This window comes from Pseudodesulfovibrio sp. zrk46 (genome assembly GCF_012516435.1).
Taxonomy (GTDB): Bacteria; Desulfobacterota; Desulfovibrionia; order Desulfovibrionales; family Desulfovibrionaceae; genus Pseudodesulfovibrio.
Genome location: NZ_CP051216.1, coordinates 2,803,213 through 2,860,883, shown reverse-complemented (window position 1 = coordinate 2,860,883; position 57,671 = coordinate 2,803,213). Strand labels below are relative to the sequence as shown.

The 57,671-nt window shown below is 51.4% G+C and carries 49 protein-coding genes (1 of these 49 running past the window's edge); 20 read left to right on the top strand and 29 right to left on the bottom strand.

The genetic code is table 11. The features are described from left to right. Positions 1–58: 58 nt before the first annotated feature. Positions 59–952: an AraC family transcriptional regulator gene (locus tag HFN16_RS12850; RefSeq protein WP_168891138.1), complete on the bottom strand. Its 894-nt coding sequence runs from the start codon at positions 950–952 to the stop codon at positions 59–61. A 303-nt stretch (positions 953–1,255) separates the two neighbouring features. On the opposite strand from HFN16_RS12850, the gene HFN16_RS12845 reads away from it, so the two are divergent. Beyond that, positions 1,256–1,891, top strand: a complete 636-nt coding sequence (locus tag HFN16_RS12845) for an HAD family phosphatase (RefSeq protein WP_168891137.1) — start codon at positions 1,256–1,258, stop codon at positions 1,889–1,891. 76 nt (positions 1,892–1,967) lie between these two features. On the opposite strand, the gene phnE (HFN16_RS12840) is transcribed toward HFN16_RS12845, so the two are convergent. The 11 genes from phnE (HFN16_RS12840) to HFN16_RS12790 all read right to left on the bottom strand — a co-directional run bounded on the left by phnE (HFN16_RS12840) (position 1,968) and on the right by HFN16_RS12790 (position 13,409). Further along, positions 1,968–2,762 carry a phosphonate ABC transporter, permease protein PhnE gene (gene phnE / locus HFN16_RS12840; protein ID WP_168891136.1) on the bottom strand — a complete coding sequence of 265 codons (795 nt, stop codon included), beginning with the start codon at positions 2,760–2,762 and terminating at the stop codon, positions 1,968–1,970. Further along, positions 2,755–3,546, bottom strand: coding sequence for a phosphonate ABC transporter, permease protein PhnE (gene phnE, locus HFN16_RS12835; protein WP_168891135.1), 792 nt, complete (start codon positions 3,544–3,546; stop codon positions 2,755–2,757). The genes phnE (HFN16_RS12840) and phnE (HFN16_RS12835) overlap by 8 nt, the downstream gene beginning before the upstream one ends. Beyond that, positions 3,543–4,337 carry a phosphonate ABC transporter ATP-binding protein gene (phnC, locus tag HFN16_RS12830; RefSeq protein WP_168891134.1) on the bottom strand — a complete coding sequence of 265 codons (795 nt, stop codon included), beginning with the start codon at positions 4,335–4,337 and terminating at the stop codon, positions 3,543–3,545. Before phnC ends, phnE (HFN16_RS12835) begins: the two co-directional genes overlap by 4 nt. A 20-nt stretch (positions 4,338–4,357) precedes the next feature. After that, positions 4,358–5,350: a phosphate/phosphite/phosphonate ABC transporter substrate-binding protein gene (gene phnD, locus HFN16_RS12825; RefSeq protein ID WP_168891133.1), complete on the bottom strand. Its 993-nt coding sequence runs from the start codon at positions 5,348–5,350 to the stop codon at positions 4,358–4,360. Positions 5,351–5,848: 498 nt separating this feature from the next. Further along, on the bottom strand, positions 5,849–6,613 hold the full coding sequence (locus tag HFN16_RS12820; protein ID WP_168891132.1) for an amino acid ABC transporter ATP-binding protein: 765 nt from the start codon (positions 6,611–6,613) through the stop codon (positions 5,849–5,851). Beyond that, positions 6,613–7,647 carry an amino acid ABC transporter permease gene (locus HFN16_RS12815; RefSeq protein WP_168891131.1) on the bottom strand — a complete coding sequence of 345 codons (1,035 nt, stop codon included), beginning with the start codon at positions 7,645–7,647 and terminating at the stop codon, positions 6,613–6,615. Before HFN16_RS12815 ends, HFN16_RS12820 begins: the two co-directional genes overlap by 1 nt. A 9-nt stretch (positions 7,648–7,656) precedes the next feature. Continuing rightward, entirely contained in the window at positions 7,657–8,448 is a 792-nt protein-coding gene (locus tag HFN16_RS12810) for an amino acid ABC transporter substrate-binding protein (RefSeq protein ID WP_168891130.1), read from the bottom strand. A 275-nt stretch (positions 8,449–8,723) separates the two neighbouring features. Further along, entirely contained in the window at positions 8,724–10,256 is a 1,533-nt protein-coding gene (locus HFN16_RS12805; protein WP_168891129.1) for an ATP-binding protein, read from the bottom strand. Continuing rightward, complete coding sequence (locus tag HFN16_RS12800) at positions 10,249–10,785, bottom strand: YfiR family protein (RefSeq protein ID WP_168891128.1); 537 nt, start codon at positions 10,783–10,785, stop codon at positions 10,249–10,251. Before HFN16_RS12800 ends, HFN16_RS12805 begins: the two co-directional genes overlap by 8 nt. Continuing rightward, entirely contained in the window at positions 10,785–12,698 is a 1,914-nt protein-coding gene (locus HFN16_RS12795; protein ID WP_168891127.1) for a TonB-dependent receptor plug domain-containing protein, read from the bottom strand. The genes HFN16_RS12800 and HFN16_RS12795 overlap by 1 nt, the downstream gene beginning before the upstream one ends. Beyond that, entirely contained in the window at positions 12,699–13,409 is a 711-nt protein-coding gene (locus tag HFN16_RS12790) for a response regulator transcription factor (protein WP_168891126.1), read from the bottom strand. A 256-nt stretch (positions 13,410–13,665) separates the two neighbouring features. On the opposite strand from HFN16_RS12790, the gene HFN16_RS12785 reads away from it, so the two are divergent. From HFN16_RS12785 to HFN16_RS12750, 8 genes are all read left to right on the top strand, one after another. Beyond that, positions 13,666–14,520, top strand: coding sequence for a flagellin (locus tag HFN16_RS12785; RefSeq protein ID WP_168891125.1), 855 nt, complete (start codon positions 13,666–13,668; stop codon positions 14,518–14,520). 339 nt (positions 14,521–14,859) lie between these two features. Further along, positions 14,860–15,438, top strand: a complete 579-nt coding sequence (locus HFN16_RS12780) for a sigma-70 family RNA polymerase sigma factor (RefSeq protein ID WP_168891124.1) — start codon at positions 14,860–14,862, stop codon at positions 15,436–15,438. Beyond that, positions 15,435–16,121: a flagellar hook capping FlgD N-terminal domain-containing protein gene (locus HFN16_RS12775; RefSeq protein WP_168891123.1), complete on the top strand. Its 687-nt coding sequence runs from the start codon at positions 15,435–15,437 to the stop codon at positions 16,119–16,121. Before HFN16_RS12780 ends, HFN16_RS12775 begins: the two co-directional genes overlap by 4 nt. Positions 16,122–16,156: 35 nt before the next feature. Then, on the top strand, positions 16,157–17,707 hold the full coding sequence (locus HFN16_RS12770) for a flagellar hook protein FlgE (protein WP_168891122.1): 1,551 nt from the start codon (positions 16,157–16,159) through the stop codon (positions 17,705–17,707). Positions 17,708–17,742: 35 nt separating this feature from the next. Beyond that, positions 17,743–19,755 carry a flagellar basal body rod C-terminal domain-containing protein gene (locus HFN16_RS12765; protein ID WP_168891121.1) on the top strand — a complete coding sequence of 671 codons (2,013 nt, stop codon included), beginning with the start codon at positions 17,743–17,745 and terminating at the stop codon, positions 19,753–19,755. Between the two features lie 15 nt (positions 19,756–19,770). Continuing rightward, the gene (gene flgL / locus HFN16_RS12760) at positions 19,771–20,964 is read left to right on the top strand and encodes a flagellar hook-associated protein FlgL (protein WP_168891120.1); all 1,194 of its coding nucleotides are present in this window, start codon (positions 19,771–19,773) and stop codon (positions 20,962–20,964) included. A 9-nt stretch (positions 20,965–20,973) separates the two neighbouring features. Beyond that, positions 20,974–22,701: a flagellar filament capping protein FliD gene (gene fliD / locus HFN16_RS12755; protein ID WP_168891119.1), complete on the top strand. Its 1,728-nt coding sequence runs from the start codon at positions 20,974–20,976 to the stop codon at positions 22,699–22,701. Between the two features lie 159 nt (positions 22,702–22,860). Continuing rightward, positions 22,861–23,319: a hypothetical protein gene (locus HFN16_RS12750; RefSeq protein WP_168891118.1), complete on the top strand. Its 459-nt coding sequence runs from the start codon at positions 22,861–22,863 to the stop codon at positions 23,317–23,319. Positions 23,320–23,753: 434 nt separating this feature from the next. Here HFN16_RS12750 and HFN16_RS12745 read toward each other — a convergent pair whose 3' ends face one another. After that, positions 23,754–24,239 carry an EF-hand domain-containing protein gene (locus HFN16_RS12745; protein ID WP_168891117.1) on the bottom strand — a complete coding sequence of 162 codons (486 nt, stop codon included), beginning with the start codon at positions 24,237–24,239 and terminating at the stop codon, positions 23,754–23,756. A gap of 334 nt (positions 24,240–24,573) precedes the next feature. Between HFN16_RS12745 and HFN16_RS12740 the strand changes: the two genes are divergently transcribed. Further along, positions 24,574–25,551 carry a universal stress protein gene (locus HFN16_RS12740; protein ID WP_168891116.1) on the top strand — a complete coding sequence of 326 codons (978 nt, stop codon included), beginning with the start codon at positions 24,574–24,576 and terminating at the stop codon, positions 25,549–25,551. Positions 25,552–25,595: 44 nt separating this feature from the next. Here the strand turns inward: HFN16_RS12740 and HFN16_RS12735 are convergent, their stop codons facing one another. Genes HFN16_RS12735 through HFN16_RS12725 form a run of 3 tightly spaced genes read right to left on the bottom strand, consistent with a single transcriptional unit; the run spans position 25,596 to position 27,887 of the window. Then, on the bottom strand, positions 25,596–26,258 hold the full coding sequence (locus HFN16_RS12735; protein ID WP_168891115.1) for an ABC transporter ATP-binding protein: 663 nt from the start codon (positions 26,256–26,258) through the stop codon (positions 25,596–25,598). Positions 26,259–26,267: 9 nt separating this feature from the next. Beyond that, a complete protein-coding gene (locus tag HFN16_RS12730; RefSeq protein WP_168891114.1) occupies positions 26,268–27,431 on the bottom strand; it encodes an FtsX-like permease family protein in 1,164 nt (387 codons plus the stop codon). Beyond that, positions 27,432–27,887 carry a DUF2318 domain-containing protein gene (locus tag HFN16_RS12725; RefSeq protein WP_247648334.1) on the bottom strand — a complete coding sequence of 152 codons (456 nt, stop codon included), beginning with the start codon at positions 27,885–27,887 and terminating at the stop codon, positions 27,432–27,434. It lies immediately after the preceding gene. A 284-nt stretch (positions 27,888–28,171) separates the two neighbouring features. Here HFN16_RS12725 and HFN16_RS12720 point away from each other — a divergent pair, with 284 nt between their 5' ends. Continuing rightward, positions 28,172–28,627, top strand: a complete 456-nt coding sequence (locus HFN16_RS12720) for a pyridoxamine 5'-phosphate oxidase family protein (protein WP_168891113.1) — start codon at positions 28,172–28,174, stop codon at positions 28,625–28,627. Positions 28,628–28,702: 75 nt separating this feature from the next. On the opposite strand, the gene trpB is transcribed toward HFN16_RS12720, so the two are convergent. The 4 genes from trpB to proV form a co-directional block, all read right to left on the bottom strand. Beyond that, on the bottom strand, positions 28,703–29,920 hold the full coding sequence (trpB, locus tag HFN16_RS12715; protein ID WP_168891112.1) for a tryptophan synthase subunit beta: 1,218 nt from the start codon (positions 29,918–29,920) through the stop codon (positions 28,703–28,705). A gap of 325 nt (positions 29,921–30,245) precedes the next feature. Continuing rightward, complete coding sequence (gene proX / locus HFN16_RS12710) at positions 30,246–31,250, bottom strand: glycine betaine/L-proline ABC transporter substrate-binding protein ProX (RefSeq protein WP_168891111.1); 1,005 nt, start codon at positions 31,248–31,250, stop codon at positions 30,246–30,248. Positions 31,251–31,278: 28 nt separating this feature from the next. Next, positions 31,279–32,109 (bottom strand): proline/glycine betaine ABC transporter permease, encoded by an 831-nt coding sequence (locus tag HFN16_RS12705; RefSeq protein WP_168891110.1) that lies wholly within the window; start codon positions 32,107–32,109, stop codon positions 31,279–31,281. Further along, positions 32,109–33,332, bottom strand: coding sequence for a glycine betaine/L-proline ABC transporter ATP-binding protein ProV (gene proV / locus HFN16_RS12700; protein ID WP_168891109.1), 1,224 nt, complete (start codon positions 33,330–33,332; stop codon positions 32,109–32,111). Before proV ends, HFN16_RS12705 begins: the two co-directional genes overlap by 1 nt. Before the next feature lie 768 nt (positions 33,333–34,100). Here proV and HFN16_RS12695 point away from each other — a divergent pair. Both HFN16_RS12695 and HFN16_RS12690 read left to right on the top strand, forming a co-directional pair. Further along, complete coding sequence (locus HFN16_RS12695) at positions 34,101–34,994, top strand: zinc ABC transporter substrate-binding protein (RefSeq protein WP_168891108.1); 894 nt, start codon at positions 34,101–34,103, stop codon at positions 34,992–34,994. Between the two features lie 81 nt (positions 34,995–35,075). Then, positions 35,076–35,504, top strand: coding sequence for a transcriptional repressor (locus HFN16_RS12690; RefSeq protein ID WP_168891107.1), 429 nt, complete (start codon positions 35,076–35,078; stop codon positions 35,502–35,504). A 140-nt stretch (positions 35,505–35,644) separates the two neighbouring features. Here HFN16_RS12690 and HFN16_RS12685 read toward each other — a convergent pair whose 3' ends face one another. Next, on the bottom strand, positions 35,645–37,201 hold the full coding sequence (locus HFN16_RS12685; protein ID WP_168891106.1) for an FAD-dependent protein: 1,557 nt from the start codon (positions 37,199–37,201) through the stop codon (positions 35,645–35,647). A 400-nt stretch (positions 37,202–37,601) separates the two neighbouring features. On the opposite strand from HFN16_RS12685, the gene gap reads away from it, so the two are divergent. Together gap and map are read left to right on the top strand one after the other, a co-directional pair. After that, positions 37,602–38,582: a type I glyceraldehyde-3-phosphate dehydrogenase gene (gene gap, locus HFN16_RS12680; protein WP_168891105.1), complete on the top strand. Its 981-nt coding sequence runs from the start codon at positions 37,602–37,604 to the stop codon at positions 38,580–38,582. A 240-nt stretch (positions 38,583–38,822) separates the two neighbouring features. Beyond that, entirely contained in the window at positions 38,823–39,602 is a 780-nt protein-coding gene (gene map, locus HFN16_RS12675) for a type I methionyl aminopeptidase (protein ID WP_168891104.1), read from the top strand. A gap of 121 nt (positions 39,603–39,723) precedes the next feature. Here map and HFN16_RS12670 read toward each other — a convergent pair whose 3' ends face one another. After that, positions 39,724–41,310 carry a sigma 54-interacting transcriptional regulator gene (locus HFN16_RS12670; RefSeq protein ID WP_168891103.1) on the bottom strand — a complete coding sequence of 529 codons (1,587 nt, stop codon included), beginning with the start codon at positions 41,308–41,310 and terminating at the stop codon, positions 39,724–39,726. An 808-nt stretch (positions 41,311–42,118) separates the two neighbouring features. Between HFN16_RS12670 and HFN16_RS12665 the strand changes: the two genes are divergently transcribed. Both HFN16_RS12665 and HFN16_RS12660 read left to right on the top strand, forming a co-directional pair. Then, positions 42,119–42,895: a DUF169 domain-containing protein gene (locus HFN16_RS12665; RefSeq protein ID WP_168891102.1), complete on the top strand. Its 777-nt coding sequence runs from the start codon at positions 42,119–42,121 to the stop codon at positions 42,893–42,895. A 198-nt stretch (positions 42,896–43,093) separates the two neighbouring features. Next, on the top strand, positions 43,094–45,400 hold the full coding sequence (locus HFN16_RS12660; protein ID WP_168891101.1) for a mechanosensitive ion channel domain-containing protein: 2,307 nt from the start codon (positions 43,094–43,096) through the stop codon (positions 45,398–45,400). Here the strand turns inward: HFN16_RS12660 and HFN16_RS12655 are convergent. After that, positions 45,397–46,473 carry a DUF21 domain-containing protein gene (locus tag HFN16_RS12655; RefSeq protein WP_247648333.1) on the bottom strand — a complete coding sequence of 359 codons (1,077 nt, stop codon included), beginning with the start codon at positions 46,471–46,473 and terminating at the stop codon, positions 45,397–45,399. The two genes, HFN16_RS12660 and HFN16_RS12655, sit on opposite strands and share 4 nt — an antisense overlap. A 257-nt stretch (positions 46,474–46,730) precedes the next feature. Here HFN16_RS12655 and corA point away from each other — a divergent pair, with 257 nt between their 5' ends. Continuing rightward, a complete protein-coding gene (gene corA, locus HFN16_RS12650; protein WP_168891100.1) occupies positions 46,731–47,795 on the top strand; it encodes a magnesium/cobalt transporter CorA in 1,065 nt (354 codons plus the stop codon). A 2-nt stretch (positions 47,796–47,797) separates the two neighbouring features. Beyond that, entirely contained in the window at positions 47,798–48,811 is a 1,014-nt protein-coding gene (locus tag HFN16_RS12645; protein WP_168891099.1) for a hypothetical protein, read from the top strand. Between the two features lie 644 nt (positions 48,812–49,455). On the opposite strand, the gene HFN16_RS12640 is transcribed toward HFN16_RS12645, so the two are convergent. Continuing rightward, a complete protein-coding gene (locus HFN16_RS12640) occupies positions 49,456–50,253 on the bottom strand; it encodes a hypothetical protein (protein ID WP_247648332.1) in 798 nt (265 codons plus the stop codon). 614 nt (positions 50,254–50,867) lie between these two features. On the opposite strand from HFN16_RS12640, the gene HFN16_RS12635 reads away from it, so the two are divergent. Further along, positions 50,868–51,530, top strand: coding sequence for a peroxide stress protein YaaA (locus HFN16_RS12635; RefSeq protein WP_168891097.1), 663 nt, complete (start codon positions 50,868–50,870; stop codon positions 51,528–51,530). 169 nt (positions 51,531–51,699) lie between these two features. Here HFN16_RS12635 and purT read toward each other — a convergent pair whose 3' ends face one another. From purT to fdnG, 5 genes are all read right to left on the bottom strand, one after another. Further along, positions 51,700–52,881, bottom strand: coding sequence for a formate-dependent phosphoribosylglycinamide formyltransferase (gene purT / locus HFN16_RS12630; protein ID WP_168892355.1), 1,182 nt, complete (start codon positions 52,879–52,881; stop codon positions 51,700–51,702). 181 nt (positions 52,882–53,062) lie between these two features. Continuing rightward, on the bottom strand, positions 53,063–53,845 hold the full coding sequence (locus HFN16_RS12625; protein ID WP_168891096.1) for a formate dehydrogenase accessory sulfurtransferase FdhD: 783 nt from the start codon (positions 53,843–53,845) through the stop codon (positions 53,063–53,065). A gap of 10 nt (positions 53,846–53,855) precedes the next feature. Beyond that, entirely contained in the window at positions 53,856–54,770 is a 915-nt protein-coding gene (locus HFN16_RS12620; RefSeq protein WP_168891095.1) for a formate dehydrogenase accessory protein FdhE, read from the bottom strand. A gap of 74 nt (positions 54,771–54,844) precedes the next feature. Next, on the bottom strand, positions 54,845–55,579 hold the full coding sequence (locus tag HFN16_RS12615; RefSeq protein WP_168891094.1) for a 4Fe-4S dicluster domain-containing protein: 735 nt from the start codon (positions 55,577–55,579) through the stop codon (positions 54,845–54,847). Between the two features lie 11 nt (positions 55,580–55,590). Beyond that, positions 55,591–57,671 carry the 3' portion of a formate dehydrogenase-N subunit alpha gene (fdnG, locus tag HFN16_RS12610; RefSeq protein WP_168891093.1) on the bottom strand. The gene runs 961 nt beyond the window's last position, so the window shows 2,081 of its 3,042 coding nt (coding positions 962–3,042); its start codon lies beyond the right edge, outside the window; it ends in the stop codon at positions 55,591–55,593.

The following is a 57,671-nucleotide window of genomic DNA, read 5'->3' as shown; positions in this document are numbered from 1 at the left end:
CGATGTCGTTGATTTCAATACAATCAACCTAGGCGAGGCCGCCTTTTCCTTGAAGGCACTATCTTGCGAGTTGCTGGTACTTTTCTCTCATCTGATCACGAAAGACCGACGGTGTTACCCCAGCCTCACGCTTGAAAAAGCGACCGAAATAGGACGGGTCCTCAAAATTCAGCTTGAAGCAGATTTCCGACACGTTGAGATCGGAATGGGCTAACATCCGCTTTGCAGCAAGTAGCAATTCACGCCGAACCACCTGTCCCGGAGTCTGTCCTATGGCGTCCTTGATGGCGTTATTCAAACGGCTGACACTGACACCGAGCTTATCAGCATAATCCTGAATGGAAAGTTGAGAAGCGTAATGACGACTGACCATATCTTTGAATTGACGCACCAATGAAGGCTCATGCGCTTCCCTGCCCTCCTCGATATGTCCAGAGAACATTCGCTGAAGCTGTACCATGAGGATATGAAACTGAGCCCGAACCACTGAAGCGTACCCCTCATTTTTATCCATGAATTCTTTCTGCATCAAAGCCAACGAGTCATGGATAATCCGGGCCTGCTCATCCGAAGCATGCAACATGGGCGAATGAGCCACAGAGTTAAAGAACTCCAATTCGAAGACAGAGCCGAACGGGGGGTCAGTGGTTTTGAAAAACTCTTCGGCAAATGCCAAAACGAATCCATCCACTTCCCCCTCGGGCCGCCAGATATGCAATTGCTGCGGCGAGACGAAATAAAGGGAATTGGGAACGATATCGAAAGGCTGGAAATCGATAACGTGCAGCCCTCTACCTTTTGTCACGTATTGCACTACGTAAAAATCGTGGAGATGCGGTTCGTGCAGGTCGGAAATAGGGCAACCCGTGTTTTCGGTAAACGGCCAAATCTGAAAATTGTCCAGGGAGTCAATCAACTCCCCAGCCTTGTGGGTCGTATAGTTTTCGCTCATGAGGCACCTGTACCTTGTCCGGCGCGGGAAAGGCAAGATTCGCAAGTTACGGCGTCTGAGGTTTAGAGACATTGTCACACCATATCCAAGTAAAAATATGCTCAACAATACCCCCAAGACTCTACCGAAGAAGGCACTCTTCAACAGAATCACGGTACTTTTCATTTAACTCACCATCCTGGTGACGGCCACCTTCCACGATAACGCCTCTCCAGCCTGCTTCACAGTCCATCACTTTTGGTATATTAACCACCTCCAGCGCAGCCCAGCGCATTATCAACGACAACAACATTGAGAGAATATATGCCCACCAAAGCACACGCCGTATTCTGGGATATGGACGGCACCCTTATCGACACCGAAGATCTGCACTTTGAAGTAATCCGCGACTGGTGCGCTGAGTACGGTTACACCCTGACCGAAGAGGGCAACAAGGAACTCATCGCCAAGACCATGCCTGAAAAGTGGTCTATCCTTGCCTCCCGTTTGAACGATGAAGCCTCAGAAGAAAAATTCCGCCGCGACTGCGAAGACTGGTACATCGAGCGCCTCACTGCTGACAAAGGGCTCGAGCGTTCCATCAAGATCGTTCACGAAGTAGCCAAACGCGGCATTGTTCAGGCTTGCGTGTCAAACGGCGAGCACAACGTGGTCAAGGCTAACGTCGAAATCCTCGGCCTGACCGACATCTTTTCCTTCCTTGTCACTGGCGGCAACTGCGATCCCGGCAAACCTGCCCCGGATCCATACCTCATGGCAGCCAAGCAGGCTGGCTTTGAGCCGTCTGAATGCATAGCTGTTGAAGATTCCGTTGTAGGCATGAAAGCAGCGCGCGCAGCCGGTCTCATCCTTTGCGGCTGGCCCCACTACGAAGGCGATTATGACGTGGATTATCTGCTCAAGACGGGAGATGAATTCCCCTTTGAGCTGCTTGATTAATCCACAGCTTTCAAATCAACAAAAAAAGCGTTGCTCCAAGGAGCAACGCTTTTTTGTTTTTGTATTCTCGCAGCGACTAGATGATGCGCTGACGAATCTTGGTAACCAGCACTTCCGCAGTGATGACGATGGTGAAGATGCACAGCAGGATAAGGGAGACCTGATCCCAGTTGAACAAGTTCAGCGCAGTGTCGAGAGCGACACCAATACCACCTGCACCGACAAGACCGATGACAGAGGATTCGCGGACGTTGATGTCCCAACGGAAGAGCGTAATACCCCAGAACGCGGGAGCGACCTGCGGCCAGTATCCTTTAATAATGATCGTGGGCCACGGAGCACCAGCGGCTTTAAGCGCCTCAATGGGACCGGGGTTACACTCCTCAAGGGCTTCAGCAAGCAACTTGCCGCAGAAACCAATGGAACGGAAACCGATGGCAACGGTACCAGCAAGCGCGCCGGGACCAAACACAGCCACGAACAGAATCGCCCAAACAAGGGAGTTAACCGAACGGGACGACACCAGGATCAGCTTGGCAAACCAGTTGAGCGCCGGGACCTTGGTGATATTGCTAGCGGCCATGAGTCCAACCGGAAAGGCCAGGAACAGGGCCAGCACCGTACCAAGAGAAGCAATATTCAGCGTCTCAATGAGTGCGCTGTGTACGCCTTCTGCATAGTGGGCGGTGTCCATGGGCCACATACGGGTGAACAGATCGACCATCTGTGTCGGTGCGTCATAGAGGAACTCGGGAATGACTTCCACGGTCCGCATGGACATGACCAACGCAGCAACAGAGACGAGATAAATGGTGAAGCGCGCCAGCCGCTGGGCCGGAGTAAAGCGCTGCCATTCGTAATGCTTAGTCATTGAACACCCCCTTCACGCGAACGGCCAGGAATTCACTGATCATGATCAGGCCGATAATGGAAAGGAGGATGGCGCACAGAAAGTCGTAATCGTAACGCTGGAAAGCTGCGAACAGAGTACCGCCGATACCACCAGCGCCGACAATACCGACCATGGTGGAGTTACGGATATTGGCATCAAACTGATAGGTGGCAAAACCGATGAAGCGGTTCAACACCTGCGGCATGACAGCGTAGATGAGTACGGACATGAACGGCGCGCCTGCGGCTTTACAGGCTTCAACAGGCTTGAGCGAGATCTCTTCAATCGCCTCGGCAAAGAGCTTTCCAATAAAGCCGATGGAGGCAAAGATCAGAGTCAAAATACCTGCCATGGGACCGAAGCCCACAGCCTTTACGAACAGGATCGCAAAAATGACCGGGTGGAAGGAGCGGCAGATGCAAATGACGATACGCGCAGGCCAGGTAGCCCAAACAGGCATCAGGTTGCGAGCCGCCAGCAGACCGATGGGCAGAGACAGCAGAATGCCGAAAGCGGATGCGATAACGGCGATCTCAACGGTCTCCAGCAAATTCCCCACAAGGAGTTTCCAACGGTCGAAGTTGGGCGGAAACAGTTCGCCGATGAACTTCGCACCGTTGCCCAAACCTTCCACAAAACGACTCCACGTAATGTCCAGAGCGGACACCGCGTAGATGGCGTAAAGGAGGATCAGAATCCCTATGAGCCGGGACGTCCAGCTCGGCTTGAAAGGATTTCTGCGGGTTGCGGATTGCGAGGTCATGCCAGCCAGTCCTCCCCGCCGTAGATTTCCTTGAGATGGCTGTCCTGAAGCTCTTCGGGCTTGCCGTCAAAGACAATATGCCCCTGACTCATACCGATGATGCGATCAGCAAAGCGCTTGGCAAGATTCACGTCGTGAATATTGATAAGCAGCGGAATGTCCTGGCTCTCGGAGAATTCGTTAAGCAGCTCCATAATCTCGACCGAGGTCTTGGGATCCAAGGAAGAGGTAGGCTCGTCAGCCATAATGATATCGGGATTCTGCATCACTGCGCGGGCGATACCCACACGCTGACGCTGACCGCCGGACAGGGAATCGGCACGCTGGGTAACGAAATCTGCCAGACCGACCTTCTCGACCAGCTCGAAAGCACGGTCAATGTCAACCTGAGGATATTTGCGCAGCCATGCACGCCAGACAGGCGTAGAGCCGAGACGGCCACAAAGCACGTTTTCAATAACCGACAGGCGCTCTACCAGGTTGAACTCCTGGAAGACCATACCGATGTAATGACGAGCGTTGCGCAGCTCGCGACCAGAAAGCTTGGTGATGTCCTGACCCGCCACGGTGATGGAGCCTTCAGTAGGCTCGATGAGGCGGTTGATGCAGCGCAGGAGCGTGGATTTACCCGTACCGGACGGGCCGATGATGGCGACGGTGCTGCGTCCGGTCACTTCAAAGGAGATTCCTTTGAGGACCGGTTTGCCGGGGACGTATTCCTTGACGACGTCTTTCACGATAAGGGAACGGGAGGATACCCCCCCGTTCCCTTTGTTATCTTGGTTGTTCACTGTTTTGAGACCTTTAAGTACTACTTCTTTTTCTTAGCCTTTTTGGCGGCTTCTTTTTCAGCCATTTTCTTCAGACCAGCCTTGTTGTAGCTGGTACCGGTGGCTTCGGCGATGTTGCGGATAACCGCCCAATCCTTCATGTAGGTGATGGGGTAGAAACGATCAGCACCCTTAAAGGACTTCTGCATGCTCTCGGGGAAGCGGTAGGTCATGAAAGCGCCGATGATCTTCTGGGCCAGTTCCGGACAGAGCTGGCTGGAGATACCGAAAGAAGAAGTGGGGAACTTGGGGCTGCGCCAGATAACACGCAGAGCGTCCTTGTCCACACGACCAGCTTCGACCATGCGATCGTACACGTCGGATGCAACCGGAGCGGCATCGTAGTCACCGTGAGCAACACCGAGGATGGACTGGTCATGCTTACCGGAGTAAACAACGGTGTAGTCTTCATCGGGGGTGATACCCAGCTCGGGGAACAGAGCGCGAGGTGCGAGGTTACCGGAGTTGGAGGAAGCGGAAGTGTGAGCGACCTTCTTGCCCTTGAGGTCCTTCATTTCCTTGATAGAGGAGTCTTTCTTGGTAACAACGATCAGGTTGTAACCCTGGAAACCTTCCGGGTAGCCCTTAACTGCGATGGGCACGTAACCGGCCAGGTTTACGGCAAAGCCGGTGGGGCCAGTGGAGAAACCAGCGATGTGCAGCTTGCCGGAGCGCATGGCTTCAACTTCTGCAGCATTGGACTGAACGGTGTAGTAGATAACGCGCTTGCCAGTGGCCTTGCTCAGGTATTCCTGGAAGTCGGCAAATGCATCCTTGTACACAGCGGGGTCTTCAACAGGAGTGTAGGTGAACACCAGGGTGCTCGGATCCTTACAGTTACCCTCTTCGGCGAAGTCGGCAACCATGTCACCGTCTTTGTCGGTGTACATTTCATCCAGCACGTCAGCAGCAAACGCAGTGACGGAAAACGCGAGCATCATCACGGTCAGACACGCGATCATCCATTTTTTCATCAGTTTTCTCCTCGAGAAAAATAGATTGAATTTGAAATCCGGGCCAATCCCCCAACGAACTGGCCCAACCATCCCTCTTGGCACGTTTCTCCCAACAAACAGCGAAATGAAAGACATCGCTTAGTGACCTGTCACACAATCGACACACATTTGTTAGGAAAAGCAGGCGGCAATCAGAGTATAATTAATAATTGCAACGCCAAAACCGCCATTTTGTATCATATAAGATACGCCGTTTCTATGGTTTTCACGACATTCAACCCGCGTCGAACAAAATTGTGACAAAATACAGAATCAAACCAATACGATGTGACATTATTTCATTTTTTGTTCACCACCACACTTTTCACACCATATAAGCACTTCTTCAGCATCACATTTAGGTTAAAGCACTCTCATTTTCGACGAATTCTGGATCAATCCAGTGTGCAAATTCACAAAAGAAAAGGACGTCCACATCAATGGACGTCCTTTTCTGCTTTTCGTATGCCGTTTGAGCTAGAAAATGCGATCAATAAAGCTCTGAATGCGAGGATCATTGCATTGTTGACCGAAAAACTCGTTAGGAGCACCTTTGGCGAGAAAGGAACCATTCTCCATAAACACAACCTGATCAGCTATTTCCCGGGCAAAACCCATGTTGTGGGTAACAATGATCATGGTCATCCCTTCGTCAGCCAACTGCTTAATGGTTGCGAAGACCTCACCTACCAATTCCGGGTCAAGAGCGGAGGTAGGTTCATCAAACAGCATCAGCTTGGGCTGCATGGATAGAGCACGAGCAATGGCCACACGCTGCTTCTGTCCGCCTGACAAAGAAGCCGGAAAACGGTCTGCAAAATCAGCCATTCCAACCTTGTCCAGCATGCTCATGGCCACATCCCGGGCTTCACTCTTGGACGAACCAAGTACGGTCACTGGCCCTTCCATGGCATTCTCCACCACAGTCATGTGCGGAAAGAGATTGAAATGCTGAAAGACCATCCCGATCTGAGTACGCAGCTTGCAGATATTCTTGGGTTTATCCAACACCTGCTTGCCTTTGACCATACGGTATCCGACGTCATTCCCCTCAAAGAGGATGGAACCGGAGTCGAGAGTCTCCAGAAAGTTAATGGAGCGCAGCAAAGTGGACTTGCCGGAGCCAGACGGACCGATAATGACAGTCTTCTCGCCCGGTTTCATGGCGAGAGAGACGTTATCCACGGCGCGGTGGCTGCCAAAGGTCTTGACGATATCCTTAAGTTCCAGAAGCGATTGCATTAGCGTTTCTCGTATGCGCCCACCTTGTCTTCCAGACGCTCGAAAGCGAAGGTGAAGACAGTGGTGAACATCAGGTAAATAACAGCGGCAAGGCCAAGGACAGTAATGTTGAACGAAGCGTTGAACAACTGGTCGGCCGTACGCATAAGTTCCACCATGGCGATGGTAGAGACCAGTGCGGTATCCTTGATCAAGGCGATAAATTCATTACCCACAGGCGGCAGAATAACACGGTAGGTCTGTGGAATGATGACCCGTCGCATGGCCTGCCAGTAGGACATGCCCATGGCTTCAGCGGCCTCCATCTGACCGTGGTCGATGGACAGGATTCCGGAGCGGATGATCTCGGCGAGATAAGCAGAATAGTTCAATCCGAGACCAATAAGTGCTGCTGGGATAGGCTTCAATGTAATGCCAATTGCAGGCAAGCCATAATAGATGAAGAAAAGTTGCAGCAGGAGCGGCGTGCCTCGGAAGAGCCAGATGATGAACCAGCAAAGACGACTGACCGGTTTGAAGTTGCTGATGCGGCCCAACGCGACAAACAACCCGCCGATGGGCGAGATGATCATGGTGAAGACCACCAGCAAAAGCGTCATGAGCGAACCCTTGAGCAGGTGCGGCACGAACTTGATAGTGTCCTGCATGAGGCGTTTCCATTGAGGCATCATGGCCTCTTCAACGGAATCGCGGAACTGCTTGGCCTCAATATTCTCGGGATACACGGCCAGCAACTCGTCAACGATGGACAGAGCCGCAGGGTAATCCTTCACCGCGAATTCAAGACGAGCAGCCTGCATACGGCTGGACGCGAACTGGCCTTCGTCACCTTCGGGACCGGGAGCAGGAATCTGGAGATAGATCTTAACTGCGCCCTCAAGGTCACCAGTAACCATGACGTTGTTGGCCTGACGCATGAGAGCGTCGGCGTCCACAGCGTCAGATGCAACAGCCTGCGCACCCGACACAAATAGAAAGAGAACGAGGAGCGCCGCAAAGACGGCGCTCCTCAATAGTGCATTTTTTTTAGACACGACTTCCGACTACCACTTGGCGGGGTTGGTGACGTCTTCGCCGAACCATTTGCGGGAGATCTTGCCCATGGTGCCGTCAGCGATCATCTCGTCGATGGTCTTCTGGATCATGCCGCGCAGTGCAGCGTCTTCCATACGGAAGGCAACACCGAAAGCTTCCTTGGTGATGTAATCGGGCAGAGCACGGAACTTACCGGGACGGGAAGCCATGTAGTAACGGCCAGTGACGTTATCGACAACTACAGAGTCCAGACGGTCAGCTTCCAGATCGAGGAAAGCCTTGGGGTTGGTGTCGTACTCACGAATCTCAGCAGCAGCGTTGGGGAGCTTCTTGGCTGCTTCCAGAGCCGGGGAACCAGCCTGTACGCCAACCTTCTTGCCACCCAGAGCTGCGAATTCCTTGATCTCAGCTTCGTCCATACGCACGGTGGCGATCTGACCGTCGATCAGGTACGGCTTGGAAAAGGCAACCTTCTTCTGACGCTCAGGGGTGATGGTCATACCATTCCAGATACAGTCAAATTTCTTGGCGTAGAGAGAATTGATAACACCCTTCCATTCGGTGGGCTGCCACATGATCTTGATACCAAGGCGCTTACCGACTTCTTCGGCAGCGTCGATATCGAAACCAATCAGGGTACCCTTGTCATCACGGAAACCCATGGGGGGGAAGGCATCATCCAGGCCAATGACGAGTTGGCCAGCATTCTTGATGCGGTCCCAGGAACCGTCAGCAGCGAAAGCGGTGACTGCGCTGAAACACAGAGCCATAACCATGAGAGCAATAAGTAGACGTTTCATCCCAAAATCCTTGTGTTTGTTGAAATTTGAATTGCTAGAAAACAGGGGGCCTCTACCCAATTCAGAGAGGCGTGGCAACCACCAATTTAGCTCAAAAATTTCAGCAACTTACCCTGCATATGCAACCGTAAAAGTTGTATATAACTTTCTGCAAGCAGAAACAAATTCGTAAAAACACAACTTCAAAAGAGTATTTGAAGCCTTCACAAAGATTCAGGACGAACTTTCATCGCATTTCATTACCTATTTATGACGTTTTGCAGGTGTAGTGAGGACTAGCGCAGTGATGCACTGATAGAATTCTCTGAGGGAATATCGGCCTTCATGGCGACGGTGATAACCGTACCAGCTTTGGCATCGGTACGCATGGAAATATCCGCACCGTGAGTACGAGCAATCAGGGCAGCAATATAGGTTCCAAGGCCAGTCCCATTTTCCTTCCCATGAGTGACATATTTATCGAAGAAGCGGCGACGCACTTCCTTGGGAACAACCGTACTATTAGTAATAGATATACGAAGTCCCCGGTTGTGCTCCAATGAGACAGTCACGACATCGCCCTGCGTAGAAGCTTCCAAGGCATTCTGAATGAGGTTGCGAAGCATTGCCCGCAAGAGTTGCCCATCTCCATTAACAAAACAGGCCTCGTCGCCAACAACCTCAGCTCCGTCCAACGTCATGCTCAGCGTCACGTGGTTAGTGGACAGGATGGGGGCAAACTCCTCTTCCAGGTTACAAAGAAGTTCTATTAAATCTACAGGCATGGCGTTCAGCTTGTAGATACCGTTTTCCATCTTGAACATATTAAGATGGTTACGGATCATGTCGAGCATCCGATACCCGGCTGCACGAATTCGACGGACCGCTTTCTCCTGTTCAACTGTCAGATTGCCCTCATTCAGCAGCAATTCAGGATATCCGATAATAAGGCTTAAACTAGATTTTAGATCGTGACGATTGATGCGCTCCACTTCCTCACGAATCATCTCAGCCTGAGCACGCTTTTTGATCTCGGTCATAAGGAGACGGTTGTTCTTGAGCAACTCCAACTGCTTGCGACGCAATTGCATGGTGCGCTCTTCCACTCGTTCCTCAAGATGCTCGCGATGCTTTTGCAACTGACTATCGCGATATTCCACACGCTCAAGCATGGCGTTGAATTCAGCCACAAGCATGCCCACTTCATCGTTACTCTCGTGGCTTACGCGACGAGAGTAATCCTTCTCTTGTGAGATGTCGTGTACGACTTCGGTTAACTCAGCAATGGGATCGCCCAATTTTTTCCGAAATAATCCAGCCAACTTGTAACAGATGAAAAGCACTACTGCGAGAACTGCCAGATTGGTAAGTACATACCGCTGCAACAAGCCCCACTGCCCTTCAAGGCTTCCTCGAATGACAAGATAACAATTCGGATGCTCGGCAGGAATAGGAACAGTGATAATCAAGCCGGACAAACCATCATTGGTGATCACCTTTTTCGACACGGGCAGACCTGGCGCACTGTCATAAAAAGCAAAGACGTCCTGCCCGCCTACATAGACAGCAGCGCCATAGATATCAGGGACCAACGAAAGCGTCCCCAAGCTCTCTTCTGCCGCAGCCTGATCATCAAAATCGATGGGAGCAACTAACGATTGAGCCAACAAATCAGCCATGGCTACGGCCTTGTCCGTCACGTCCTCACGATAGGAATAAATCATGGGCAAAAGATTGAGCGCCAAAGAAAGCACAAGGGCCACGAGCGTGGTCCCCAGGATAGCGGCCAAAATTTTACGCCCCAAGGGTGTGACGCGCTGACTAGTCATGCACATCCCCCCTGTATATCTGCGCTATCTTCAACAACTTTGAACTGATGGAAAGTCCAGACTGTCTCGCAGCCTCGGGATTGATCTGGAGCTTGAGTTTGCCATTGACCATATGGAAGTTAACGACAATACCCAGTCGAAGGTTGACCGGATTCTGTCCGATGGTCAGTACGGGATGACCGTTGGTGCGCTTGAGGATCGCGGCAGTCTCGCGTTCCGGCGTGCCGGTCAGGACTAGAACATGATATGTTTCAGCAGGCCATTGCACCAACTCGAACGCAGAAGCACTCTTGCCCTTAAAGTATGGACGCAAGCTTTCCGGATCGGTGGCGGCGACGATGATTGGTTCTCCGGGCTTTGGCCCGACACCTTCTGGCCAATTGACATATTTAACCAGTCGTTGAACGAACAATGCGCGCAAGTGATCTGCAGAGGCTGACAGCTTGGTGCTGCCGCCAATACTGGCCTTGGTGGGTATCAGAAGTACCCAGATAAGGCATGCGTATATGACCACTCGCAATACGCGCATCAGAAATCCCACGTAGCCCTGAGGTCTAAACTAGGGCCGACTTTCAAAGGTGAAAAACGTTCTCTGGAACCGTCGAGATTCTTGCCAATCAACTCCAACATGAGTGAATCTGTCGCCTTCCAGGAAGCATGAGCCTCCAAGTTGAAATACCCATCAATGCCCTTGAGCTTGGGTCCATCCAGATAGGCCACGAACACATCAAATCCAACGGTATCCGTCGGCTGGGTCATCACTTGAAGCTTGGCCTCGCCGCCCATGCCGTCATTAGGCATGGACTCGAACATCGTACTGGGCACACTGCCGTATATATCCTGATATATGAGACTGAGGGATGGCTGAAGCGTTACCTTGGGCATCACTCTCCAGTCGACCAGTGCCTCCATGCCGTATGTCGTGCCTTTGAGGGAGTTATCAAAGGAACCGGTATTGGTAGCACTATCCAACACCAGCATCATAAGGTCATCGTAATCATTGACGTAGAATGAAAGATCCAGATGAGCTTCCTCATTCAGCTCGCGGCGATATCCTGCTTCATATGCAATGAGCTTTTCTGTTTTGAGGTCATCGGGAACACTTACGGTGTAAGTCGTACCGTCATGTTCGATGGTATAAGACCCGCCCCGCAAAAGCCGACTATCAGTCCTCACCGCGCGCGATACTGACATCCAGATTTCATCTTTTTCGCGAGTATGGAGCAAACGGATGGAAGGCTGCAGCTCAAACGGCGTTTGTCCGAAGTAATCCACCTTGCCGCCAAGGAAGAGGTACCAGTTCTTTTCAAGGGTAATACGATCCTGAACATAGCCATTGGCTGTCAGAGTGTATCGCTCGTCGGACGTGATAGAAACAGAATCGCCCCCGGTCAGGTCATCCCAAAAATAGCGTGAACCTACACCCCAACTGAGACGATGAGCCCCACTCTGCTCCATGGCGTGCTCAATTTCAGCCTCGAGTGCATTGATGCTTCCGTCGATATCGCCAAAAGCCTCTGTGGTACGGGAATACGAGGAACGAAACTTGATATTTGCATCAAGCCCAGTGGCCCGATCAAAAACGAACTGAGCATAGCCACCAGCATCGTTTCTGCGATGAGAACTCATGACAGGACCGATGCCCGGAGAATTCTCCATGATAGAGGAGTAGAAAATGTCAGACTGAAACGACAGGGCATCAGTAAAGGCATTGGTCCAATCCGCACGAAAACCGCCACGGGTCTGCTTCCAATCTTCTGCGCCCTTATTGTCACTATTTCCGGACAACAAATTGCCGTTTTTATAACTCCCCTGAACATACCCACGGGCATAGGAAGTCTCGCCGGTCTTGCCACCTAAGTGAATAATCTGTTCCACCCCCGAAGTACCCGCAGTGGTGATGGACTTACCCCCCTGCATCTCTTCAGCGGTCTTAGTGATCACGTTGATCACACCGGTAAAAGAATCCGCCCCCCACAAACTGGTCCAGGCACCGCGCACCACTTCAATACGTTTGACCTGACTGACAGGAACGACATTCCCCCAGAATACGCCAGCCATGGCTGGTGACGTAATGGACCTGCCGTCCAGCAGCACTAAATGCTTATTACTCAACAGGCCGTTGAAGCCACGAATTCCCACGGCCCACTTGTCCATATCAACCTGAGCCACGTGAACACCCGGCACCAACTTGAGCACTTCGGGCAAAGACGTCGCGCCGGAACGGAAGATGTCTTCCTCATTCAGGACGATGACTGCACCGGGCACTTGAGACAAAGGCTCGGCTCGACGCGAGGCCGTCACAACCTCAACATCCATCAATTCTTCAATGGACAGATCAGACAGGTCGTCCGTTTCTTCGGCAGCAGAAGAGAGTCCACACCAACAGAGAATCAGCGCAGACAAGAAAACAAAGACCGAAATCGGCCTTTGCAACTTCATTTAGGCGGCCCCTCCGGAGGGAGTAGCGAGAAGGTACCCTCGTCCACGGATGGTCTTGATACTGACGTTGGCACCCAACTTCTTACGCAGGTTGCTCATATGAACATTGAGAACGTAGTCATCAAAATCCATCCCACGACCAAGCGCCCTTTCCATAAGATCATTGCGCTCCACAACATTACCCATATTCATGGCGAGTTGCTCCATGAGGTCAAACTCTGTGGAGGTAAGATGAACCGTTTTCTCATCCAAGGTAAGATGGCGTGCGCTTCGGTTAATCACTACCGTGCCGAACTCGATATTCTTCTTTGGCGCAGGAGCAGCCATGACGCCCCCTTCAACCTGCCCTACTTCGTATCGACGAAGCACAGCCCTGATACGGGCCAGCAGTTCCCGCAGCGGGAATGGTTTGGGAATGTAGTCATCGGCGCCCATTTCAAGTCCGACCACGCGGTCGATTTCTTCTCCACGCCCTGTCAGCATGACGACGGGGACATTGGAAGTCGCACGAAGAGAGGACAGCACATTGAAGCCGCTCATATCCGGCAACATCACATCAAGCAGTATCAGCTCGTACCCTTTTTTCTCAGCAGCTTTGAGCCCGCTGTCCCCGGTAATTGTGGAATCCATGGAGAAGCCCTCTTTCTCCAGATAGCTGGACAGCATTTCCCCCAGTTCGGGATCGTCATCAATGAGCAGAATATCTGTCATTTCATCACTCCTTTTCGAATGATCATATAAATACAGAAAGAATGGGGGAACTAATATAGTGTAAAATATTGTTAATTACCTAAAGAAACCTAAAGGAAGCATCTACTTCCCTTAATTCACAGTGCAATTTTCATGCGGGGAACATTTTTCCCTTCATGAACGGAACACGCTTTCCCTCCGTATCAATGGGCACAATGGAAGACTGTCCGTCGTGGACAGCCCATGCATGGATGCACCCGCTTTCAAGGAGGAAAGTATGGCACTGGTAGTTAACAACAACTTAATGGCTAATTCGGCAGCCCGGCACTTGAACGATGCGTACAACGCGCTGGGAACCTCTACAGAACGTCTGTCCTCGGGACTTCGTGTCAACACCTCGGCAGATGACGCCGCAGGTCTGGCTGTTCGCGAGCTCATGCGTTCCGACATCTCCACCATCAACCAGGGCGTCAGGAATGCCAACGACGGCATCTCCATGATCCAGACGGCTGACGGCGCGCTTTCCGTCATCGATGAAAAGCTCATCCGCATGAAGGAACTGGCAGAACAGGCATCCACGGGCACCTACACCGCTGACCAGCGCCTGATCATCGACTCCGAGTATCAGGCAATGGCTTCGGAAATCACCCGTATCGCCAACGCCACTGACTTCAACGGAATCCACCTGCTCAACGGCAACCTGTCCGGCGATGGCGTAACCATCCACTTTGGTACCGGTAACGATACCGCAGAAGACAAGTACAACGTCACCATCGACACTTGTACAGCTTCTTCACTGGGAGTCGGCCTCGCATCCGGAACCGGCGCTGGCGCAGTGGTTTCCACGCAGGCAGCGGCTGAAGCAGCTCTGGAAGCATTGGACGCAGCCATTATCTCCAAGGATAAGGTTCGCGCCAATCTCGGTGCAATGGAGAACCGCCTCTCGGCAACTGTTTCCAACCTGGAAATTCAGGCTGAAAACCTCCAGGCTGCCGAATCTCGTATCTCCGATGTGGACGTTGCTACTGAAATGACTGAGTACACCAAGCAGCAGATCATAACCCAATCTGCGGTTTCCATGCTCTCACAGGCCAACTCGCTTCCGCAGATGGCCCTGTCTCTCATTGGCTAACTTCCGTATCCATCTCCAAATTGACCGGCCCGGTAGACCACCCGGGCCGGTCTCTTGCCTGAAAGACAATAGCGAATTTAGCCTGCCAGAAGCCGATCCATTTCAGGCTACAAGGCAATTCCTGCCTCCCTCCATATTCGAAGACTCAGCCTCTCTTGCAGAGGCCTTTTTTCGGGCTTTTTTCATTAAGTTTTCTTCGTTTTGTTTTCAATTTGCCCGCCTTTACACAAAGAAAACCCACTTTATCCAAACAATTACCAAACTCATCTCTACAGAACTTAGCTGTATTTTAATGTTGTGCGGCACCTGCATTGCTTTTTCTCATGCAGGAGGCGCGATATGAGTAACATCTCTATTGAAATAGATAGATCTCACGGAACAGTATCATACAACGAACTCTTTCAAGATCACTCTAGATTGATATTCAAGCTTATAAACAACTTTATTAAAGCAAAGAACATCAACCTTCACACATCAGAAGTTGATGACATATTTCAAGAGGTAGCTCTTAAAATATTCAAGAATGACTATCTTACCAAATACAACAATGAGAAAAGCTCATTTATCACCTGGCTCAACATTATCTGTCGAACCACAGCCATCGATTACTACAGAAAGAAGATTCGTTGGATGGAGTCGGTCCTAACCAAAGAAGACACCACTGCCCAGCTTGAGACCGCCGATCCTGTGGTCTTCAGTCTCCCCGCAGGAGTGCTCACAGACCGCCAGGCCCAAGTCATCACCCTCTTCTTCCAAGAAGGGCTCGTAGCCAGGGAAATCGCCGCCGCCCTCGACATAACTCCCAGAACCGTCCGCAGCATCAAGTTCCAGGCTCTGGAACGACTGCGCAACCATTACGGAGCATCCGCTCCCATAGCCATGCCCGAGGCAGGCGAAGCACGGAGGAAGGTATCATGAGTATCGAAACCACCAGCTATTACGACTCTCTGCTACTGTCATCGAGCACCAGCAGCGTGGAATACACCACCACAGAAGAGGCTACCAATCTCACCTCGGAAGACTTCCTGACCCTGCTGGTTACCGAGCTTGAATATCAGGACCCCACCGATCCCATGGACAACACCGAGATGGTCAACCAGCTCACGCAGTATTCACAGTTGGATGAGCTCACAGCCCTCAATGAAGGCATGCAGGAGATTGTCGATGCAGTCTCTACCATGACTGCATCCAACGGCTTGGACTACCTCGGTAAGGAGATCGAAGCCGACGGTTCCACCATCGTCAAATCCGATAATGACATCTCCACCATGTACTTCGAACTGGAAGAGGATGCGGCCTCTGTCACCTGCAATATCTACGACTCTGATGGCTCCATCGTTGCCACAGAAACCTTCGACGACGTCTCTTCCGGAACCAACGCCTTCACTTGGGATGGGTACGACTACAACGGCGACGAAATGGATGACGGCCAATACACGGTTCTTTTGACCGCCTATGACTCCGACGGTGAAGAACTGGATGTTTCCACAACCACCACCGGCACCGTTACCGGCGTGGCCTCAACGGACGAAGGCGTGATCCTCACTCTTGAGGACGGCCGCACCGTGAACATGGTCGACGTCACCTACGCCACCACCTAGCCACCAACTTTTTTTGCACTCCAAGGAGAAATGACATGAGTATCACAGGTTCAATGTATGCAGGCATTTCCGGTCTCCAGGCCCAGAGTGAAGCAACGAGCGTAGTCAGTAACAACCTCGCCAACTCCACCACCACTGGCTACAAAGCATCCACCATTGAATTCGAGGATGTTTTCTACAGCACGGTCAATGCGGGCGGCAGCGCAGATCAGGTTGGTAACGGCGTCAGCGTGGCTTCCGTCAACACTGACTACAGCCAGGGATCATACGAGTCCACGAACTCAGCCACAGATGTAGCCATCAACGGAGATGGTTTCTACATCGTGGAAGACCCTGACACCGGCAACACCTACTACACCCGTGCGGGCAACTTCACTTTCGATACCGACGGTTACCTCGTCGATTCCCATGGCAACCGGGTGCAGGGCTGGGAAATGGATGACGGTTCGATCTCCGGTTCTTTGACCGACATCCAATTGGACAATTCCCAGTCACCACCAGAGGCTACCAGCGAGATAAATTTCTCCCTGAACCTTGATTCCACGGCCGACGACAACACCACGTCCACAACCAATCCATACGCGGCCATGTTTGGAGTGTATGACGGAACGTCTGATCCGGCGTTGGATGATTCCCGCTATGCATACTCGACCACCATCTCCGTGTACGACGAAAACGGTGCAGCACATGACCTCACTGTATACTACGATAAAGTAGAAACTTCTGACGGCGACATCGTGTGGGAATACATGGTCACCTGTGATGCCAGCGAAGACATGCGCGATTTTGAAGGCACCGAGATGAGCACCACCAGCGGCGCAGGCCTGCTCATGACTGGCACACTGACCTTCTCCTCTTCGGGAGATCTCACTTCCATGACCGCTTTCACACTCGCCGATCCCCCCACGGACACCACCGATCCTCTTGCAGAGGAGAACTGGGTGTTGGCCGAATTCGACACCAACGGTCTGCCCATCCTTGAAGCCAACTTCACGGGAGCCGACGACAATCAGGAAATATCCTTCAACCTCGGCATGTCCAACTCAGACTTTGCGACTGGCACGGGCTGGGACACCTCTGGCGGCATCGACTCTCTTGACGACATGGATGCAACCACCACAACGGATGATCTGCCGTCATTCAACACCGGGGTGCTTTCAACCTCTGCCACCACCAGCACCACCTCCAGCTCCGCGACATACAGCCTGAGCCAGGACGGCTATGCACCCGGTGTACTCATCGATGTTTCCATCGACGAAAACGGCGTCCTCTCCGGCAGCTACACCAACGGACAAACGCAGGAACTCTACACCATTGGCCTGGCCGACTTCACCAACACACAGGGACTCTACGCAGAAGGCAGCAACCTTTACTCCGCGACGACTGAATCCGGGCAGGCGTTCATCGGTACACCAGGCTCCGCCGGGTTCGGCACCATTAAATCCAATGCATTGGAGCAATCCAACGTCGACACCGCAACCGAGCTGACCAACCTGATCATCCTGCAGGCCGCATATCAGGCCAACTCCAAGGTTGTTACCACTGCGGACACCCTGCTCAGCACCGCAATCAGCATGAAGCGATAGGTACGGCCCATTAACGCCATCTCACGGAGAACGCCATGCTCAACACCACGCTCAACATCGGCCAAACCGCCCTGCAAAACGCACAGGTCGGGGTCAACAACGCGTCGAACAATATCGCCAACGCGGACACCGAGGGCTACCAGAAGACCGAGGTGGTTCAGGAGACGAGCAGTTCCATCACGAGCTACGGCCTCACCGTGGGTACGGGCGCAGACGCTACGGCCATCATTGCATCCTTTAATGAGTTCGTTGAAGCCCAGTATCTAGATGCCTCTGCCGATCTCGCCATGCAAAATGCCGCCATTGAGTACCTCACACAGCTCGACTCCCTGCTCAACCAGGATGAGGACGAAGGCATCAGCGTCGCCCTCAATGAATATCTGGATGCGTGGAATGAATTGGTCACTGATCCGGACTCCCTGTCTGCTCGCGAAGCATTGCTGGGCGAAACCGAGAGCCTCGTTTACGCCCTCAACTCCACAATGGACACGCTGGAAAATACGGTGGACGCCATTGATGACGAGATTCAAACGGAAGTGGACGAAGCCAACCAGATCATCGACGACATCGCGGCGCTCAACGTGAGCATTGCTGCCAACCCGGATGACACGCAGGCCATTTCAGAACGAAACCAACTTATTCGGGACCTGGACGAAATCATTGGTGTGGACACCATTTATCAATCCAACGGACAGGTCACCATCTTGACCGAGGAGGGTAACAGCTTGGTAGACGGCAGCGAAACCCACCATCTTGCATACAGTGACGCCAGAACGACTGAATCTCTAGTAAGGGATTCCACCTACACAGGCGAAATCGCTTACTCCGGCACCTCCGGAGATGAACTTCTGATCGAGTTCGTCTCCAACGGCCCGGATGGTACTGCACAGTTCAAGGTTTCCACGGATGGCGGCCAGACCTGGCTTGAAGACGACGGAAACACCATGCTGTACACCGCCGACGATGAAGACAACTCCGTAGAAATCAACGGCGTAGAAGTCTGGTTTGAAGATTCCGGCGGCGATCACGCCGAGGGCGACAGATACACCATCGTACCCAAGAGCGGACTGTACTGGGAATCCGGCGACGGAGATCTGGTGAACATAACTCCCATGACCGATGACAGCGGCGATGCCGTATCAGGTCGCGTATGCTCTGGCTCTCTAGCTGGACTCTTCACCACCCGCGATGACGTAGTCATGGAGACCATGGATTCTCTGGACGACTTTGCCGAAGCTCTGATCTGGGAAACCAATGTTGAGCACTCACAGGGCGCTGGCCTTGAGCACCATACCGGTCTCACTGCCAGCTACTCAGTGGACGACTCCTCTGCCATGCTCAGCAATGCAGGGCTGAATTATGGCGATAATATTCAGTCTGGCAGTCTGGAATTGGTCACCTATGACAGCGACGACGAAGTCGCCACGACAGCGGTCATCGCTATCGACCCGGCAACGGATTCTCTCGACGACATTGTTGCAGATATCAACACGGCTTTTGGCGGTGAACTGACAGCCTCTGTCAATAGTGACGGACAGCTTATTCTTTCTGCTGGCACGGACATGGAATTCGAGATCGCAGGAGACAGTTCCAATCTGCTGGCCGCGTTGGGAGTCAATACATACTACACCGGCACTGATGCATCCTCCATCGCCGTTGATAGCTATGTGGCCAACGACACGAGTCACATCAACACCGGCGTGCTTGGCGATGACTACACCATGGCCTCGGGCAGCAATGAAGTCGCGACGGCCATGTACAATCTGTCAAGCGAGACCATCACTGTGGGCAACTCCGAAACCACTCTAAGCAGCTCCCTTTCAGCACTGGTCTCCGCAGTTGGCAGCGCTGCCTCCTCTGCAGAACTCAAGCAAACCTACGCCGCAACCTCGGCTGAATATCTCTACGACCAGCAAGCCTCGACCAGTGAAGTCAACGTGGATGAGGAGCTTGTATCCCTGACCAAATATCAGCAGGCCTACCAAGCTGCGGCTGAGATCATCACCGTATCACGAGAAATGATGCAGACCGTACTCGACATGGTCTAACCGGAGGGAATTACCATGCGCATAAGCACTTCCCAAATATTCTCCCAATCCCTGACGTACATGAACTCATCGCTCAATGACGTAGCAGAATTAAACATGATGAACTCCAGCCAGAAGAAGATCAACAGTCCTTCTGATGATCCGGCAGGCATGGGCAAGGTCATGGAGCTACGTGCCTACGACCAATCACTCAGCGGATATATCGACAACTGCTCCACCAGTGGAGACTACCTCTCGCTGGCCGATGAATCGCTGGTTCAGGTCAGTGAAAACATCTCAGCGGCCATGGAATTGACCGAGCAGGCATCCACCGAGACCTACACCGAAGAACAGCTCAAGATGATGGCTCTCGAAATGGAAAGCTATCTGGACAGCATCTTGGCCATAGCCAACACCCAAATGGGTTCGGACTCAATCTTCGCAGGTGATGATTTGGGGAACAATGCTTTTGAAAAAGGACTCGGCGTCACCCTGACCAACGACTCGCTTCAGAATTCCGATTTCACAAGCATGACCGGAGAAATTGATTCCACCGTCAAAGTCCAGTTTCTGGAAGACGGCACAGTGGGCACAGACGAGTTGGACTACCGATACTCCACTGACGGAGGCGAAACGTGGACAACAGCCACCCTTGCGGCAGGAGATACGGAATTGGACCTCGGCACAGCTCAGGTCGAACTTGTAAACGGAACAGCCGTCACCACTGCCGACGATGAAGGCAACGGAACCGAATTCTACCTCCGTGAAGCCGTTTATTACACGGGCAGTGACGAAGCCATGACCGTTGGAATCTCCGAATCCACGACGATCGACATGACCACCGTGGGTAGCGATATCTTTGGCGGCGTGGACTCGTCCACAAGCCAACCATACGAAGACCCCAATCTCTTTGAAACACTCAGTGACGCCATCGTCTACATGGAGATCGGTGACTACGATGCCGTTGCGGCCTGCCTGGACGACCTGACCGCTGCACACGAGAACGTTGAGACCGGGGCTGCCAACATTGGCGCACGCGAAAACAAAGTCACCTACACCCAGCAGTCCCTTTCTCAGGTGCAGGAGATCACCACCACCAGCATCAGCCGAGAAGAGGACGCGGATGCGGCCCAGATTCTCGTGGAACTGGAACAGGCCAATTACGTCTATGAAGCTGTGCTCAATTCTTCGGCCGACATAATGAACATGAGCCTGCTCGATTACGTCTAGGAGAAAGTCATGGGATACGTTTCATCTCTCTCGAGCACTGTAACGGCATACGAACCCGTAACCACATCCGGTGAAATCTCCTTTTCCGGTCTCGGTAACGGAACAGACTTTTCAGAAATCATTGATGCGACCGTCGACGCCGAGAGCTTCAAGAAAGAAGCCTACGAGGCTCAGGTGGAGGAAAATGAATACATCGTGGATGTGCTGGAGCAGTTGCAGGAAGAGATAGACGATTTCAACGAGACACTGGATGATATGGATGAACTGGACGAGTTCTACTCCATGTCGGCCAATGTCACTGATGACGCCATTTCTGCAGAGGTTACGGGCGAAGCAGATGACGAAACCCACAACGTGGTGGTTAACCAGCTTGCCCAAAAAGACGTCTGGGTATTCGACGGCACTGGATATGATGACACGGAAACAGTAGTCACAAGCGATGCCACGACAATCTCTGTGACATACGGAGGAGAATCTATCGACGTAGACATCGCTGCGGGTACAACCTTGGAAGGCATGGTGGACACCATCAACGCCAGCATCAGCGCGCGCGATAAGTTCGAGGCAGACCTCATATATGATGGTTCCGTGTACTATTTCGTCTTGAAAAGTGCCGAAACCGGTAAAGACAACGCCATCGAAATTACCGATGTCGGATCAGTATCCGGCCTCGATCTGGCAGACCTCTCTCAAACACAAACAGCGCAGAACGCGCAGCTCAAGGTAGACGGATTCCCCGCAGACAACGATGACGGCACCGAACGGTGGCTTGAACGCTCCACCAACTCGGTGGACGATGTTATCGACGGCATGACCTTGGATCTCAATGAAACAACGGACAGCGAAGGTGTGAACATCTCTGTGGAATTCGACACGGATGACATGTTCGATACAATTACTGAATTCGTTGAAGACCTGAACCAGATCATTCTCGATATCCAGTTGCTCACCGGGCGAGTTACGGAGGAAGAGGACGGAGAGACTGGATACACCATCGACAACTATGCGATGGACATCATGTACAGTAATATCAAGTCCATCATCTCATCTGGCGCGCTTGGTTTCTCCGCATACGATGAAGATACCGGCGGCGACTACTACCACGCCCTGTCCCAAATAGGATTCTCAACGGACACCGATGAAGGATCCGATACGTACGGTCAGATTATTCTGGATGAAGACGAACTTGAAGAAGCTCTGGACACCGACCCGCAAGCTGTAGCCGAACTCTTTGCAGCTCAAGCCTCAGGAGAATCAGACAGTGACGACTTTCAGGTCATATCAGTTATCAACGGCGTGACTGAAGCTGGTGAGTACGACATAGAATATACCGTTGAAGGAGGCGTGCTCACGTCAGCATATATCAACGGCGAGGAAACCAGCATCGATGGCTGGACCATTCTTGCCACCAGCGGAGATGCAAAGGGCCTCTATCTCTCTATCGGAAGCCAGACTGACGGCACACACAGCGGGACCGCACGCGTCAAGCAAGGGAAAATCGGCGAACTCTCGGATGCGTTGGACAACATAACCAACGAGGAGACTGGCACGCTTCCCATTGTCATAGACAGCTACGAATCACGAGTCACCAGCCTGGAAAACCAGATATACAACGAGGAACAACGTCTTGATGCACTGGAGACCTCACTCACCCGCAAATATGCGGCGCTCGACTCACTGCTCAGCACATATGAAAGTCGCTCGTCCACACTGAGCACTCTCCTTGCCAGCAGCTAATAGTATTAAGAGGGACTTCATTCTTTCACATCTTTTTACGTTTCTAAAAAACCTATTTAACGCTTCAGCCGTATATCTGGACGTGCGGCAGGTCCCTCCCACCTGCTGATATACGTTTCAGGCCCCTATTTGCACACAACACTAACGGCAGGGATACACATGAAGCCAGTTCGCCTCATTCTAACCTTCACCGGTATGGCCTTTGTCGCCATGCTGGCCCTCTCCACACTTGCCATGCTGGGCGGTTGCGCTTCCCATGATCAGCGCCCGGCTATGGAACTACCTTCCCCCCAAAAGCGGCTCTTCACGCTCAAACACAACCTTCACCTGACAAACGAACAGATGGAGGCAGTCAAACCCATTCTTGAGCAAGACTATGCACAAAAGACCGCACTCATGAAGGAATTCGACCCCAGTGACCGCGATGAAATGCGTGCTCATCGAAACAAGATCGAAGATCTGGAATGGGAAACCTACAAGAAGCTATCCGCTGTCCTGACACCTGAACAAATGGAACTCTACAGCAAGCTTCTTGAAAAAGAAGAACAGGCCATGATGGCACAATCGCGTCCCCAAAAGGGACCCGGTCGCGGAGGCCCCCGCGGTGGTGGTTTCTAACGCAGGCCTCCATCTCTGCCCAGGCTCGGGGGAATCCCCCCGAGCCTATATGGCCTGCATACATAAGACAGTTCAGGTCACCATGTAAGACCACTACATCCAATATGCAGAGAGTATAGCCATGAGCAACCACCACAAGTCTGCCAGACTCACTCAGTCGGAGATCGATTTTCTGTTGAACGCCTTCAGGAGCATTAGGCCTCACAACAATCCAAAGACGCCACCTCGGCCCTCCAGCCCCCAAAAAGAAATTGATGAGGGGAAACGGCGTTCAACGCCCCCATCACAAGGGCTCCCCGCAAGCCATTAGACAACCCACTATCCCATGTACCCCTTTGAAGAGAGGGAGAATATAAGAGAAGCCGCACCTTTTAACGAAGGTGCGGCTTCGGGCTTTCGCCCCTGTCGTCAGCACGGAGAAACGATGACCATGCTTATGCGCTGACGCTCAGTCCGGAAGTCAGGGATTCTGCAAAGCTGCTACCGAACATGGACTCCTGCATTTGTGAGTATTTCGACGCCCCACTGGAATCGTCCTCCTCGGAGGATCCCATGTTCATCAACTGTTGCCAGCTGTCCATGTCGCCATCAGTTTGAATACCGCTCATACTTTGAGGCGGTGGCGGTGGCGCAGAAGCCATTTTGGTTTCCATGTCAGCCTGAAGCTCTTCCTGGGAGACAAAGCCGTCCTCGTTGGTATCGAGGGCGTCAAACACTTCGCTACTTTCAGAAGATTCAGAGGCCTGGTTCGCAGAGAACTCAGACTCACTCAAGGCTCCATCGCCATCAGAATCCAAAGCATCAATGAATGAGGAAGACATCTCCTCGGAATCAGGGGGTTGCTGTTGCCCCTGAAGGCCAGACATGCCGCCCTGCATTCCCATCATGCCAACCATGGAGTTCATGGAACTTATTTCCATATGAACTACCTCCTGGTTTGCATCACTGATCCATTTCCAGACCGACCACAGCCAGGCTGTGTCTCCCTTTCCCCAAAGGCGGAACCGGAGCGGATCAGTGATTTTCAGCCATAATGTAGCTCCGTAGCGATTGATCGGCCTAATTAAGTTTCATTCGGAAAGTGTAAAAAGTTGTGATGCAACCAAGAGCGTCGTCCTAAAGCTTGGATTGGCACGTTGCCCTCGTCACCACGAGGAGCAGGAGAACTGCGAGTACATGAACGAATAATGCACACCAATATCATTGAGCCGCGCTGCCAATATGCTATACTCTGTTGTAACTGGAGGTAGTCCCATGACCGCATCCCCGTCCAACAGCATTCTTCGGCACATGGCGGCTGAAATGGCTCCCGGAAAAGGCAAGCCTTCGCGAGATGAGGAACTTGTTGTTACGCCCAAGCTTCTCCTGCCCCTGGCCAAGCACTCCAAGGCCGGAGCCGGACTCGAATTCGTCACCCACTTCTTTACTAACAAACAAGCAATCAATCTTACGTTAATGCACATCCCTCCGTCCCTGGCGGCTGTGTGGGCCGAGGAAACAAGCTATGAATCGCTGGATCAAATAGAGACTCAGGCAGCCACTGCCGACAAAAAGGGACGCGCCGTAGTCGAGCATGCCGGACGCAAGCTGCATGCAGATGGTTTCCCCAAGGACAACCTCGAACACAAGATCGCCTCTCCGCAGATGAGCAAGGCCAAGGACATCATACGAGAAGCACGCAACGGCATGTATGACGCCGTAGTCATGGGGCGCCGCGTACAGGAAGGGCTGGCCGACGTCATGGACCAGTCCGTTTGCCGTGAAATGCTGGAGGGATTATCGGACGCAATCAGCTTCCCTCTCTGGCTTTGCAGATTGCCGGAACGAGAACGCAAGAATGTACTTCTCTGCGTGGACGGCTCTGATCCATCCAATCGCATTGCCGATCATGTCGGATTCATCCTCTCCCATGAGCCGGGACATAGCGTAACCGTATTCCACGTTCATGACCCGGCCAAGACTGACCCCATGGACGCAGAAGCTGTTGTCAACCAGGCAATCGAGATTTTGAAGGAAGCCGACATGCCCGAAGACCGCATCAAGCGAGCCATTCGACGCGGCACCAACGCCGCCCGCCTCATTCGCGAGGAATATGACGCAGGGAACTATGCCGCCGTAGCACTGGGAAGCGCGGGAAGTGACAGAGGATTCTGGAACAAGCTCTTTGTAGGATCAGTAGCCCGCACAGTATTCAAGGATTTGCACGGTGCTGCCCTTTGGGTCTGCTTCTAAGGACAAATAAAAGCGGGGTAGAATATTTTCTGCCCCGCCCATCTTTAAACGATTTTTCCATCGGCCATTCGGATCACTCTATCCGCCCGTGACGCATACTCGTCATCATGAGTAACCATGATGACAGACAGTCCATCTCTACCGAGATCAGCCAACAATTCCATGACGGACTCGCCTGTTGCCTTATCGAGATTGCCTGTAGGCTCATCCGCAAACAACAACGTGGACTCCTTTACGAGAGCACGGGCAATGGCGACCCGCTGCTGTTCACCTCCAGAAAGGTGCCCGGGAATTTTGTCTCCCTTACCACCCAAGCCGACACGCTCCAAGCAAGCATCGGCTCGTTGCCGCACTTCATTGGTCACTGGAGCCAGTCCCTTCATATAGGGCAGCAGGACATTTTCCCGCGCCGAAAGGTATGGCAACAGGTAATGAAACTGGAACACCACGGAGAAATCTTTCTGCCGAAGGTGATTCAGTTTGGCCGCGGACAATGACGTGACATCTTCGCCCTCGTAGATGATTTCGCCTGAATCCGGCGAAAGCAACGTGGACAAGGTATTCAAAAGCGTAGTTTTTCCAGAACCGGATCGTCCCACAATGGAGACAAATTCACCAGGATTCACAGAAAGGCTCACGTTATCGAGAGCAACGGTTTCCACGCCTTCGGAACGGAATGTCTTGAATAGATTTTTTGCTTCAAGCATGACTGGCTCCTACAGAGAAATGAGGGCTTCCGAAGGCTCGACAGCCGAGGCCTTCCAGGCGGGAAAGAATGCCGACAGGACTGAAACCGCCGTAATAAGCAGGCAGGTCAGAGCCATGTCTGCAGGATCAAACATGAGCATTGCTCCATCAGCAATATCAAGCATGGTAACAATCTTGGTACTGAGGAAAAAGCCTCCCAGATAGCCAAACAAACCAGCTGCCATACCAATAATCATGGCCTCAAAACAGAAGATGCTGAAGATACCTTTGCGCGAAAAGCCAAGGGATCGCATCAGGCCGATCTCCTTGATGCGCTCGTTCACGCTGGAAAGCATGGTCACACCCACCATACAGCAGGCGATAAACAGAATGATCAACGAAACAGTGAGAATAAGCTGCTTCACAAAATTCACCGAGTACATTCGCTGCTTCACAATGGACTGCAACGCCTGAATATCCGTCCCCGGCAACGCCTTGTCGAGTTGAACGACTATCTCCTCAATTGGACACCCGGCACACAAGGCGGCCACTTCCACGAAGTGAACATGATCCGGCGTACCGAAATGCTCCTGCGCGAAGTCCATTCCTGCAAAGACTACCGAGTCATCATCACTTCCCGTAGGCATAAGAACACCAGCAACAGTGACGGTATTACCGCTGAGAGCAAAGCTGTCCCCTGGTTTCAGGCCAAGACGGCTGGCGGCTTTGCCACCCACGATGACTCCGGTCTTAGTCTCGGGAAACTTGCCGTCGAGCGCCCAATACCCTTTCAGGACCTTTTCACTGTCCCAACGAACGCCAACCACACCAACTGCGGCGTCCCCAACCTTGCCCATGGCCACCAGCTTGGGAGCGACCACAGCGATACGCTCTTTGAGCTCGATATTGGCAATGCGCTCAAGAGTCGAGGACTCGGGCAGATCAGAGACTCCAAGGGCCATGTCGCCCATGGAAAAACCGCCATAGCTGACAGTCAGTTTCTCGCTTTTAGGCATGATGAGAATGTTCGCACCATAAGCCGTGAGCTTCTTCTCCAGCGACTCACCGACCACGCTGGAAACGTAGTTGAGCGAGACGATGGACGTGACGCCCAGAGCGAACACCACCAACAGGAGCAGGGTTTTGACCCATTTCCTGCGCGTGTTGCGAAGTGGAATCGTCAGAATGTTCATCTAGAAGTACCCTCGCCCAGCCATAATATCGGACACCTTAATGGTGACAGTATTATCATCATATGTACGGACCAACGGAGACGGATTGCAGCCGCCTTTGACCTCATTGATACGGGAAGAATGGAAGCGCATGCCGCAGTTGTTGCAGACCATGAAGTCGCCATCCTGATCATAGCCCTTCTTCTCCCGATAACAGACGTCGCAGGCATCGAAGGCAGCACGAATCACACCGTCACTGGATTTGAGCAGGAAGAATTTCACTTCCGCTCCATCTTGTTCAAACAGGAAATAGTGGGCTTGACCATCGGAGACATCCGCAGCAGGGATAGTGACCACTCCGTTCTCGGCCTTCACTGTGGTATATTTCCCAAACCCGAACAGAGCATGACTAGTACCTACCAGTCCAACGGTCATGATGAGGGCCAAAACAGCAGCTCCCAAATGTTTCAATCGCATATTTACTCCTTTGCTTTTGTCTTAATTCCAGACTTCAAAGGTATGGAATTTGAACGGTAAAAATCAAATGAACCATGCAGTAATTGCACCATTCATTAATGTAAGTCTTTTTGGCTTGTTGTCCAGTTTGCCCGATTTCAGGCGGACCAAAGAGCGCCAAATCCTGCACATATCGTGCATGCAATCGCACTGCTTTATGTGCAACCTCGCGCTCACAATTAGCCCTTCCAGAATGATCGATTCAATTATATATCTACCCGACACCATCTCATCAGGGGCACACAATGAAGAGAAGCGAAAAAGAAATTAGTGACATAGACGCCATCAAAGACATTATCCACCGATCCGAAGTCATGCGGCTTGGCCTCTGCAAGGAAGGCATGCCATACGTGGTACCGCTTTCATTCGGTTATGACGGGAACAAACTGTTCTTCCACTGTGCCAAGGAAGGAATGAAGACTGACTATCTCAACGCCAACAACAAAGTCTGCTTCGAGTTCGAACAGGATGTCGCCATTGATTCCAAGGAAAAGAGTGCATGCGCTTGGGGGATGCATTTCAAAAGCGTTATCGGCTTCGGAGTTGCTGAAGAAATTATGGATGCTGTATCCAAAAACAATGCCCTGCAAGTCATCATGAGCCAGTACTCTGACAAGGAATGGGAACTTCCGGAAAAAGCTGTGGCCGCCACATCGGTTTGGGCCATTTCAATTGAGAGCATGACCGGAAAACAAGGCTAGCCGCATTTTCTCGTTGAATAAAAAAGCCCTCTCTCCATCTGGAGAGAGGGCTTTAACTTTGTCTATCTTGGCTAATTAGCCACGAATCTTGGGCAGTTCAATCTTGCCTTCGCTGACCATTTCTTCGATCTGAGCAACGTCCTTGTCTCCGCGGCCGGAAAGGTTGACCACGATGATCTTGTCCTTGTCCTGTTCAGGAGCGATGCGCATGGCGTGTGCCAGAGCGTGAGAGGACTCGAGGGCAGGAATGATGCCTTCCATCTGGGACAGCATGAAGAAGGCATCAACAGCTTCCTTGTCAGAAGCGTGCACGTACTCGGCACGATTCTGGTCTTTCAACTGAGAGTGCTCAGGGCCGACACTGGGGTAATCCAGACCGGCGGAGATGGAGTAAACCTCTGCAGGTTCACCCTGCTCGTCCTTGAGCATGTAAGAGTTGAAGCCGTGCATGACGCCGGGTTCACCGAGACACAGAGTGGCAGCGTGATCACCATAGTCGAGACCGCGACCGGCAGGTTCTACACCCACCAGTTTGACGGACTCGTCGCAGATGAAGTCAGCGAACAGGCCAATGGCGTTGGAGCCACCGCCCACACAGGCGACGCAGTAGTCAGGCAAACGACCTTCAGCTTCCATGATCTGCTTTTTGGCTTCACGACCAACAACAGACTGGAATTCACGAACGATCAGCGGGTACGGGTGGGGACCAACAGCGGAACCGAGCAGGTAGAAAACATTTTCAGGATCCTGCAACCATGCGCCGAGAGCCTCATCAACGGCTTCCTTCAAGGTCTGCTGACCGGACTGAGCGGCAACAACCTTGGCACCGAGCATTTCCATGCGGAACACGTTCAGCTTCTGGCGCTCAACATCCACGGCACCCATGTAGATGGTGCATTCCATACCCATGAGCGCAGCGGTTGCAGCGGTTGCCACACCGTGCTGACCAGCGCCAGTCTCGGCGATGATCTTCTTCTTGCCCATACGTTTTGCCAGCAGGATCTGACCAATGGTGTTGTTAACCTTGTGAGCACCAAGGTGGTTCAGGTCTTCACGCTTCAGATAGATCTTTGCACCACCGAGCTTCTCGGTCAGATTCTTACAGAAATACAGTGGCGTTTCACGGCCCGAGAAGTGGTTCAGGTAGTAATGAAATTCCTCAAGAAACTCAGGATCGTTGCGGTATTGCTCAAAAGCTTCAGCCAAAGTGTTCAGAATGGGAACAACCGGCTCCGGAACATACTGTCCGCCGTAATCCCCAAAAAATCCATCAGCAGTGCAAGTCGTCGTCATTTGTATCCTTCCCCTTTGTTGTTTTCAGCAGTGCCCAGACCTAAAAAAACCGCGGCCAGCTTGCACTGCCGCGGTTGTGGTATTCATTTCTGCTCGTTTACTGCAGGTAATACTCTCCCACGGCGCCGTTACCAGCGCCACCACCAATTAAAAGTTAGGGAGGTAAAATTTTTCTGCATGGGTGGACGCTAAGCGATGAAAACCGAACTTGTCAAGGGGGGTATGACAAACTCCCCAGCAACTCTGCCCCCATCATTGGAAAGCCAAAAGAAAAGCCCTGCAAGAGCAGGCTCTTGCAGGGCTGGATCTCTCAGATCGATACAGACTACTTAGCAGCCTTGCGAGCTGCGTCGAGCCAACCGTTCCAAGCATCCTGGTGAGCGGCGATCCATTCGTCCACATGCTTGGCGATATCCTTGTCGGACTTCTCACCAGCGTTCATGCGGGTATTCTGGGCGCTAACGTCACCGATGGTCAGCTTGAAGCTCTTGAGGAAAGTGGCTGCTGCCGGATTCTCTTCCATGAACTTCTTGTTTGCAACGACGGTGATGTCGTAGACCATGAAACCGTTACGCAGGGGATCGGAAACCGCACCCTGAACGCCGGAAACAGTGTCGTTGAACTCGGGATTCTCAGGAACGTTGATCCACATCACGTCCTTACCGGGCTGCAGCTTGTAAACAGTCCAGTTGGGGGTCCAGGTGTAGAAGAATACCGGCTTGCCGGCTTTGTAAGCACCAAGAGCGGAAGCCATGCCTGCTTCGTAGGCAGCCTTGATGGGCTTGATGTACTTACCCAAATCATAGGCCTTCATGTGCTGACCGATGACCTTTTCACAACCCCAGCCCGGAGGGCAGGCAACGAGGTCTGCTTTGCCGTCACCATTCTGGTCAAACGCCTTGATGACTTCAGGACGCTTGAAATCGTCCAGAGACTTGATGCCGAACTTCTCTACTTCCTTTTTGGAAACGAGATAGCCCTGCATACCACCGGCCTTGATGATAGGATCAAGAATGGCACCCTTCTTCTCGAAGTTCTTGGGCAGCTGATCGTTGTGCAGCGGGAAGTTGCCGTTGCACCAGTAGTCGATGTCACCAAGGTAGATGGACTTGTAAGCAATGGGGTTGGCGAGGTCTTTGGGTTTCTTGACTTCATAGCCCAACTCTTCCAGACCACGACGGGCCAGGGCTTCCTGGAAGAAACCGGTGTTCCAGGTAGCGCGTGCGGGTTTGAGGGTCACACCCTCGCCCGGTTTCATGTTCATTGCCATAGCGGTAGACGCGATCAGCACTGCGCAAATGGCGGCGAGCGTCAACTTCATAAGTTTCATGTTTCCTCCTCTCAGATTCACTATTTGGTTACTTCTTTTGAGCCATGGACTGCGTAATGCGGTCCAGAACGATAGCCATGAGCACAATGCCCACACCGCCAACTACGGCGCGTCCGATATCCAGGGTATTCAAACCAAGGATAACCGGAGAGCCAAGGCCGCCCGCGCCAATAAGCGCTGCGATAACGACCATGGACAGGGCCATCATTATTGTTTGGTTCAACCCAGCCAGGATGGTGGGCAAAGCCAAGGGGATCTGTACTTTCATCAACACCTGCCAGCGAGTGGCACCAAAAGCCTCTGAGGCCTCCACCAGTTCCGGATGGACCCCACGAATACCCAAACTGGTAAGCCTGATGATGGGCGGCAAAGCAAAGATAATAGTTGCCAGTACGCCAGCCACGTTACCCACAGAAAAAAGCATGACGATGGGCACGAGATAGACGAAGGCCGGTGTGGTCTGCATGGCATCAAGCACGGGCCTGAGTGCCATTTCAAAACGATCGCTGCGCCCGGCCATAATACCGAGCGGAACGCCGAGCAGGGCGCAGATGATCACAGAGGACAAAACCATGGCCAAAGTGATCATGGTATCTTCCCACAGCCCGAGCATGCCGACGACTGCCATGGAGATAGCGGAAAAGACTGCAAGGCGTTTGCCGGAAAACCACCATGCGGCAAGGCAGACCACGCCGATGACAATAAGGGGATGTATAGCAGTCAAACCATTCTCGAAGCCATTGAGCAGTTGCTCTACCGGCCACTTGAGCGTCTGGAAAAAGTCGCGATGGTTGTCAACAAGCCATTCGATGAATTCGGTAACCCATCCATCAAGGGGGATAACAGCTTCTTCAAACATTAGGCTTCGCCTCCTTCCGAAAGAACGACTTCTTCAGCTCGATGCAAAGTTCGCAGGAAACGGTTCTTTGAGACCACACCCTTGTAGACACCATTTGCGTCGACCACCGGTACGGGCCAGGGGCTTGATGCGACCATTGGCAGGATATCCTGCATGGACTCATCAAGGTTCACCGGATCGGCCTCGTCCAGAAAATGCTGACTCAACGACTTATCTGGCTCACCTTGCTCAATGGCGTCACGTATGCCTTCCGATGAGACCACACCGAGAAAGCGGTGTTTGGCGTCCATCACATAACCATGCTCGCGCTCGCTGCCACTAAGGATCTCATGAGCGGCACGCAGGCTGCCCTCCTTGCGCACAACAAGTGTGGGGTGGGAATCGCGGACGATATCTCCAGCGCCAATAACATTGGTGGGATCGACGCCGCGGAAAAAGGCACGCACATAATCGTTTGCCGGGTTCTGCAAAATTTCGTCAGGCGTACCAACCTGAACAACGTTGCCGCCTTCCATGATGGCAATGCGATCACCGATTCGAAGGGCTTCATCCAGGTCGTGAGAGATGAAAACGATGGTACGCTGATGCTCTTCCTGAAGCTTCAGCAGTTCATCCTGCATCTCCGTACGGATAAGCGGATCCAATGCGGAAAAGGCTTCGTCCATGAGCAGGATTTCCGGATCAACGGCCAGCCCACGGGCCAAACCGACACGTTGCTGCATACCGCCGCTGAGTTGGTCAGGATATTGATCCTCCCAACCGGCCAACCCGACCTGAGCAAGGGCTTCACGCGCCCGCTCATAACGTTTTTCTTTTGATACACCGGCCAATTCCAATCCGAATGCGGCATTATCCAACACAGTTTGGTGCGGCATAAGAGCAAAAGATTGAAAGACCATGCTCATATTGTAGAGTCGGAACTTGACCAACTCGTCATTATTCATAGCCGTAACATCTTGCCCATCAACGAGCACTCGCCCTGATGTGGGTTCAATGAGGCGGTTGAGCATACGTACAATAGTGGACTTGCCCGATCCGGACAGCCCCATGATGACGAAAATTTCTCCGGTCTCAATAGTAAAGGACGCATTGTTCACGCCCACGGTCATGCCGGTTTCTTCAAGGACAAACTGCTTGTCGTGTCCTTCCTTGAGCATGCCCAATGCCTTTTTCGGCTTGTTCCCAAATATCTTGTAGAGGTTCTCTACGCGAATAGTTCCCATGTTTTCTCCGATAAATGTAACAACAGACCCCTTGCACAAAATGCGCAAGGGTCAAACAAAAGCCAGGATGAAAAAAGAGGATCAGGGCAGAGGAACGCGGTCACGAAGTCCGCAGGGGGTGGTCACTCGAGGGGTGCCGTGGATAGGAGAATTCTCATTACGGTGATGACACTTTGTAGGTAAAGGCATAACAGATACAGTAGAATACTCTGAGGATGTACTTTTTTCTATGTTGCAGTCATGCATGACTAGTAAAACAACTTGTTGCATCAATAAAAAACCAACTCCTACAGTGAAATTAACAATACATTTTTTTATTTCTCTGTAACGTTAGTAAAACAACATTAACGCAACAACCAAATGAATTCCTTAGATTTTACCATATACCAAGTATTCGACCATGTCAAAAATAGAATAATTTTTCACATCGTTGATTCAAATTACAAAAACCACACCCCATCGGAAGGCATTTTATCATAAGAAAAAATCGACTTTTTAATACGACAAGCTGAGCGGGCTTCAAAGAGGCAAACCACCAGAGAATACGCAAGGATATACGAACCTCACATTCAGTAAAGGTCATCAATAATCACTAACTGATCGGCGACACCCTATCGCGGTCCTGCATCTACTAATCCTGTGAGCATAATCTGCCCCCATGAGAGCGCTCCATGAACGAAACCACTTCAAAAAATATTGACTCAAAAATGCAATCGTGTTGCATTATACTCCGAAATAGCGCTCAACAACCCTATGAAGGATTGAACAATGAAAAAATGGAAATCGATTTATTGGATTTCGCTGACTCTATGCCTGCTGCTTGCTCCCGCCACAGCGGCAATGGCGAAGCCGATAGTATTCGTCAGCATCGTTCCGCAGTTATATTTTGTGGACAGAATCGCCGGCGATCTCGTCGACACCCGGGTGCTCGTCAAGCCTAACGCAAATCCACACATGTACGAACCCACCCCATCCCAGATGGCGGCCCTTTCAAAGGCCAAGGCATACTTTGCCATAGGAATCACTCTCGAAGAGGCATGGCTTCCACGCATCAATGGGGCCAATCCGTCTTTACGTATCGTGTCCACCCAGGAAGGAATTAAGAAAATCCCCATGGCCACGCATGAGGGTCATGCTGACAAGCATGAGCACGAAGAACACGAACACGGCACCCTGGATCCACACATCTGGCTTGATCCCGTCCGCGCCCAAACCATTGCACGCAACACCTGCCAAGGCCTGATCAAAGCTGATCCGCAAAACAAGAATACCTACGAGGCAAACCTCGCAGCACTGCTGTCTGAGATAAAGAATACAGACAATACCATTACCAAGATCATGCATAGAATTCCGTCAGACAAGCGCTCCTTCCTGGTATTCCACCCGTCCTGGGGCTACTTCGCAGATCGCTACAATCTGAACCAGATGGCCATTGAAGCCGAAGGAAAAGAACCGGGCCCTAAGGATCTTGCACAGATAATCAAACTCGCTCGAGAAAACGGCATCAAGGTGATCTTTGTTGCACCGCAGTTTTCCCAGAAAGCCGCCAGAGTTATTGCCAATGAAATCAACGCACAGGTCGTCCCACTTGATCCGCTTTCCGAAGACTGGGAGAACAACCTCTTGAAGGCTGCCCAAGCCTTTGAGGCCTCACTTAATTAAGAAGAAAGCGCCATCCTCCCCGCACAACACGGCAGGAGGATGGCGCTTCACTACGAGTCTTAACGACAGCAAGAGATTCTTATGAAAGACGACAAATCAACAGCATCATCACACTCTCTTCTCAAGACCATGGGGCTGCGCCCTACACTCAACAGAGTTCTGGTCCTCGACACCATTGCATCCAGCGACAAGGCACTGACTGCACGAGAAATATTCGAAGGCGTTACCAAAGAGCATAACCTGAACAGGGTAACCGTATACCGAACCCTTGAGACACTATTCGACAACGGCGCCATAAACCGCACCAGCTGTGGTGATCGAATCCAGCATTTCTGCATCGGCAAGACGCACAGCCATTTTCACTGTACAGAATGTGGCGAAGTAAAATGTATTGATAATAAAGAACTGCAGTTCGATGAACACAGCGTAATGAAATCACTGCCCATGCAGATCAACAGCATCAATCTACAGTTGGAAGGTATCTGCGACAAATGTAGTCACACTCTGTAGATCATAAGTACTATAATACGGACGGAGCCTTGCTCTGCGCTCCGAAATGAACGCCCCTTATCTAGCGGGCAGGCACCCACTTCCGCGGCTCGAAAGAATCATCTTTCGAGCCGTCGCATTCTAAGCCCCCAGCATTGGAATTATGCAGGACTAAACGATCGGACAATGGCCTGCGCGACCTTTTCCCCGTCCATGGCCGCCGAGATAATACCGCCAGCGTAACCAGCGCCCTCCCCACACGGGAACAGTCCCTTTATGCTGACATGTTCCAACGTTTCCCTGTCACGAGGGATACGCACCGGAGAGCTGGTGCGGGACTCGACTGCAAGCACTTTGGCTTCATTGGAGTCGAACCCCTTATGCTTGCGTCCAAGAACCGGCAACGCATTCCGAAGACTTTCAGACACGACTGACGGCAACAGCTCATGCACAGGCGCCGAATAAATGCCGGGGATATACGAACTCTTGGGCAACTTGTTAGAAACCCTGCCCGCCACAAAGTCAGCAACGAGCTGTGCCGGAGCCTTTTGCGTCACACCGTCTCCGGCAGCAAACATGGCCTTCTCCACCGAAGCCTGAAATTCCAGAGCACGAAGCGGATCATTGCCTGCACCAACATCATCGAGCCTGATCTCAGCCACCAGCCCGGCGTTGGCAAAGGGAGCATTACGAGCGGCAAGGCTCATACCATTAAGCACCAGTTCTCCCGGAGCAGTGGAGGCCGGAACGACATACCCGCCCGGGCACATGCAGAAGGAAAACACGCCGCGACCATCCACTTGCGTGGCAATACGATAACTCGCTGCAGGCAAGTTCTCATGCCTCGGAGAATGGTGATAAAAAATGCTATCAATAAGCGGCTGAGGATGCTCAATACGTACGCCCATGGCAAAGGGTTTCGCTTCGATGGTGATACCGCGAGCCATGAGAGAGCGAAAAATATCGCGCGCTGAATGCCCTGTAGCCAGCAAAACCGCGTCTGCCGTGATTCTCTGATCTCCATTGATCACGACACCCGTCATCCGGTCATCCCCTACAAGGAAGTCATCCACGCGAGCTTCAAAATGCACCTCGCCGCCACAGGCGATAATATCCTCACGCATTTTGCTCACGATTCGAGGCAACACATTGGAACCGAGGTGCGGGTGAGCATCAATACGGATATCGACAGGAGCGCCGTTAGCGATGAGCAGGTCGAGGATACGGCCCACATTGCCGCGCTTGGTGGCTCGGGTATACAGCTTGCCGTCGGAATAGGTTCCGGCTCCGCCCTCGCCGAAACAATAGTTGGAGTCAGGGTGAACCAATCCTTCCGAGTATATCTTTTTGAGATCCTTACGGCGGGAGTTCACATCCTTGCCACGCTCCAGCAGGATGGGGCGAATACCGTTTTCCAACAACGTCAGGGCTGCAAAATACCCGGCAGGACCAGCGCCGACGATGATAACACGACGGCCGCCAAGGGTAATGGGCTTAAAGACGGACTCTTCCGGCTCAACCGCCTCCTTCTCACCTACGGCAACACGAAGCACATATTTGGGTCTCCGGGAGCGAGCATCGATGGAACGGCGGGCGACACGAGTGGAGATATCCTTGTCATCAGGCACACCAGCCTTCTCCAAAGCCGCCTTACGTATGGCTCCCGGCTTATTGATATGATCAGGATCGATCTTCACTTCAACAAATATGGGCTTCATTGTGATCTCACTTTATGGATTCAATTTGACCGGACATACTCAACGCCTTCCGCAAAGGAAGATACCTGTTGTTCCCTGAAAAGTATTTGAAATTCAGAACTGACATGCACAGATGGAACGGTATGCCGGAAAAACGATGTTTCGTTGAAACCTACCCCCCTGTCAAGCAGCCCAGCGCTTCTTACTCAAAGAATCAGGGCAAACGTGCGTTCAAGGGTTGATAAATCCATCCGCAAGCACTAAACGATTCCGGCGAGCACACGTCAAAGTTTGATAAAACGATGCTCAAAGATAAATGAACTAGACAAGAAGCGTCTCTTGATACCCCCGACACCACACACTGCCGTCTGACAAGCGCACGCATTCGCCCTCTGCTCCCTGGAACCCCGGATCTCACCCAATGGCTACACGCATTGCAATCAATGGATTTGGAAGAATAGGCCGTTACCTGACTCGCCTTCTCGCTCACGACCAGTCTCTTGAACTGGTCGCGGTCAATGACATCATGACCATCGACGAGGTGACTCATCTACTGAAGTACGATTCGGTCCATGGACGATTTGACGGCGTAGAATCACGAGACGAGAACAGCTTCAGCGTGAATGGTTCAGCAATCCGCTACACAAAGCACTCCCCGGAAGAATGGGATTGGACCTCGGCTGATGTGGATATCGTGGTCGAGTCTGCAGGCATCTTCACCAAGAGGGACTTTGCCGAGCAGCATATTCAGGCTGGCGCCAAACGTGTCGTCATCGCCGCTCCTGCTGACGACGCCGACATCACCGTGGTTATGGGTGTCAACGACGCTGACTTGAACAACGACCACACCATTATTTCCAATGCGTCATGCACCACCAACTGTCTCGCCCTGCCGATCCAGCACATAGAGCGCGAGTTCGGCATCGTACATGGCAACATGACAACGGTTCACCCGTACACCCTGCGTCAACGAATATTGGATGGAAGCCACTCCGACATTCGAAGAGCCCGTGCCTGTGCTGAAAACATCGTTCCCACGCCGGTGGGTGCGCACAAGACTGTCACGAAGGTCATCCCTGAGCTGAAGAACAAGCTTTTCGGAAGCGCCCTTCGTGTTCCGACCGCGTCCGTAGCGCTCATCGATCTCGTCTGTGAGCTGAAGACATCCACCACAACGGAAGCGGTCAGAGAAACCCTACGCAAAGCCGCCAACGAGCACATGGCCTACTGCACGGAGCCGCTCGTTTCTTCCGACTTCACCGGCTCAACCTTCGGTTCGGTAGTTGATGAAGAAATGACCGTCGTAACCGATGGGACCATGCTCCGCCTGTTAGCCTGGTACGACAATGAAGCAGGCTTCACCAACCAGCTCCACCGCCTGCTGCTCAAGCTTCATAACTAATTATTTTTTCAAAACCATCTTCCACTCAACCATATACTGCAACAGGCTGAGAGAACAAACCAAGGGGTTATCCAAAGCAATGGATAACCCTTTTTGATTTGATCAAGACTTGAGGGCCATGAATGCCACTCTTCAATTCATATACAACGGCCGTGAAAAGTATGGCAATGTAACGTCATTGACATGACCAACATGAAGCGTATCGTTCCCACGCCACCACATAATAATCGGAGCATTTCAATGATCATAAAGACCAATAAGCAAATCGAATTCATGCGCAAAGCCGGGCTGTTGCTGCATAAGGCCCATATGGTTGCCAAAGAGATGGCTGAACCCGGGGTAACCACTGAAGCAATCAATGCAGAGGTGGAAAAATTCATCGCCTCAAACAATGCCACCCCGCTCTTCAAGGGAGTTCCGGGCATCGTTCCTTTCCCCGCTGCTTGCTGCATGTCTGTTAACGAAGAAATTGTTCACGGCATCCCATCCCCCCGCAAACTCATGGATGGGGACATCCTGAGCATTGACATAGGCGTACGTCTGGATGGCTGGTGCTCAGACTGTGCATGTACACACGCTATTGGCAACATTGATGACGAGAAAAGGAAACTGCTGACCATAACAGAGGAATGTCTGCGACTCGCCATCAAGGAAATCAAGCCTGAAATTAAATGGAGCATCATAGCCAAAAAAATGGCCAAACATGCTCGCAACGCCGGATTCTCCGTTGTCGAGAATCTTGTCGGTCACGGTATTGGTGAAGGCCTTTGGGAGGCTCCGGAAGTACCCAACTACTACGCTCGGCAAATCAAGGATTTCAAACTCAAACAAGGGCTTGTCATAGCGGTAGAACCCATGATCAACGCTGGAGTCAAATACAATGAGACTCTCAAAGATCACTGGACAATAGTCACAAAGGACCGCAAACCTTCCGCACATTTTGAGCACAGCATTGCAGTCACATCCTCTGGAGCAAAAGTTTTGACATGTGGCCCCAACGGCGAAGGTTGGGCCATGTAGCGACTGCATAGTTCACGGCTTTCGATCCTACTCAAATGACAAAGAGAGGTTATCCGAATCAACGGATAACCTCTCTTGTTATTGAAAACTCAAAAAGACAGTAAACGCTTCTTACGAACGACTACTTCCGACGCTTAAGACCCATCTTCTGTACCCGTGTAGCCAGTGTTGTCGGCTTCACGCCCAACAAAGCTGCTGCTCCGTCGTCTCCATAAATCTTGCCATTACACAGCGCCAACGCTTTCTCTGTATTGCGCTTCTGCAGTTCAAGCATTTCATCCTCTGTCAGCAACGCATCGGCTTCGCCAAGAGCTGAAGGCTCTGAACAATGTTTGTCTTCATAGACGGAGCTGAATATCTCCACCTGAGCAGAACCACCGATAGAGGCAATGGCGAAACGCTCCACGATGTTCTGAAGCTCCCGAACGTTGCCCGGCCAGTCGTGTTCAATCAGGCTGGCTAACTGCTTGTCAGTGAACTGCACCACTGGGCGCTTCATTACTTTGAGAGAGCGAGTCAGAAAACTCTCGGCCAACGGAGCGATGTCCTCCTTTCTTTTTCTAAGAGGAGGCACGGTGATGGGAAATACGTTCAGTCGGAAATAGAGGTCTTCACGAAAACGGCCCTCTTCCACTTCCTTTTGCAGGTCTCGATTGGTGGCGGCGATAATTCGAACATCAACTTTACGGACCTTCTCCTCACCAACTCGCTCGTACTCACTTTCCTGAAGCACGCGTAGAAGCTGAGACTGCAACTCAAGAGGGATTTCACCCACTTCATCAAGGAAAAGGGTTCCCATATGGGCAGCCCCGAATTTACCCTCCCGGTTGGCATGCGCTCCGGTAAAGGCCCCTTTGACGTGGCCGAAAAATTCGCTGGCAAAAAGTTCCTTGGGGATAGACGCGCAGTTAACCTTGATGAGCGGTTTGCTGCTCCGGTCACTTCTCAAATGCAGTTCACGGGCAACAAGTTCTTTACCCGTACCGGATTCCCCTTGAATAAGAACGTTGGCATTGGTTGCGGCCACCAGATCGATCTGCTGGACAATGCGCTCCAGGGCCGCGCTCCGCCCGATGAATCCACCATAAGAAGTGACATCCTGCAGTTCTTCCCGCAGGTAGCTGTTTTCCTCTTCGAGCCGCTTCTTCAGATCTTCAATTCTTTCAAAGGCCCGGGCGTTGGCTAGAGCCGTGGCTGCATGGTTTGCGATGATGTTCAGAACATCCAAGGCAGGCTCAGTGATCCGCGTCTTGGTAAAGACCGCCAGCACGCCCATTATGTCGTCATGGAATTGCATGGGTTGTCCGGCGAACCCTTGTATGCCTTCCTGCTCTGCCCATGTCGGATCGGCAATCCAGGTCGAATCGTCGGGGATAGACTCCACTACAACCGGTTTCCCTGTCGCTGCAATGTGGCCGACCTTCCTTACCCCCATGGGGAATCGACTGAACTTACCATCAAGGCGAGACCAGTCATCGGAACTATCGCGGAGGGATTGCCCTGCGCTGGCCACAAGGTGAAGGCATTTGTCATTGCGGGAACACTCTTCGGCCATTGGGCAAGTGGAACAGATGTCGCCGTCCTTCACGAGCCAAATACGGACGAGCGACACTTCTTCGAAGTGAAAAAGGCGATCAACAATCAAGCTGAACAAGACGTTCGTCGATCGTTGCTCACCCATTTCCAAAAGGAGTGATTGAATTTCCATATCTTTGAAGTGGAAGTCGTGCTCGGCTGACATGCCGTTAAATTTAAACGAAACACCACCACATCACAATATAAAGAGTTTGAGCTGGATTTCGACGCCGAAGAGGACAGAGGGAGCACGGTATCCGGCAGAGGGGAATGCCGACGGTAACGACACCCGCTCCCTCCATCCATCTGCTTCAGCTCAAGTGCCTATGAAATCAGTTTCGCCATGTCCGCCTCCGGCTGCCAGGGTAAGCCAGACCGAAGACGGACATGAAGGCTGTTGGTTGTCATGATTATAAAAAAGCAAGCTTTCGCTGCATTCAAGATCCCTATCGCAATCTACATGCCAGGCAGATCAAATCCGACACAACATACTAAATTAAAACGACTTAATCTAATACATCGCAATTATAACAACGATTTTCTGAGCCAAACAACGGAATACCGTTAATATTGGAACGACTATTCGTTGTTAACAGCGATATTTTGAGACGATGCAATCCATATTACCACAAACGATCGATCAATTAATGTTCTCCGCTCAAACTCGGGAAAGAATATATATCGACCAAAACTATCATAACAACTTGTTTTAATTGAACCCAGAAACAAGCAACTCGTTCAGCATGAGCAAAATATGCAAAAGATATCGCAAGCTGTCTTAACACGGCACAGCCCTTGCTCAAATCAGGCTGCTCAATATGAGCATCCATTCCAATGCGCTCATCCCCGCAGGTCGGCAGAGGCCAAATAATCAGCCATCAACCAACCTTAAGACTCTCCGATTCGGACTGCGGGGATGAGCTAAACAAGAGGCAGAGCAAATGACCTACAAGGAAATACAGAACGTATTGATGAGAGAAATGCGTCTCTACCATTATCCGGTTGCCGTTAAATTCTTTTTCGACAAAGACGAGATGCAACATTTCTATGACAATGCCCCGGAAATCCACACTCCACTCAAACCCATGACCTTTTGTCAGTGGGAGATTGCAGCTCGCATGTCCGGCCAGATCGTCTATGCGGGCGTTGACAGTCTCGGCTGCGGCAACGCCAAATACGCATTCGGCTGGAAAGACCTGGACGAGGGAGAGATCAAAGGCCACGCCAAGTACGTACAGGATTTGGATCAGGCGGAACGGTTCGTTAAGAGCAAGCACCAGCTCAAGAACAAACTGCTGGGTATTGCTGTCGCCCCACTCGGCTCCATCGATGACCTGTACGAGCCGGACGTCATCCACTTCTACTGTGACAACATGCAGGCGTACCACTTGGCCGTTGACTACATGGCCGCCACTGACACCCATCCGCTGCGTCCGAACATCACCATGAATTCCTCTGCCTGCGGCGGTTGCGTCTACACCCACGTCGAGCAGGAATTCAACATGTTACCGGCATGCTCCGGCAGCTACAATGCGGGCAAAACCGAACGAGGCGAGGTCAATGTCATGATCCCGGGTTCCAAGTTCAGAGCCACATTCAACCGCCTCATGGACCGCATCAATAAAGCCAGCAGTTCCATCACTCGTCCCGGAGACGGCTTCCCCGGTGCGGATATTTGTAAAAACTGTCCCTTGATCATCTTTAAAAAAAATCAATAGTAACAAGTTAAACCCAACAAAAAAGGACTTCAGGCACCGGTCTGAAGTCCTTTTCTATTGAATCAAGCCTAACGTCTTTCAGAACACATCTTCTCCATTACTCATGATCTCAAAAGGTTTATGTTGTCACAGGAGTGGGTTAGACTCTATTCTTGCCCCTAGAGACATACATTCACCATTAGTTGGCGGAGTAGAGCAATGACATCAAGAGTTCTCATTATATCCTCAAAAGCACTGTTGACCATACTCGTCCTCGTTACGTTCCTGTCGAGTGCAGCCCTTGCCAAAGGGCTCACGGACCTCGATGACAAGAAACGTCAGGTCGAGACCTATTCTGCCCTGCTTTCCGAGGAAGAAATTGCGAGCGAGAGAAATAGGACTTTCCTCAAAAATGCCAGCGACTCTACATCTCGACTTTTCAAAAAATACCAGTCGGTCCTGGCCTCAGGCACTTCTTCCTCAACGTCACCCATCAGCCGCAAGCACTTTGATTCATCACTCTCCACGGTGATGGACGAAAACAGTGCACTGTCATCCTTACTGCAAGACGTTTTACAAGAGGCAGAGCAACGACTTGATTTCCTGCAATCTTACAGCGAACTGCTCACTATCATTTCACCAGTCCCTCAAGGATTGGGCAGTATTGTCAGAGAAACGCAGACACGGGTTCACAAGCTCACAGCAGACACACAAAGACTGATCGCACAAAACAAAGAGCTTCAACGTCAATCCAAACGACTTCTGTCACGCATAGAACGGGCACACCACAAAGATAAACTGAGCCTGTACGACCTTTGGATCCAATACCTGCTTATCGGAAAAATTCCGGTATTCACCATGGACTTCTGGGACAACCCAATCCCTGACAAACGTTGGGTCATTTTGAAAAAGAACGAATTGCAGGCTGGCCTTTCGGTATTGGGGAACAATCTCCCCAAACTCATCATCCTGTTCCTCACTTTAGTGGGTACGGCCTATGCGGCACGCAAGCTCCTCAAGTACTTCCCGGAAAAACAGTACGACGAGGACACCAACCGTAAGACTACACGCTATGTACGCCTCACGACTGCGGGCTTTGCCCTATATCTGACTACGAGAATTATTTATTCTGAGGGGATGGACGCGCTTGCTGCATTGGCGGCGTCTCTGATCCTGTTTGGAGTCATAAAGCTTGCAAAACACATCTGCAAAGACAGCTTTCTGGCGACCTACGGCCACACAAGGATTTCCATCCTTTTTCTGCTCAGTTCACAGTTACTCATCTTCCATTTACCGAGCAGGACGACGACCCTATTCTTCATCGTTCTCGTCCTCACCCTGTGGGGCCTCGACACCCTGCAAGCATGGCGTCACAAGGGCCAGCCGCTGACCAAGACAGCCATGCGTGGAGGTTCTCTGGCACCGCTGTTCCTTGTCTCTTTCTTCGGCTATGGCCGCCTTGCATGCCTGCTCACCATCATCTGGTGTCTCGCTATTTTCATTCGTGCATTCGGGAATGTCTGGTCACACAGCCTCTTCATTGAGACGGATAAGAGTTCCAAACTGCAGAAAGGGTTGGCAAAAAGCCTTCTGGTGCCGCTCGGGTGGGCCATATCCTTTGGATTGACCTACCTCTGGCTGGTTGATTTCCTTGGAGAGAACACCCTCTTCTCAATCCTTCAACTCAAGGCGACCTTTGGCGACTACTCCCTTTACCTCAATGACATCGTCATTCTGGTTGTCCTGTTCTTCCTGACATACAACTGCATCGCGGCATTCAAGGTCTCTATTGACCATGTCGGCAGCCGTTGGCAAAGGGCAAAACGAGGAGCAGTACCCTCTATCCAGACGCTTTTCACCTACGCCACATGGTCGCTTTTCACCCTGCTTGCCCTGCGAATCCTTGGCGTCAGTCTCACCAGCATCACTGTCATCGCTGGTGGTCTCAGTGTCGGTATCGGATTTGGTCTGCAAAACGTGGTGAACAACTTCATCAGCGGACTGATCCTTCTGTTCGGCCGTTCCATTCAGCAAGGGGATGTCATTGAAGTGGGCAACATGTGGTGCACGGTCAAAAAGATCAACATCCGCACCACACTGGTGGAGACATTTGAAAGTGCGGTGATCATGATCCCCAACTCAGATTTGGTCACAACGCAGGTAACCAACTGGACAAAGAACAACCCCACCCTGCGAAGGGACATTCTCGTTGGCGTCGCTTATGGCTCTGACACGAGAAAGGTTGAATCCACCCTGCTGAAAGTGGCAGCTTCTCATCCGCACGTGCTGAAAAAGCCGGAACCATTCATCCTCTTCAGCGATTTCGGAGCTAACAGCCTGGACTTCATCCTCAGGGTATGGATCGATGACATTGACAACACCATCCGGGCCACGTCTGAACTTCGCTTCGCCATTGACGATGCCTTCCGTGAGGCAAATATTGAAATCGCCTTCCCGCAACTGGATGTGCATTTCAAGACGGCTGCGGCACTGGAAGGACGAGCCAAGCTATTGGAAAATGATTAGGCGGAATCATCAAGCTTTCGTACTTTGGCGATGCCCCGCATCAGGCGGCCAAAGATGTCGGCACCAGTAATGATCCTGTGGTGGGTGTCCGTCCACACGAGGATGGTGTCGAAGTCGATGACATCGTCGTCTGAAGAGGCAGGGAGCACCTCAAAGCGACCCAAGACCTCGCCTAAGGGGGTGTGCTCATTGCGCACGACAATGGGACGATGACAGTATTCCGAGGGGGACACCGTCTCATCCTGCATCGCTGCACGGATGAATCCATCTGCATCGATCAACAAGCGGGGCCGATCCCTTTGATCTGTCAACAGAACCCACTTCTGACCAGAGCAGTTCACCTGATCGATGAACTCCCTCTTTTCCTCAGGGAAAAGGGGATTACCGCTTTTGAACTCAATGGAAACGATGCTCTCCTGTTTGAGGACTTCTCCCTCCTGATGGACTTCGATGTCATCAAGCGAAAGAAAATTCATTGCTCCGCGCCCTTCTATTTCATCAATATCGGCATCGGATGCTTCGACATGCATACGGAGCAACCGACGCATCTTGCTTTCCTTGATGAACTCGATCTTTTCTGTACCGACCAATCTATCGAGCAATAACGAAGACGGCTTTGCAAATGGGTATAAGATCACCTGATAAAAACGGATGACAGGTTCCAGCAACGCGCCAAAGGTCAGCGCATTTCTGGAAAAGTAGGCCTGAGGCAGTATTTCGCCAACGATGGTTATGACGAATGTCGAGAAGAAAAACGATCCGATTCCCGCCATCACCGACTCAGACAGCAGTGCCAACAAAACGTTAATACCGACATTGCCCCACAGAATGGTGCATAAGAGCAGGTTCGGCTTTTGCCGTAACGCCAAGACGCGAGCGGCTTTCTGATTTCCGGAACCAGCCTCCAATTCAAGACGCAAACGGCTGAGACTGAAATAAGCGAGGTTCAAGCCGGAAAATATCGCCGACTGCGACAGGCAAAAGAGTATTCCCAACCATGTAAAAAGCATCCTGATTCCTACCCCAAAAGAGTTATTAAGAGACCTACCGTCATTGACTGAAATATCAGGCATAACGTGTTATGAAAAGACACATTCATCTGTCATTATGGCAAAATCGGCACCACCTTATGACTTCTGACTTTTCTTGTGACAAAACAAAGCATATGAGCTGCAAACACTTTTTCTGTATTATTGATTTTCTCACCAATTTTTTCTTCATACGATGAAAACAGTTTTTTTCCGTCCAGTTTGTATTATATATTCTGGTATCAATTTTCTCCTCTACCAATAGCCTTGCATTTCAACATTCACGAGAAAGAGGATTGGATATGGCTAGATTTCTAAAAAAACATGACAGCAAGAACGGTCTCCCCCCCGGCTCTCTCATCTTCATTGGCAAACAGAAGACCGAGAAGCCACGTCTTCGTATCATCGACTACGACAGCAATATGCTTCGAGACGAAATCCTGGATTCGCCGGAGTCTCTCTCTGCATGTACGGAGAGTTCCACAACCAGTTGGATAAACGTCGACGGCCTGCATGAACCCGAATTGATGCAATCCATTGGCACTACGTTCAGCATTTCTTCGTTGATCCTCGAAGACATCATTAACACTGGCCAACGCCCAAAACTGGAAGAATTTCCCGAAGCACTCTTCGTCACACTGAAAATGCTGTTTCTCAACGAAGACGAGACCTCCATCCATGCCGAGCAGTTCAGTGCGGTCCTCCAAAACAAGTGTCTACTGACTTTTCAGGAAAAACCCGGATATGTCTTTGAGCCGGTGCGGGACAGAATTCGCAACCAGACCGGGCGACTTCGCAAGCTGGGGCCGGACTACCTGCTCTACACGATCCTTGACTGCATCTTTGAAAACTACCTGAAAGTCATCGAGATCATGGGGGAAAGGATCGAGGAAATCGAAGACGAAGTGCTGGCCGATCCGACTCCCGAATTGCTGGAAGAGATCAACGCCTACAGACGGGAGATCGCCTACATCAGAAAGGCCATCAGGCCTGCACGTGAGATCGCACTCAAACTTGCGAGAATTGATAGTGACCTCGTCTCTCCGGAAATCCAGCACTTCCTGCGGGATTTATGCGACATCGCAGAGCAGTCCTACGACTCGGTGGAAATATACCGTGAGATGCTCAATGACCATCTCAACAGCTATAATATGGCAATCACGAACAGGCTGAATGATGTCATGAAATTCCTGACAATTTTTGCCACCATTTTCATTCCGCTGTCCTTTCTGGCAGGCATCTATGGAATGAACTTCGAAGTGATGCCGGAGCTTCACTACAAGCACGGCTACTACATTCTTCTTGGGGTCATGCTCACGGTAGTGATCGGCATGCTCACCTACTTCAAGAGACAAAGGTGGCTTTAACTATGAGTGGAGAGAATGTTAAACGCACCATAGCTCTAGCGTTGAATCGGCGAACCCTTGGGGCTGATCAAGGACAAACCGATTACGGGAAAACCACCAAGTATGTAACCAGACTTTTGAACGGATTGGGCTGGAAGACTGTGCCCTTTGAAGTCGGCCTCAATCTGCGACAAGCACAAGAGCAACTCCGGGAGATTAAACCGGAAGTCGTTTTCAACCTCGTCGACGCGTTTATGGAGTCCGGAGAGATGGCGCCGTTCATGACCATGCTCTTTTCCAACCTCCGCCTTCCTTTTACCGGCGTAGACAGTACGGTTTTCTCGCTTGTGAATGACAAGCTCACGACCAAATGGCATTTACTCCAAGCCGGAATCCCTACCCCTCAGGGAGCGGACATCACAGCTTTGAGAAAGAACCGATATCCAGGGCCCGGCACATACATACTAAAAAGCCGCTTCGATCACACATCCAAGGGGCTCGACGAGAGCGCCATTGTTACGGTCAGCAATTCAAGCGACCTGCTTGATCTGCTGGAGGCCCAAGAAGAAAAGGTTGGCATGCTTTGTATTGCCGATGAGTTCATCAACGGGCCGGAATACAGTGTTTCCATGATGGAATCTTCGCGTGGACGAGGCCAGTTATTGGGCATCGCAGAAGCAGCTTTCAAGACTCCGGACGTCCGAATAGTCAACTACGGGACTCTTTGGAAAAGCAGCCGTGGTGCAACAACGTCAGCCCCCACAATCTCCTTGAAAAAGCCAGCTGATCATATCACGGCAAAGCTAACGACACTTTCACATGATTGCTGGAATGAGCTGGGGTTGTGCGGTTATGCGCGATTCGTTTTCCGAACCGATCAATCTGGCAAAATGTACCTGATCGATGTGGTTACGAACCCAAGTCTCGCAGAGAAAGGAGCGTTCCTCAATACGGCTCGCCTGAACGACTGGCCGCCAGAAGATGTTGTTTCCGCCATCGCAGAAGGAGCCATTGCTCGGCATACAGCCAACATTTAAGCGGCACTCATTTTCTATTTGAATCCCACGCTTGAGGAAAGCAGGCTTATGCCTGCTCCTCAGGCCGTTCCTCTGCATTGTTTTCGGCCCCTTCTTTAAGAACAACCTCAATCGTGACATGCTCCCAGTTTGTGCACAGGACTTATGTAAAGCCTGCACTCTTCCTGCTAAGGTTGTCCAGCCTCCAGCCTAGCTCTTCCCCAATTCGACTTTGACCAACACCCCATGAGTATCATTTTCAAACCCCTTCCCTCCATGTACTCCCACAGACGACACCAGACAGATTCTCATGTAGATTTGTATCCTTTACCTCTCTACGAGAAGCATACGATGTCTTCATGATCGGTCGATATTGAATGTGTTGCGCTATCCTTTCTCATTAGTGAGACAAGGATTCCCACATCTTTTTTGCAAACACGGATAGGGCTCCACTCACCCCAAACACCACAAAAAAGATGCGTCTCCCAGAACAAGACGAACCACACTGAACGGTATATAACCCGCCGGGAATAATGATCAATAAGGGAATAGAAAAACGTGAATTTTGTGTTTTTTCAACACAGAAAAACCCAACTTAGACCCAGAAAACCAGATTACGCATAGACGCCTCTATCTATATAAGAGGGAGGGAGTGCGACAACCAGCTATGCCACTTCCGGAGTTAGTACATCGGGAGTAAGGATTTCAGTTCGAATCCGCTCGTAGTCAGGGGTGCCGGGCGCTATGAAAGGATGTTTACGCATGTCATCGCTCTCTGTGTTCCACAATTCTTTGAGACTCATTCCAGTTTCGGGAACAAGCTGCTCCATACGAAACACAAAGGTAATAGGCTTGTTATCCACCAAACCCCGGTCGGTCATCCCCGTACCCAGCAACCAAAACGGTTTACGCTGCCGCACGAGATTATGCCTGAGAGGATCAACCGTCATGCAATAGCCAAGCTCCATTCCATTTTCACATAAATAATGGAAATGAAGATTGTTGTGCCATCGAAAAATGACAGCTTCGTACTGATTCTCGTTACCGAACATAATGAAGCCGCCTCGTGTAAGCATACGATTACCTTCAACCTTATGAACCCAGAGTGTAGAGCGATGTATGAGATCCACACCGTCAATAAGGTAATTCATGCGGTAAACGCCGCCCATGAGAGAGAACAACTCCTCAATGTACGAAGGACGGTTATATTCTTTATTACGCTTGGAGAACTCTTCGCCAAGGCCAGTTGGCCATAGGAGGTTGTCGTCTCCCTCGGAAATGGTAGGTCCCTTGAGTTTTTTGGCCCAGTTGGTTCGTTTGGAACACAGTCCGTCAACCGTTGTCCCTAGACAGGACGCATAAGCAGAAAGCCGCGATTCTGGGACGCCCTCACGCATGTCGCAATCAATGGTCGTAGGGCTACTCGGCAATCCGTTCTCCACCCATTCGGACCAATTACGCACATGATTTGGATTTCCCACATCTTTGCGCCATGTCTTGCCCATCAATTTCAGGATCGTTCGAAGGTTTTCACCTGCCACCGTATTCCGTTTGAAAGAAGGACGACCTCCAACACAACTCTTCACAACATCACCTCGTCCTGATCAGCATCCACATATCACTGTAAGTCGAATTGGAATCAATGGTGCACACAATAAAAAAAATGCTCCTGCTGCGCACAAATATTCGCGCAAATGACATCCAACCTGCCACAATTTATCTTCCAAGCATAAGGGAATATGTACCATTACTAATATGTTTGTCCATAACCAGCACAGGATAAACTGGCAAAACGCAAATACACATTTGAGTCACATTTGAAATACAAAACTGTTGCGAAGCGGACAAAAGAAATGGACATCAAGTGATTACCGATGTCCTACGATTTCTAGTAAAGGGGGGATGAGCATTAAATCCATAACCTCTTGTGTGCATTGCATAAAGATGGGTGAGATATTGCACGACTTTGTTTTTCTATTTCATTTTTCAACAAAGAATGAACTGTATTTGACTGACCAGTTTGTTTTCTTATAAATTGACATCAAAATTATAAATAAATTAACCACTCAAGATTATTATGAAAACTATTATCTTAATTCCACCGTCTGAGGGTAAAGCTGATGGAGGAAACAATAAACCTTTGAAGTCAGTATCAAGTATTACTGCCAGCTTACTTGACGCGATTAAAGAAGCTGATCCTAAAAAGCTGTATGGGCTTAAGGAAAAGGCTCTGGAGAAAGCGATCTCTGCAAACGAGGAAGTTTTAAGCTCTAAAACGATGCCGGCAATTGAGCGGTATACAGGTGTTGTTTATGACGCAATTGATTATCAGACTTTGAAGCACAAATCCGACTTTGATAAAAAAGTGCTCATCATATCCGGCCTGTTTGGCCTTGTCAGACCTGCTGATTTGATTCCTAATTATCGTCTGAAAATTGATAAGTTGAAGGCTGCCAAGTTATGGTTGGATTCAAATTCAAAGCAATTGAGAGAGACATTCGTTATTGATTTATTACCGCAGGCTCAAAAGAAAGCGGTGAAATACGATAGTGGAATTGAAGTGGAATTTGTCCTTAAAAAGGCAGGAAAAAAGATGCCGGCAGGTCATCAGGGAAAGCATATTAAAGGTCGATTTGTCAGGTGGCTCATTGAAAATGACATCACTGACCCAAAGCATTTTAAGAATTTCAAGGAAGAAGGCTATGAGTGGACTGGGGAGACTTTCCTAAAGGAAGTTTAGTACTTTTCAAAAAGCACATTTTCCCAAAGTTCAAAAACAAAGCCGAGTGCGTTTATACGCACTCGGCTTGTTACGTGTAATGATCAAGTCAAATCCAAGGGATAAGAAACGAACTCGAATCCCCCACTCTACAGACTGTCATCAGTCACAGGATTGATTCAATAGATTATTAATATGAAACAGTTACAGCAGAAGAAACTCTTTTCGCCTTCTCAACAGCACCCTCAACGTCATCAGCAAGAGCCAAAGCAACACCAAGGCGACGGACTCCAGCGCATTCGCCTTTTCCGAAAATCAAGACCTTTGTATCTGCCTCACGAAGCGCAACATCCACGCCTTCAAAGGCGGGCTTATCTGACGTGCCATTAGATAAAATTACACTAGAAGCGGCGACTCCGTATTGACGAATAGACGGAATAGGCAAGCCCAGAACAGCTCTTACATGCAGGGCAAATTCGCTTAAATCCTGAGAGATGACAGTCACGAGCCCTGTATCGTGAGGACGAGGCGAAACTTCACTAAAAATAACATCATCATCCTTAACAAAAAGCTCAACCCCGAACAGACCACGCCCGCCCAAGGCGTCTGTGATCTTGCGTGCATATTCCTGAGCTTTCTCGAGGGCTGCCTCACTCATGGGTTGCGGCTGCCAGGATTCACGATAATCGCCGTCTTCCTGTCGGTGTCCAATGGGCTGACAGAATGTAGTTCCATCAACGTGACGTACGGTTAACAGGGTAATTTCATAATCAAAGGGTACGAACTTTTCGATAATGATACGCCCTTCACCAGTACGACCGCCGGACTGGGAATAATCCCAAGCCTTTTGGATATCAGCCTCACTTTTCACAGTGGACTGCCCTTTTCCTGAAGAACTCATGACAGGCTTGACCACACATGGGATACCGATTTCAGCAACAGCCGCACGGTATTCTTCTTCTGTATCGGCGAAGCGGTAAGGCGATGTGGTCAGACCAACCTCTTCAGCAGCAAGACGTCGAATGCCTTCGCGATCCATCGTCAGCTTGGTCGCATTGGCAGTAGGGACAACATTGAATCCCTCTTGTTCAAGCTCGACCAAAGTAGACGTAGCAATAGCCTCAATCTCAGGCACAATATAATCTGGCTTCTCTTCTGTAATAACTCGACGGAGTGCATCACCATCCAACATTGACATGGTATAAGAGCGGTGCGCGACCTGCATGGCAGGAGTATCGTCATAGCGATCAACCACAATGACTTCGACGCCAAGACGCTGCGCTTCAATCACGACTTCCTTGCCAAGTTCGCCACCACCAAGAAGCATCATTTTCTTTGCAGATGCAGTTTTGGCTGTTCCTAATATTGTCATATTAAATCCCTCTGAATTAATTGAAATCATGCTTTACACGGGGACTCTCTATGCCAAATTTCCCCCCAAATTGAAAGGATTACTCTTTTTCGATTTCACGCTGAGCACTGCTCGCACCGAACTAACCTGCTAAGAAAGAACGGATACAGCGATAGTGTCAGGAGTACTAGGTATGGGCAATCTAAGCCCTGATGCGCCATCCATTGGCGTATACATTGAAGGAATCCGACCGGAGACGTCCGATCAGCGTAAGGTTGTTTCGTTCGGCGAAGTTGATGCCGGAACTCGTGGCGGCGGAAAAGCCGCACAGGATGGGGATGTTTGCCGTGGACGCCTTGACCGCAAGCTCCAGAGCGAGGCGCGAGGAAAGCATGGCTATGGCCACGTCATCCAACGTTCCTTCGAGAAGTGCCCTACCAATGGCCTTGTCAAAGGCGTTATGCCGCCCGACATCTTCGCCGAAGGACAACAGTTCCCCGGACAAGGAGAAGAGCGCCGCCGCATGTGTCGAACGGGTATTCTTGTAGAGGTTCTGCCGCCGCTCAAATACCGATTTGAATTCAATGAGTTTTTCAGGCGCGACATGGATCGGCTTGGGGGACGGAAAGATTCGGCGGATGCAATTTGCCGCTTGCAATTTGACCTCCACCTTGGCGAGTCCATGATAGCTGAACGCAATGTTCGCCATGTCCTCGGGCCTGCTGATCATGGACCTCGAGAAGAGATGCCCGGCAACAAGATTCATATCGTCACCGGGCGTACGGCACAGCACTGCCTCAGGATATCCGCTCACCAGCACACGGATGTCGGACTCCACGGCAATGCTGTCTTCCTTGAAGACCATCTTGCCGTCAGCATAACGTTGCAACGTCACCGGACAGGCGAGTTGGGAAATCCCGCCTGACGAATCCGGTAGTTCAACCTCTGCTTGGGGAGTCAACGCCCTTAGATGCTGCATGGGCATAACGATTCTCCTATTCGAGGTTGTTCCACAGGGTCGAGGAGATCGGCGTCAGTTCTTTATTCTGGGCGAAAATGTCGAGATGGATGAGCCCAATCTGCACTGCATCCAGGTTCGGTTTGGGATCATACTCGCGCATATCGATGTTCAGCATATACTTGCCACACTTGTGGCAGGCTTCGACGCGTTCAGCTTTTCTCTCATCAACGAAAAAGACTTCGCGACTCTCATTTTCGTCATTGCCACAGGCGACGCAAGCGTTGCGTTTGTAACGCCAATCATGCCCGCACAGGGAACAGTGAAGAAATTTCTTTCCGCCGCCGCCCACCAACTGATCCAAATCGGTCACTTCCTTAGGGGAAAGCTGCGAAATGGACGGGGTGGAACCACACACGGGACAATAGCCGTGTTCCCAGGCGAGCGAGGGAAGGGACTCGCCCAGGCTGCGAACCATAGCACTCAAGACAGGGGCGAAAACGGTCTCTGAAATATACAGCAACGTCGTTGACTGATCGATGCCGAGCTGTACGGAGGTGTTCTCAAAGTGTTTCCAATTGCCTTCAATTCGAGCCTGGGCGAGTTCCGAAAGATGTTCGGGATCGTCCAGATAGGAACGCAGCTTATCCTGCGTGTCCTCATCCAACTGGAGCACTTCGGCACAAAGGGGCAACAAGACGCTGACCGACTGTTTCATGGCGTCTGTCCAAGGAGAAAAATCCTGATCAACCAGGATGGGCACACCGGCCGCAATCCTTCCATGATCTATGGCGGGAAGGTCCGCCATCTTATCTGCCAAGACTTGATGCAACCTCTCCTGTTCCGAGAACAGAGAGCCGAAACGGTCGGCGAGCTCGGCGTAGGCAGGAATGCGCGCCCTGATGGCATCCAGCGTGGTTTCAACAGTCGTCCGTTCAGAGTTGCCTTTCATTGGGTGCTCCATCTCTTCATCGGACCGGGACGTCCGTCGAGGACGCCCCGGTCTCCTGAAGAGGTTTTGAGAGGTTAAACCTTCATTGCCTTAAAGGGTCTCGCCAGCATGGCGAAGAACTGCTTTTTGGACACGGGACCGGTCTCGTTCATGGCAACGGAGTACTCATGATAGTTTTCCGGCTTGTCGATAAGCAGATAGATGACATTCACGGCATCGGGATCGGCGAGCATGGCATCAGGCCACTTCTTCTTGAGGGTAGCCAAACGGGACTCGGCCAGCTTGAGCATCTCCTCGCGTTCGCCAAACTGCATTGCGCCGGTGGGACACACCTTGACGCACGCAGGCGGCATGCCGTTGTGAATGCGATCGTTGCACATGGTACACTTGGCCAGGACGCCAGTTTTCTCGTCGCGTCTGGGGATGTCGTAAGGACAGGAGTCCTTGATCTCCAGGAACTCTTCTTTCGAGAACTTCTTCGTCATGTCGGTGTACACGATGGCACCGGTCTTTTCGTCCTGAATGATGGCTTCCTCGATGTAGAGGTCACCGGTCTCCTTGCAGGGAGCGATTTCGCAGTGGCGACACTGGTCGGGGAAGAAATTCCACCGAACAACGCCATCTTCGAGATGCTCACTGAAACGGACGAGTTTATAGTTATTGGGATTCAGATCCGGCGGATTCTGATGACTTCCCCACTGGTACTGCGTTGTCTTGTTGGCTGGCAGTTCATGCCATTCCTTGCATGCGAGCTGACAACCGCGGCACGCGGTGCAACGTGACGTATCGACTAATATCGTCTTGGGCATAGCGTCCTCCTTTAGATTGCCAGTTCGGTCAGTTTGTCAGCCTTGCGTATATTGACGCAGCAAGCCTTGTATTCCGGGATGGTGGTGTTCGGATCACCAACAGACGGCGTAAGCCTGTTTGTGGCGTCACCTGTTCCCGGCGTAGTCCAGCCGAAGCAGAACGGCATACCGATTTCATGGACAATCCTGCCATGGACCCTCAAGGGACGCATGCGGACAGTGACCATTGCAATGGCTTCAACGCGACCGCGAATGGATTCGACGATAACGCCATCGCCATTCTTGATGCCCTTCTCCTGCGCCAGTTCCGGACTCATCTCGACATAGAGCTGAGGCTCGGCTTCGAGCAGGTTGGGGACGTTGCGGGTTTCACCGCCACCGCACCAGTGTTCGGTCAGACTGTAGGTGGTCAGGACAATGGGGAACCTGGGATCAGCCGGGTTGGCCAATTTGTCCATATCGCTGTCCACGAACTTGTAGACCGGGCTGTTGAGCTGCTTGGAGAACATGTTGTTCTTCACAGGTGTTTCCACCGGCTCGTAATGCTCGGAGAAGGGACCGTCCTGGCGACCAGGCCCAAAGATCTGCCCGAAACCATGCTTGGACATGATGAACGGGTATCTTCCTTTGCCGGTAGCCATGGGAGCCCATCCGCCATCAGGCACATCGCCGACCCACTTGCCATTCTTCCATTCGATAACGGCCTTGGCCGGATTGTACGGCTTGCCGTTGAGATCGACGGAGGCACGGTTGTAGAGGATGCGGCGGTTGACCGGCCAGCACCATGCCCACTTCGGGAAGAGGCCGATATTGGCCTGCATCGGAGTCTGCTGCGTGCTGCGGCGCTTGGCCTTGTTGCCATCTTCCTCTGTGTAACTTCCGGCATAGAGCCAGTTCAGACTCATTGTGGAACCGTCATCGGCGAGTGCCGTGAAAGACGGTACCTGCTGACCCTTCTTGTACTTCTTGCCCTTGACTTCGGTGTCACGGGTAAAGCGGCCGTTGATACGGGCGCACAAGTCCTCAGGATCATACTTTTCCGGATAATCGAGCCAGGTGACTGCCTCGGGAAGCTTACCGCCTTCCTTTTCGTACAGTTTCTGCAGACGCGTCATGAAGCCGCAGAACATGTCGCCAAACGGTTTGGCCTCGAATGCCGGTTCAATGGCTTTGTAGTGCCAGAGGAGCCAGCGGCCGGAGTTGGTGACGGAACCTTCCTTCTCCAGGCGATGTGCCGAGGGAAGCAGGAAGACTTCTGTCTTGATCTTCTTGGGATCGACGCCGGGTCGATGCCAGTTATCGGTGGTTTCCGAATGATGAAGTTCGGAAGTCACCAGCCAGTCCAGATTGTCCAGTGCTTTACGTATCTTGTTAGAGTTCGGGACGCTGTTCATCGGGTTGAGGCCGATGATGATGCCGCCCCGGATCTCGCCGCGATACATGCGATCGAACAGGAACATGTAGGAGTAGTCCTCGCCCTTCTCGATCTTCGGCAGCAACTCGTAGCAGAAGCCGTTTTCCTTCGTGGCCTTGTCGCCATACCAGGCCTTGAGCAGGCTGGTGAAGTACTTGGGTTTATGCTGCCACCAGTTGGCGGACATGGGATCATTGCTCACCGGAGTGTTACCCTTGATGTACTCGTCATAGGTCTGCCAACCGTTATGCGGCATGGCCATGTAACCGGGAATGATGTGATACAACAGGGTGTGGTCAGTGGATCCCTGGACGTTGGGTTCGCCGCGCAGGGCGTTGATGCCGCCGCCTGCAACGCCGATGTTGCCGAGCAGAAGCTGGATGATGCCTGCGGAACGAATATTCTGCACGCCGACGGTATGCTGAGTCCAACCCAGAGCGTACATGATGGTACCGGCCTTGTCCTTCTTGCCGGTGGCCGCGAAGGCCCTGTACACTTTAAGCAGGTTCTCTTCCGTCACGCCGGTAACCGTGGAAACGGTGTTCAGGCCGTAGCGTGAGTAGTGTTTCTTCATGAGCTGGAATACACAACGGGGATGCTTGAGAGACTTGTCTCTCTTGGGCACGCCGTTGGCGTCCATCTCGAAGCCCCACTTCGACTTGTCGTAGGTGCGGGTCT

Excerpts from the sequence above, each read along its gene's own strand:
- HFN16_RS12620 (WP_168891095.1), bottom strand. The coding sequence starts at position 54,770 with ATGAAAGGCAACTCTGAACGGACGACTGTTGAAACCACGCTGGATGCC.
- HFN16_RS12705 (WP_168891110.1), bottom strand. The coding sequence starts at position 32,109 with ATGTTTGAAGAAGCTGTTATCCCCCTTGATGGATGGGTTACCGAATTC.
- HFN16_RS12775 (WP_168891123.1), top strand. The coding sequence starts at position 15,435 with ATGAGTATCGAAACCACCAGCTATTACGACTCTCTGCTACTGTCATCG.
- phnE (WP_168891135.1), bottom strand. The coding sequence starts at position 3,546 with ATGACCTCGCAATCCGCAACCCGCAGAAATCCTTTCAAGCCGAGCTGG.
- HFN16_RS12810 (WP_168891130.1), bottom strand. The coding sequence starts at position 8,448 with ATGAAACGTCTACTTATTGCTCTCATGGTTATGGCTCTGTGTTTCAGC.
- fliD (WP_168891119.1), top strand. The coding sequence starts at position 20,974 with ATGGGATACGTTTCATCTCTCTCGAGCACTGTAACGGCATACGAACCC.
- corA (WP_168891100.1), top strand. The coding sequence starts at position 46,731 with ATGGCTAGATTTCTAAAAAAACATGACAGCAAGAACGGTCTCCCCCCC.
- HFN16_RS12790 (WP_168891126.1), bottom strand. The coding sequence starts at position 13,409 with ATGACAGATATTCTGCTCATTGATGACGATCCCGAACTGGGGGAAATG.
- HFN16_RS12850 (WP_168891138.1), bottom strand. The coding sequence starts at position 952 with ATGAGCGAAAACTATACGACCCACAAGGCTGGGGAGTTGATTGACTCC.
- HFN16_RS12795 (WP_168891127.1), bottom strand. The coding sequence starts at position 12,698 with ATGAAGTTGCAAAGGCCGATTTCGGTCTTTGTTTTCTTGTCTGCGCTG.
- HFN16_RS12730 (WP_168891114.1), bottom strand. The coding sequence starts at position 27,431 with ATGAACATTCTGACGATTCCACTTCGCAACACGCGCAGGAAATGGGTC.
- HFN16_RS12690 (WP_168891107.1), top strand. The coding sequence starts at position 35,076 with ATGAAAGACGACAAATCAACAGCATCATCACACTCTCTTCTCAAGACC.
- HFN16_RS12845 (WP_168891137.1), top strand. The coding sequence starts at position 1,256 with ATGCCCACCAAAGCACACGCCGTATTCTGGGATATGGACGGCACCCTT.
- HFN16_RS12745 (WP_168891117.1), bottom strand. The coding sequence starts at position 24,239 with ATGGAAATAAGTTCCATGAACTCCATGGTTGGCATGATGGGAATGCAG.
- HFN16_RS12695 (WP_168891108.1), top strand. The coding sequence starts at position 34,101 with ATGAAAAAATGGAAATCGATTTATTGGATTTCGCTGACTCTATGCCTG.
- HFN16_RS12665 (WP_168891102.1), top strand. The coding sequence starts at position 42,119 with ATGACCTACAAGGAAATACAGAACGTATTGATGAGAGAAATGCGTCTC.
- HFN16_RS12820 (WP_168891132.1), bottom strand. The coding sequence starts at position 6,613 with ATGCAATCGCTTCTGGAACTTAAGGATATCGTCAAGACCTTTGGCAGC.
- phnD (WP_168891133.1), bottom strand. The coding sequence starts at position 5,350 with ATGAAAAAATGGATGATCGCGTGTCTGACCGTGATGATGCTCGCGTTT.
- HFN16_RS12625 (WP_168891096.1), bottom strand. The coding sequence starts at position 53,845 with ATGCCCATGCAGCATCTAAGGGCGTTGACTCCCCAAGCAGAGGTTGAA.
- proX (WP_168891111.1), bottom strand. The coding sequence starts at position 31,250 with ATGAAACTTATGAAGTTGACGCTCGCCGCCATTTGCGCAGTGCTGATC.
- flgL (WP_168891120.1), top strand. The coding sequence starts at position 19,771 with ATGCGCATAAGCACTTCCCAAATATTCTCCCAATCCCTGACGTACATG.
- trpB (WP_168891112.1), bottom strand. The coding sequence starts at position 29,920 with ATGACGACGACTTGCACTGCTGATGGATTTTTTGGGGATTACGGCGGA.
- HFN16_RS12780 (WP_168891124.1), top strand. The coding sequence starts at position 14,860 with ATGAGTAACATCTCTATTGAAATAGATAGATCTCACGGAACAGTATCA.
- HFN16_RS12720 (WP_168891113.1), top strand. The coding sequence starts at position 28,172 with ATGAAGAGAAGCGAAAAAGAAATTAGTGACATAGACGCCATCAAAGAC.
- HFN16_RS12635 (WP_168891097.1), top strand. The coding sequence starts at position 50,868 with ATGAAAACTATTATCTTAATTCCACCGTCTGAGGGTAAAGCTGATGGA.
- purT (WP_168892355.1), bottom strand. The coding sequence starts at position 52,881 with ATGACAATATTAGGAACAGCCAAAACTGCATCTGCAAAGAAAATGATG.
- HFN16_RS12750 (WP_168891118.1), top strand. The coding sequence starts at position 22,861 with ATGAAGCCAGTTCGCCTCATTCTAACCTTCACCGGTATGGCCTTTGTC.
- HFN16_RS12725 (WP_247648334.1), bottom strand. The coding sequence starts at position 27,887 with ATGCGATTGAAACATTTGGGAGCTGCTGTTTTGGCCCTCATCATGACC.
- HFN16_RS12770 (WP_168891122.1), top strand. The coding sequence starts at position 16,157 with ATGAGTATCACAGGTTCAATGTATGCAGGCATTTCCGGTCTCCAGGCC.
- HFN16_RS12670 (WP_168891103.1), bottom strand. The coding sequence starts at position 41,310 with ATGGAAATTCAATCACTCCTTTTGGAAATGGGTGAGCAACGATCGACG.
- HFN16_RS12660 (WP_168891101.1), top strand. The coding sequence starts at position 43,094 with ATGACATCAAGAGTTCTCATTATATCCTCAAAAGCACTGTTGACCATA.
- HFN16_RS12645 (WP_168891099.1), top strand. The coding sequence starts at position 47,798 with ATGAGTGGAGAGAATGTTAAACGCACCATAGCTCTAGCGTTGAATCGG.
- proV (WP_168891109.1), bottom strand. The coding sequence starts at position 33,332 with ATGGGAACTATTCGCGTAGAGAACCTCTACAAGATATTTGGGAACAAG.
- HFN16_RS12735 (WP_168891115.1), bottom strand. The coding sequence starts at position 26,258 with ATGCTTGAAGCAAAAAATCTATTCAAGACATTCCGTTCCGAAGGCGTG.
- HFN16_RS12800 (WP_168891128.1), bottom strand. The coding sequence starts at position 10,785 with ATGCGCGTATTGCGAGTGGTCATATACGCATGCCTTATCTGGGTACTT.
- HFN16_RS12765 (WP_168891121.1), top strand. The coding sequence starts at position 17,743 with ATGCTCAACACCACGCTCAACATCGGCCAAACCGCCCTGCAAAACGCA.
- HFN16_RS12655 (WP_247648333.1), bottom strand. The coding sequence starts at position 46,473 with ATGCCTGATATTTCAGTCAATGACGGTAGGTCTCTTAATAACTCTTTT.
- gap (WP_168891105.1), top strand. The coding sequence starts at position 37,602 with ATGGCTACACGCATTGCAATCAATGGATTTGGAAGAATAGGCCGTTAC.
- HFN16_RS12685 (WP_168891106.1), bottom strand. The coding sequence starts at position 37,201 with ATGAAGCCCATATTTGTTGAAGTGAAGATCGATCCTGATCATATCAAT.
- HFN16_RS12785 (WP_168891125.1), top strand. The coding sequence starts at position 13,666 with ATGGCACTGGTAGTTAACAACAACTTAATGGCTAATTCGGCAGCCCGG.
- HFN16_RS12805 (WP_168891129.1), bottom strand. The coding sequence starts at position 10,256 with ATGACTAGTCAGCGCGTCACACCCTTGGGGCGTAAAATTTTGGCCGCT.
- HFN16_RS12740 (WP_168891116.1), top strand. The coding sequence starts at position 24,574 with ATGACCGCATCCCCGTCCAACAGCATTCTTCGGCACATGGCGGCTGAA.
- phnE (WP_168891136.1), bottom strand. The coding sequence starts at position 2,762 with ATGACTAAGCATTACGAATGGCAGCGCTTTACTCCGGCCCAGCGGCTG.
- map (WP_168891104.1), top strand. The coding sequence starts at position 38,823 with ATGATCATAAAGACCAATAAGCAAATCGAATTCATGCGCAAAGCCGGG.
- HFN16_RS12615 (WP_168891094.1), bottom strand. The coding sequence starts at position 55,579 with ATGCCCAAGACGATATTAGTCGATACGTCACGTTGCACCGCGTGCCGC.